Genomic DNA, 56,946 nt, shown 5'->3' with positions numbered 1-56,946 from the left:
TGTCGCACATGCCATTCCAGAAACGGTCGGCTGGCCTGTAGCAGCGAGTATCCGGCGTCGGATCGCGACAGTGTGGATCCGGCGATGCTCATCCGCATCTCGGTCAGCGAGCGGCATCGCACCGCGCCGTCGGCGAGCAATTCGGCGGTGATGCCCGGAAACAGTTCGGCCAGAATGCGTTCGCCGCGCGCGAGCAGGGCGTGCACATGTCTGCCCTGAGGCACTCCACGGCGGTCTCCGGGCGCGGCGAGATCGTCGCGTTCGAGCACGGTCACCGAGGCGAAACTCTCGCTGAGCACGCGCGCGGTGAGCAGTCCGGCCATGCTCGCGCCCAGGACCACGGCATGTCCGCGTCGCGCATTCGCCGGCTGGGCCTGCCCGCGTGCGGTCATCGTGTCCTCCGGCGTTGTCGTGGCGCATCCGGTGGTGCAGGAACCGCCCATTACTGATACGGAAACGGAGAATAGTCTCAGTTAGTTGGTTGTCGCAACCATTGTCGTCCGGTTCGCACGCGGCCGAGCTCGGCGTGCAGGTAGAAAAATAGGCATGACCTCACCGACCCGATCCTCGGAGGCGTTGCACGACGCGGCGCTCGAGCTGATCGCCGAGAGCGGTCTGGGCGCCCTGACCATCGGCGGCGTGGCGGAACGCGCGGGAGTTTCCCGGGCGACGGCCTACCGCGAGTTCGGCGACAAGGACGGCCTGATCGCCGCCATCGGCCGCGGCGAGGTGGTCAAGATGATCACCGCCGCCTACACCGAACTCGACCTGTTCGCCCCGCCCGCGCGAATCGTCCACGCCGTCACGCTTTTCGCGCTCGGCTACCTACGCGAGCACGCCGCGTTCGGCTACATCCGCGATCACGAACCGGCCTGGCTGATCAACGTCGCCATCGCGCACGGCAGATCCGAACTCAATCTGGTCGAGACGGTGGCCGCTCTCGCCGCCCCGCTGATCGCCGCCCGCGCCGACGCCGTTCTCGCCCTGACTCCGGTCCAGGCCGCCGAGGTCGTGGTTCGCATCGTGCTGTCCCACGTCCTGCTGGCGCACAGCAACCTGAACGACGAACAGGTCGCGGCCACCGCCACCCGGGCGGTCGTTCTCGCCGTCGATGCGTGATCGTCGCGACTGATACGGATCGGGTATTCCGTATCAGAAACGGGCCTGTCTGTAGCGGTTCGGATTCCGAGCGGATATTCGGGCACGGTCGGCAGCGAGCCCGGGGAGTGCCGCGTCGCGACCGTGCGCCGTGCGGGCGGTCCGATTCATCCGGCCACAGCAGATGGGGTGGTGGGCCGCAAAGCTCGGACCGGCGCTGTCGTAGGTGTGAACAGGGGTGGGAATCGCGGTTGCCGTGGCGGGAGTGGGTGAGCATACTGCCCTCTGAGCGTGGCGGTACGGAGGATGCGGCCGCGTTGTCGAAGTCCGGGAGGTCGGCGGGGTGCTGCGCAGCGGCGAGGTGTTCGCGGGGTATCGCGTCGTCCGGGAGCTCGGGTCGGGCGGTATGGGCGCGGTATATCTGGTGCAGCATCCTCGGTTGCAGCGGCTGGTGGCGTTGAAGGTGCTGGCCGAAGGGCCCAGTGCCGATCCGGAATTCCGGGCCAGGTTTCTGCGCGAAGCGGAATTGGCCTCGCGGGTATCGCATCCCAATATCGTCGAGGTCTACGACCGCGGTGTCGAGGACGGTGTGCTGTGGATAACGATGCAGTACGTCGAGGGCGGTGATGTGGCCCAGTTGCTGCGGGCCGGGCCGAGCGTGCTGCCGCCGGATCGGGCGGTGGGGATCGTCGGCGAGGCGGCGCGCGGGCTGGATGCCGCCCATGCCGCCGGGCTACTGCATCGCGATGTCAAACCGGCGAACATCCTGGTCTCGGCCGCGCCGGGGCGACCGGATCGGGTGCTGGTCACCGATTTCGGAATCGCCCGGGCCGCAGCGGAATCCACGGTGCTGACCGGTGCCGGGGAGGTACTGGCGACGCTCTCCTACGCCGCGCCGGAACAGATCGAGGCGGGGCGGATCGATCATCGGGTCGACGTCTACGCGTTGGGCTGCACGCTGTTTCACATGCTCACCGGTAGTGCCCCGTTCCCGCGGCCGACGGCGGCGGCGGTGATGGCGGCGCATCTCATCGACCCGCCGCCTCGGCCCAGCGCGGTGAATCCGGCGTTGCCGCCGCAGTTGGACGAGGTCATCGCGCGGGCGATGGCAAAGCAGCCCGATGGCCGGTATCGGAGTTGCGGTGAACTCGCGGCGGCGGCGGGGGCGGCGTTGCACGGGACGACGGAGAGCCGACGGCCGCGTCGGCGGCGACGGGGATTGGTGATCGCGGCGATCGGAGTGGTGATCGCGCTGATCGCCGTCGCCGCGACCGTGTGGGCGCTGGCGCCGGATCGCGCCGCGCCGCAGGCAGCCTCGGCGCCCGCGCCGACCCTCGACTATTCCGAAGGGTGGGGGACGTACGGATATATCGTGAACGCGTTCCCGAAACTGTTGCCGCACATGCCGATCAGCGCGGGCTATCAGGGCATCTGGTGCCGAGCGAATACCGGGGACGATTCGAAGGTCTCCTTCGACGTGACGCCGGCCGATGGCGCGCTGGAGTGTTACGGCCAGGACGATCCGGTGTTCGAGGTGCTCGTGCAGTGCGTTGCCGCGCGAATGCCCATCGGGGCCACTCGACCGACCGGGAATGTGCTCATCCGCGGGGATGAGAGTTGGAAGCGGTCGTCCGGAAGCGGCCGGATCCTGTGGAGCGATTGGAGCGATGCGACCGGTAAATCCTACGGCCGGTTGGATATCGGATTCGAGGACCCGAAACGATCGTTCTGCGGGGTGCGAGTGACCAGCGGCACCGAGACCGGGCAGGCGCTGCACGACAGGTGGTGGCCGAGTGCGCCGCTGTGATCGCCGAACGCCGCGGACCGCGGCTGCCATCGCGGGTGTGATTCTGCTGATCGCGTTGCTGTGCGGGTGCACGGTGCCCGGTCGGGCAGGGCCCCGGGCCCTGGATCCGAGAACCCTGGACGTCGGGGTGTTCGGTACCGAATCCGTGCCCCAGCCGCCGGATACCGATGAGCGCTACGGCCGGGTGCTGGAGGCCGTGCGGCTGGCCGAAGCCGTGGCCGTGCCCAGTGACATCGATGCCGCGCTGCGATACGGCGATGCCGCGCCGCTGCCCACGCCCCGGGACCTGGTCGGAATTCTCGCCAAGACGGTCGCGCCCACGTTGCAGGCGCACCGCTTGGTGACCGCGTTCACCACCGGTGGTATGGACGATGCCGCGCACAACAGGCCGATACTCGGTCAGACCCGGGCGTTGCGCTTGTCGGTGCTGGAGTTTCCCGACGATGACAGCGCCCGTGCCGCCGCACAGGACATCGATGCGGTCGATTTCACCGTCAGCACCGACAACGTCTCGGTGCCATTGTCGAAATACGCCGATGCGCACGCACATTGGCGGCCATCGGTACCGACTCTCGCCGCGACGCTCGCGCACGGGCCCTTCGTGGTGACCATGTACATCATGAATCCGGCGACCGACATCAATGCGATGACCTCCCTGGCCACCGCCGCGTTCGGCGTCGAATTGCCGATGCTGGACCGGTTCACGCCGACACCGCCGGACAGACTCACCACGCTGCCGCTGGATCGCGACGGGATGCTGCGGCGCATGCTGCCCGCGGATCCCGGCGAATGGCCGTATCCGTCATCGGTCCTGATCGATGACAATCAGGTCGCGGGCTGGGGCGGCTTCCGCCACACCAGCGGGATCATCTACGGGCCCAACGGCATCGACCAGATCGTGCGGCAGGACGATCGACAGCCGGGGAAACATTCCCCCACGCGTCCCGACGCGATGGCGGGTATCGATACACGGTTTCTGGTCAGATACCCGAACGCCGTCGAGGCGCGGAAATTCCTGGAGAGACGGCGCAAGGCCGCGACGGGTACGGAGGACCCCCTCCCGGGGCCGGAACATGTGCCCGACGTGGTGTGCGGCCGGATACGCGAGTTCGGTGACCCGGACTACAACCGCGCCCTGAAATTCGATTGTTTCGTATTGGACGGCCGGTACGTGGCGAATGTGTACGGCGGTACCGAGCAACTGGTATTGCAGCGCGCCGCGGCGCAGTACGCCCTGCTGGTGCGGAATCGGTAGCGCGATATGGCGGAAATACGGTCGGGCGCAACCATTTCGGGATATCGGATCGAGCGGAAGCTGGGCGCCGGAGCGATGGGCACGGTGTATCTTGCCGAGCATCCGCGGCTGCCGCGAAGGGACGCGTTGAAGGTGCTGGCCGCCGAGCGCGGCGCCAATCCCGAATTCCGAGCCCGGTTCATCCGGGAAGCCGAACTCGCCGGTCGTCTCGACCATCCCAATATCGTTCCGATCTACGACTACGGCGCCGACGGCGAAACACTGTGGATCGCGATGCGATTCGTCAGTGGCTACGATGCGGCGACGTTGTTGGCGCGATGGCCGCACGGCCTGCCGCCCGAACGCGCGGTGGGAATCGTCGCCGCCGCGGCAGCCGGCCTGGATCAGGCACACCGCGCCGGATTGCTGCATCGCGATGTGAAGCCGGCGAACATCATGATCGAGCCCGGCGGCGGCGGTCGGGATCGAGCGTTGATCACCGATTTCGGCATCGCCCGCACCGCGGCTGAGCTGGATCCCGTTGCCACCACCGGGGGTTCGGTCGCCGCGACCCTGGCCTATGCCGCACCCGAGCAGATTCGCGGGGAGTGGATCGATCAACGGGTCGATGTCTACGGGTTGGGCTGCACGCTGTACCAATTGCTCACCGGCACAGTGCCTTTTCCCCGGGACTCGGCCGGTGCGATGATGCATGCCCAGCTCACGGCGCCGCCGCCGCGCCCGTCCCGAGCCGGTCGCGGGGTGCCCGGAGTGTTGGACGCGGTCATCGCTCGCGCGATGGCGAAGAATCCCGGCGAACGGTACGGCAGCTGCGGAGAATTGGCCGCAGCGTCGATCGCGGCGTTGCAGAGCAAGCCGCCGGGCCTGATTCGTCGGCACGCCGGACGTGTCGCGCTCTCCGTAGCGGCAGTTGCGGTGTTGGCGGCGGCCGGAATCGCCGGTGTGGTCACGACTCGGCACCAGGACCGGGCGATGCCGGCCCCGACCGCGACGTCTGCGACGAATACCCCGGCGGCTGTGGACGATTCGAAGTGGGAGGCATACCAGTTCATCGTCGATGCGTTTCCCGGGCTGCTGCCTCGGACGCCGAACTCGACCGGTTACCAAGGCCTGAAGTGTCATTCATCCGATGAGCACGCGAATGCCGTGCCGGTCACGAAGGTCCTGACTCCGCTGTCGTACATCGGCTGTAGTGGTGATCAGAATCCGGTCGTGGTGGTGTCGTTGCGATGCAATACGGATCGGTCGCCGGTCCCGGCCGCCGATCGCGCGGACCTCGCCGACGACCCCGACAGCCGATCCTTCTCGCGCGCGTCCGGCACGGGTTTCATCGCGTGGCGCGACGAGAAACAGCCGGATCGAACCCAGGTCGGTCGTCTGGAGATCCGATTCGATGGTGCGGCCCGGGGTTTCTGCAAGATGGGTATCTGGGGTGGCGCGTCGGGCAAGGAACTGTTCGACACGTGGTGGCCGAACGCGCCGCTCTGAAATGTTTCGGTCTTGTTCGTCCGGCACCGGCACCCGCGCCGGACGTCAGAGTTTGGTCATGGTTCGTAAGCCCTGAAATGCCGCCGGGGGGCATAGCGTCGAACCCGTGGATGCGACTCCGGCGGACGGCTCGGTATTACTGGAAATCGATCGCGGCGGTGCCCGGCTCCCGGCCCTGCCCGATATGTCGGTGGCCTATCTGAGTGGGCTCGCCGGTGAACCGGTCTGGGTTCGCACGTCCGGGGGGTCGCGACTGCGATTGCCGATGCGGCGTTGGCTCGGGTTCACCGACGCCGCACATCGCGCCGACACCGCGCTGCTGCGCCACTGTGCGGGTCTCACCCTCGATATCGGCTGTGGCCCGGGCAGATTGGTAGCCGAACTGCTCGCCCGCGGTGTCCCCGCACTGGGCATCGACACCGATGCGACGGCGGTGGCGGTCAGCCGCCGTCGCGGTGCTCCCACGCTGTGTCGCGATGTGTTCGGTGCGGTGCCCGGACAAGGGAGATGGCGATGCGCCCTGCTCGCCGACGGCAATATCGGTATCGGCGGGGATCCGGCGCGACTGCTCCGAAGGGTTCGCGAGCTACTCGCGCCGGGCGGTATCGCGATCGTCGAATTCGATTCTCCTGGTGTGGGATTGCGGAATCACCGAATCAGATTGGAGACCGGTGGGTGGGCCGGGAGCTGGTTCGGTTGGGCGCAGGTGGGCATGGATGCCGCTGTCCCGGTGGCCGAACGTGCCGGGCTGCGGATGCTCGAAGTGGAAGCGGTGGACGGGCGGTATATCGGATTGTTGAAGGCCGACCATCGGCAATGATTCGTCGTGCGATCTTGCCGCCGCACCCGCCGTGGTCATGCGCAGTCGAGCCCATGCCACGGCGCGGGAGGTGCTACCGGCGTGGCTCCTCGAAACCGCCGATCTCCTGTTCGAGGAGTTCGGCGAGGCGCAGCGGCGTGCGGTCCTCGAACATCGGCCCGATGAGTTGGACGCCCACCGGGAGGCCCTCGGGCGAGCGGCCCGCTGGGATGGCGGTGGCGGGGAGACCGGGCATGGTGGCCAGGCCCGGCCAGACGAGTTGATCGGCGAACGGGTATGCGACACCGTCGATGTCGAGTCGGCGGGTGCCCAGATTCGTCGCGCTCTCGTGCGGGAACGCGGGCGTCGGGGTGATCGGGCAGACCACGGCGTCGAATTCGCCGAACAGTTCGCGCCAGCCCTGACGGTGCAGTTCGCGGCGGTTGCCCGCGACGACCCAGTCGCGATGGCTGAATACCGCGCCGCGCAGGCGTTCCGCGTCCATACTCCGATCGTCCGGATCCAACTTCGCGACGTGCTCGCGCATCATTTCGTACGCCTGGTCGGGATAGCCGGAAGCGAGGTTCGCCAGGAGCAGTTGGGTGTAGAGCGTCTCGGCCTCGACCAGATCGGGCAGCAACGGGCTGTGCCGTTCCACCCGGGCTCCGGCGGCGACGAGCGCGTCCGCGACGCGATTCACCGCGGCTCGCACCGCCGCCCCGGTCGGGATGGCGGGATGTTCCTCCAGGATCAGCACGCGGAAGTCGCCGAGCCGCTCGTGCCGCGCCGGCGGCAGCGCGAGCCGGTATGCCACCCCGAGCGTCAGCGGGTCGGGTTCGGCCATCACGTCCAGCAGCAGCGACAGGTCGCGAGCGGTGCGCGCCATCGGCCCGACCACGGCGAGATCGCGATCCGACGGCAGCGCCGGTGCGGGCGGCGGTACGTGGCCACGATTGGCAGCCAGACCGAAAGTGGGTTTGTGCGAATAGATTCCGCAGAAATGAGCGGGTACGCGCAGCGATCCGGCGATATCCGAGCCGAGGGACAACGCGCCGAATCCGGCGGCCAGCGCCGCAGCCGATCCACCGGAGGATCCACCCGGCGTGCGCCCTGGATCCCACGGATTGTTCGTGGTGCCGTAGACCTCGTTGAAGCTCTGCAGGTCCGCCAGCATGAGCGGCACATTGGTCTTGCCGAGTATCACCGCGCCCGCGGCCCTGACCCGCGCCACCTGCACCGCGTCCTCGGTGGGCCGGAAATCCGCGAACTGCGGCATACCCCAGGTCGTGGGCAGTCCGGCGATGTTGTAGGACTCCTTGACCGTCACCGGAATACCGAGCAGCGGCCCGTCCTCGCCTCGGGCACGCGCCCGATCGGCCTCGCGCGCCGCATCCCGTGCCCGATCGAAGTCGGGTACGCAGATCGCGTTGATCTCCTTGTCGTCCCGCTCGATACGAGCGATCGCCTCGTCGGTCAATTCCACCGAGGTCACCTCACCGGCGCGCAGCGCGGCAGCGAGTTCTTCAGCCGTCCGGAAGCTCCATTCCACCGGATCGAGCGTACCTGTCCGTGCGGACCACACAACCGAATAGCGCGATGTCGGAACGCTTGTGAGCCGCGTCCGGAGCGTCGTCGGCGACACCGAATCCCGAGGCGATGGCGCGGCTCGCCCGCGCGGCCTGTGGTGTCGAGGACAGGGTCGCCCGAGGAGGCGATGAAGGAGAGCCGAGGCGGCCTCGGTCTTCCAGGATGCCGCCAGGTTCGAATCCGGGGAAGGCGCGGGCGACGGTCGGGGTGCGGAGCGGTCCGCGCGATGCTCGGTTCGGAAGGCCGTTACTGTCAGCGGTCGAATATCGTCAGCGACCGAACGGCAGCAGTTCGGGGCGTTTGGCCTTGCGGCCGTTACCGGTGGACGCACCGCGCAGTCGCCGCCACAGCCAGGGGCGGGCAGTTGCCGCCACCCAGGCGAGTTCGCCGAAAAGGCCACCGGCACGGTGGTTTTCGGTATTCGCCGGGGGTATGGTCCAACTGTCGTCCGCGCCGTCCAGGCCGAGTGCCTCGGCCGCGGCCAGGGCGAATCGGTTGTGGCCTTCGGGCGAGCCGTGTAATCGGTCCGGGCTCCACATGCGCAGGTCGGCCATCGAGGGGGCGGCGAAGAGGTCGACCAGCCGCAGGTCATATCTATTGGCGCACAGGCGAATTCGATCGTTGATCAGATCGATGCGCGGGCCGATGAGGCGGGCGGCGAGCGGGACGATGCGACGGGCGTCGGGAAATGTGGTGGTGACGACCGTCGCGCCGGCGGCGCGGAGCTTCGCGTACAGCTCCTCCATGACGTCCAGTGCCGCGCCGAAGTCGTTGCCGGGCGCGGTCACATCGTTCATGCCCGCGCAGATGCCGACCACATCGGGTCGCATCGCCAGGGCCGCGTCGAGCTGTTCGTCGCGGACCTCGGCGACACGGCGGCCGCGAACCGCGAGGTTGGCGTACCCGATATCCGGATTGTCCCGCGCCAGCCGTTCGGCGAACCGGTCGGCCCAGCCGCGCACACCGGTTTCGTCGTCACCGTCCCACAGACCTTCGGTCTGACTGTCTCCCATGGCGACGAACCGCTGGAATCGGCGTGCTGATGACGTCGGCAAGGCAGACCTCCGGAAGTGAAGAGGGTGGTGTGGCAGCGATCGGCTGCCGGATCAACACGCTACAGCGGGCTGCTCCGGACCTTGCGCGGCCCAGCCACCCCACGTCATCGTGCTGCTCGATCGCGCTGGGTGGGGCTCAGCGCACCAGGCACATAGAAACGGTCGTAGAAGTCCTCGTCCAGATCGGCGGCTTGATAGGCCAGTACGCTCCGGAACGGTCCATTGTTGGCGGGCACGCGGCCGTATCGGGTGTAGAGGTAGTCGAGGTAGGCGATCGTCGCGGCGATGGCACGATCGGAAGCCTTCGGAATATCGTTCTGCACGGCCGCGCCGTCGTTCCAGCTGCTGCGCGCGCCGCCGTCGCGAAGGGTGCCGTGGCCGGGGGCGTATTTGAAATCGACGAATGCCAGCACCGCCTCCTCCATATTCTTGTAGTAGGGCGGGCAGTACGGGCGAAGAAGCGGCTGGCCGTCGTGCTCGAATCCGACGGCGGTCGGCATCGGCATATTGCGTCCGGTCAGCGACATCATCGCCGCCATCAGCGGACCGGCCCCGATGGTCCGGGAGAATCGCAGATCGTTCATCCGGAAGCCGAGTTCCTGATACCAGGCGAACGGATGTGCCGCGAAATGCGGGAATCCGCCCAGGCCCAGTGCTTGGGTCATCAGCCCGAGATTCTGCAACATCGCCCCCTGTTCGATCGCGGCGAATTCGCACAGCCAGGTGTCGAGGAATCCGGCGGTGACCACCCGGCCCGAGGCGAGATCGTCGTCGAGATGGCCACCGCGCGAGCGAGCGAATTTCGCCAGACCGGCCGGCTGGAATCGGTTGCGTTCGTCCAGGACGTAGAAACCGAAATCGTCTTCGAAGGCGGACAGCAGCAGATTGATCATCAGCGCGGTGAGTTCGGCAACCGGAAGGAAATAGGTGGTCCCGGGGACATTCGCCGAATACTGGTTGAACGGCGGCACGAACGGAACCTCCCGGGGCACGTCCGATCGACGGTCGCGAACCTCGATCCGGACGCGTTCGTAGAGTGCCGACAATTCGCGGTCGTGTGCGAGCCGGATGAGGTCCGGAATCTCTTTCCGATCCAGATCCTGCGGTCGCCGCACCAGCGAGACGCCCTCGTCGTTGCTGACGAACAAGGCGATGCTGTGGATTCCGTCGCCGCTGGCGATGGTGCGGCCCACGAGTTGAGCGATGATATTGCCGCCGCCCGCACCCGGCCGATCACCCTCCCGGTACGGCATCTCGGCCAGGGTGTGCCCGGTGATTCCGCAGGCGGCGAATGCCAGCGCCGCCTCCTCGTCGCGGGTCAGCGGTCGCGGCGCGGCGGTGCTGCGATAGGCCAGCGGGCCGCCGCTGATCTCCATACCCGGCGCGAATCTGCGGGAACGTCGCCACAGCAGCGCGTCCATCAGCGAATATCCGGACAATTTCGCTGCGATGTCCGGCTGCGATTCGCCGGTCCGATCCGTGTCGAGTGTCATGCCGATCCTTTTCCGAAAAGCTGCCGGCGAGAAGACCGTAATGACGAACGGAGCAGTTTCGGTTAACGCTGGGATACGCTTTCGTTAGAGCCCGGTAATGTTTGCCTGCGGCGTGCTGAAGAGGAGCTGACCCACCGGTTCCTCGTACGGTCGGGACGAGTGATGCGCTCGAAATCATGGGTTATTCGGAAATCGTATGCCGATCCTTTCATCGCAGGACGTGGCAAGAGAATTCGCTGATAATCCGAAATGCGTATTGTATTCGACCGCGAAGAGTGCACGTCGATGCCGCCGGGTCGGGCATACGGTCACACACAGAGCCGGTGGCGAACATCCGACCTGCGCAACGGTGCATCCTGTCGACGCGGCCCCTATACGCTGAGCGAGTGGCGAGCAACCAGGACGGAATCCGGCGATGAATATGTCGCACAGCACAACCGAATACGGGTCGGTCCTGCTCGGTTCGCGCCGAGACTCCCCGGAGCGGCGCCGGGGCCGAGTTCAGTTGCTGCTCACCCTGTGGGTGCTCGCGGCCAACGCGGTCGGTGTGGCCGTGGTGATTCTGCTCGCCACCGTCGGGATTCCCTATCCGGACGTCTTCGCCGCCGAGGTCCGCGACATCGTCTTCGTATACCTGCCGATCTACGTGGTGGCCGCCTTCGTCGTGGGCGCCGCGCTGGGCACCGCGGTGGTGGTGCGGATGCTTCGCTGGGCCTCGGACACCGAACCGGCCCCGACTCGGCGGCAAGCGCGTTCGGCGTTTCGGGCGCCATGGGTACTGGCGGCAATGCAGGCGATCCTGTGGATCGTCGGCACGGTGTTGGTGACCACTCTGTACGGGATACGCGATCCGGAGCTGATTCCCAAGTCGTTGCTGATATCGCTGTTCAGCGCGGCGGTCGTATGCGCGGCCTCCTACCTTTTCACCGAATTCGCGATGCGCCCGTACGCGGCGTTGGCCCTGGCCGCGCACCCGGATATGCGTCGCCGGGACCTGACCGTGCGCGCCCTGGTGACCTGGCTGCTCGGGTCCGGGGTGCCCGCGGCCGGTGTCGTGCTGGTCGTCGCGTTCGGTGCCGCCGACGACCGGACGACGAAGCGGGATCTGCTGCTGTCCGTCGGCATCATCGGGGTGATGTCCTTCTGCACCGGGCTGCTGCTGACCTATCTGGGGACCGACCGAATCGGCGCCCCGCTGCGATCGGTGATTCACGGGATGGAGAACGTCCGCCGGGACGGCCGCACGGAGACGATCGTCGTCTACGACGGCACCGAAATGGGTGAACTGCAAGCGGGTTTCAACGCGATGGTCGACGGACTCACCGAAAGAGAGCGACTGCGTGACCTTTTCGGGCGGCACGTCGGGCCGGACGTCGTGCGCGCTGCGCTGGACCGAGGTGTCCGGCTGGGCGGCGAAACCCGTGATGTGGGAGTACTTTTCGTGGACGTGGTCGGCTCGACCGCATTGGCGACCCGGCTCCCGCCACATGAGGTGGTCGAGACGCTCAACCGATTCTTCGGCGTGGTCGTCGCCGCGGTGAACCGCCGCGACGGGCTGATCAACAAGTTCGAGGGTGACGCCGCACTCGCCGTCTTCGGTGCGCCCACCCCGCACCCGGACCCGGCGGGCGCGGCGTTGGACGCCGCCGCGGAGATCGCGCGCGAGCTCGCCGCGGCGGACCTCGGCATCGACGCCGGTGTGGGCGTCTCTTACGGCGAGGTCGTCGCCGGCAATATCGGCGCCGAGGACCGCTACGAGTACACCGTGATCGGCGATCCGGTCAACGAGTCGGCGCGCCTGTCCGAACTCGCGAAGCGCGATACCCGGCTCCCGCTCGCGTCCGAGCGCGCAGTCGCGGCGGCGTCGGGCATCCGCGAACAATCCTGGAATGCGGCCGACGCCGTGGTACTGCGCGGACGGACTGCGCCGACACAGCTGTACCAGCCCGAGGTGTGACGCGAGGATTCCTCGGCCACGCCGGGTCCGGCGGGCGCGACGGTTTCGGTCGGATCGGCCGCGGTGCTCGTTCCGGGCCGGAGAACACTCGGTGAGCCGGATGCCCGGCTCGGCGCGTGTGCTATCGACGCTCGTTGGGCCGCGAGGAATCCGGGGCGATATGCCCCGCGGCGATGAGGGTTTCGAATGCGGCGCGTTTGCGTCCGCAGGAATGCTCGCGATGCGTCTGCATCGTGCGGTGCGCCTCGGCGACCGTCAGCATCCGCTCGGGCGTCGAACACGACCGGCCCGGCAATCGGATCGCCGTCTCCCGGCCACGGCGGGCGGGCGCGGCCTGATGTCCCGAAATGGCCGGCCACCACACCGGCAGCAGCGGCATCAGACCGGCCAGCAGGAAGCCGCAACCGGCAAGCGCGATCAGCACCACGGACCCTGTACTCCACACGCCCATGACCGAAATCCTTCCGAACTCATTCGACTCGCACTCGGACTCTCGATACCGAATTGCGCAGGTGCGCAATGGATTCGAGCTCATCTGTGGCGATCCACAGCAGGATCGGGCGAGGCGGCAGGATGTGAACGACGACCATGGCGGCCCTCCTACCCTGCAAACCGTGCCGCTGTTTTATGTAATATAACGCTGATTGGTGGCATATAACAAGGGTGCTTCCGCACCGATGGCCAGTGGCAACGCCTTGTCGGGCAGAGCCTTGTCGGGCAACGCCCTGTCTGGCAATGCCTTGTCGACCCAGGAGTGAGCATGTCCAACGTGGTGACCGTCGATCTGCATCCGATCTTCCGCAACGATCGCGATATCGACAACGCGGTGCGCGCGGCGATCTTTCGGGCTGCCGGGCAGAACGCCACACTGGTCGAGATCATCCCGGGAAAGGGTGCGGGCACGCTGAAGAAGCGAGTACTGGCCCTACTCCGGCAGCCGCACATGCGCAAGCTCTACCGGAAGGTCGAGTCGGACCCGCGGAATGCGGGCCGCATCCTGGTGCATTTGTGAGCGGCGTACGGGTGGTCGGATCGACGCGTTCGATGTCGGCGTTCAACCGGCGAGCGTGACCTCGGCGAGCTCGTGCCAGCCGGCCTGTGCACCCTGCTCGGCTGCCTCGGTGAAACCCCTGTCACCGAGGCGATTTCGGGTTGTCTGCTCGATGCGGGCCTCGTCCGGATGAGAACGGTCGGCCAGCCCGCGCACGGCCGCGCCGGCCGCGAGTAGCCGCGCGGCCTGCTCGGGGTGATCCGCACGCAGCGCCAGGTCCGCGATACCGACGAGCACCTTGGCGATCAGGGGGGCCTGCCCGGTCTCGGCCGCCGCCCGGAAGGCGGCGGAGTGATGTTCGCGGGCTTCGTCCACACCCTCCGCGAGGTAGCCGAGCAGGCCGTGTACCACGGCGCCGATGTTCGGCTGTTCCGCGTCACTGCCCAGTTCGGCTGTCGCGACGTCGATCTGCCGGTATGCCTGCTCGGTGTCGCCGCTCCACCGGGCCAGCTCCGCCTTCGCCAGTGCCAGTTCGGCCGTGGCGTTCGGCCAAGCGGCCTGATCCGCGTACCGCTGAGCTTCGGCCATCGCGACCGCGCTCGCCCGCGCATCACCCAGCAGCCGGTACAACTGAGCCTGCCGAGCCCGCATCATGACGGCGTCCTCGATCGCGCCGACCTCCACGACGACGGCGGTCGCCTGGTCGAAAAGTTCACAGGCAGAGGCGAATTCGCCGCGCATGGCGACTCGGTCCGCGAGCTCGCGCAGCGCGAACGAAATTCCCCAGCGCTCGCCGAGGGCCCGGAACTCGGTGAGCGCCGTCTCGAGGTAGGCGTCCGCATCCCGTCCGGCCCGGCCGAGCACGATCCGCATCTTGCCCATCTGCAGCCGGGCCAGCGCACGTACCCAGGGGTCGTCATCGGTGAGCAACGGCTCGAATGCGGTCGGCAGCGCCTCCGGTCCCTGCAACATGCGTTCGAGTGCGGCGACGAAACCCAGCAGCGGGTAGCGGACCCGGCTGTGCTCGCTGAACCGGTACGCCTTGTGGACCCATTCCTCCACCCGGTACTGGTCGTTCGGCCCGGAGCTGAGGAAGTGCACGACCAGGCCGTACACCATGGCCCGGGTCTGATCGTCCACCTCACCGCCCGATTCGGCGGCCGCGGTGACCAGTTCCAGGCCCTCGGTCTTGTGTCCGCTGAGCCACCAGTACCAGCCCGCGGCCGCCGCGAGCCGCAGCGCGCCGGCACCGTCGCCGGCCGTGAGCGCGCCACGCATCGTGGTGACGATGTTGTCGTGCTCGATGTCGAGCGTGGCGAGCCACTCCAGCTGCTCGGCGCGGCGCAACAGCGGTTCCGCGGTCGCGGCCAGCCCGGTGAAGTACGAAAGATGCGCTCGGCGAGCCGATTCCGCTTCCCCCGCGTCCGCCAGCCGATCCGCGGCGTACTGTTTGATCGTGCCGAGCATTCGATAGCGCGGGCCGTCGTCCTGCGCGATGAGCACCAGCGACTTGTCGGTCAGCGCGGTCAGCAGGTCGAAGACCTCCCCCTGCTCGACCGCCGCGCCAGCCCGGACCCCGGTGGCCCGCGCGGAATCCCACCCTTCGGGGCCGCCCCCTGCGTCGGAGCAAACCTGTTCTGCCGCTTCGAGACTCGCGCTATCGGCGAATACCGAAAGCCTGCGCAGGACCGTCCGTTCCGCGTCGGTGAGCAGCTCCCAGCTCCAGTCGACGACCGCGCGCAGCGTGCGATGCTGCGGTAGCGCGGTGCGGCTGCCTCCGGTCAGCAGGCGGAAGCGATCGTCCAGGCGGTCGGCGAGCTGGTCGAGGGATATGGTGCGCAATCTGGCCGCGGCCAGTTCGATCGCCAGCGGTATCCCGTCCAGCGCCCGGCAGATGCGTGCCATGGTCGCCAGGGCGCGGGCGTCGGTCGGGAGGTCCTTGCGCACCGCTCCGGCCCGATCCCGCAGCAGCTGCACGGCCGCGGCGGACTCGATCTCGCCGGGGTCCGCGTTCGCCGCCGGCGACGCCAATGGCTCGACTCGCCACAGCGCTTCACCCGTGATGCCGAGCGGTTCCCGGCTCGTCGCGAGGATCCGCAGCCCTCGGCACTCTCCGAGCATCCGGTGGGCGAACGTCGCCGCGGCTTCGATCACATGCTCGCAGTTGTCCAGGATCAACAGCGTTTCGCGCTCGCGGAGCGCGGCGACGAGCCGCTCGATCGGTTCGGCGTTCGGCGCGGCGCCGAGCAGCGCGTCGCGCAGCCGGAACGCCGAGAGCGCGGCCTGCGCAACACTTTTCGACGCTTCCTGGCCTCCGGGCTCGCCCGCCGTGTCGCCGCCGGCTCCGATCGGCGCGAGCTCCACCAGCCAGGCCCCGTCCGGTAAATCGTCCAGGAGGGTTCGCGCGGTCTCCAGGGCCAACCGGGTCTTCCCCGACCCACCGGGCCCGGTCAGCGTCGTGAGCCGGTGTTTCGCGAGGAGTTCACGCACCACGGCGATGGCGGCGTGTTTGCCGACGAAGCTGGTCAACTCGGCCCGCAGATTCGTCTTCCGGTCGTTCTCCCGCGCTCCTGCTTCGCCGCGCAATAGCGCGACGTGCAGTGCGGACAGCTCCGGCGAGGGATCCACGCCCAGCGTGTCGGCCAGCGCCTCCCGCGCACGCTGGTACACCATCAGCGCCTCGGGGGCGCGACCCGCGCCGCCCAACGCCCGCATCAACGCGGCGACGAGCCGTTCCCGCACCGGGTTCCGGGCCACCACCTCGGTCAGTTCGATGATCAGCTCCGGACCGCGGCCGAGGACGATCTCCGCCTCGTAGCGATCCTCCATGGCGGCCAGGTGCAGCCCCTCGAGCCGGGTGATCGCTGCGTTGCGGGCCTCGCTGTCCTGCGAACCGATGTCCTGCATCAGCGGGCCACGCCACAGCCCGAGGGCGTCGCGCAGGACCTGGGCCCGGTGTGTGTCGTCACCGCCGCGGGCCCGGTCGAGAAGCTGTTCGAACCGCACGGCATCGACGGTGCCGGGTTCCACGGCAAGCCGGTATCCACCGGCCTGCGCGTCGAGCGCGCCGTCCGGAAGCACCCGCCGCAGCCGGGAAACCAATGCCTGCAAGGCGTTTGCCGCGTCGGAAGGGGGCTGTTCACCCCAAATCCAGTCGACCAGAGACGCTTTCGCGACCGCACGGCCGGGTTCGAGCGCGAGGGCGGTCAACAGCGCCCGCAACCGGGTACCCGGCACCTCGATCGATCCGCCGTCCTCTGTTCGGATCTCGAGCGGTCCAAGTATTCCGATCTGCACCGAATCATTCTGCCGTGGGCCGCGCACTGCCCGCCCACGGATGACGTTCGATCGGATGGCGGCCTGGTCGTCGTCAGCGGCGGTGTCAGATCGGTGTCAGGCCGGTATCAGCGCGGCTCGCGACAGTAATCACGTCAACAGCACGGCAAGCACAGAAAGAGTCCAGCCATGACCACATTCCAGACACCGGAACCGATCGCCGTCACCGTCGAGGTGCTGTCCGGCACCGTTTCCGTGATCGCCTCGGACCGTGCCGATACCGTCGTCGAGATCCGGCCCGCCGATGCGTCCAAGAAGGCCGACGTGCGCGCTGCCGAGCAGACGCAGGTCGATTTCGTCGCCGGGACCCTGACCGTGACGACGCCGAAGGACTGGCGCACCTACGCTCCGTTCGGCGGCAACCCGTCGATCGAGGTGACCATCGAGGTGCCCACCGGCTCCCGGCTGAAGGGGTCCGCCGCGGTGGGCCGGCTGCTGGGCTCCGGCGAATTCGGTGAGTGCGATCTGGAGATGTCCGCCGGCGACATCTCGGTCGAGCGCACCCACGGTTCGGTGACGGCGAAGACCTCGAAGGGTGATATCCGCATCGGCGAGGCCTCGCGCGGCGTGCTGCGGCTGGAGACCTTGATGGGCGAGTTGGAGGTGGGCATTCATCCGGGCAGCGCGGCGCGGGTGGAAACCAACGCCCCGCACGGCAGCGTGCGGAACATGATGCAGCCCGTCGACCGGTCGGCGGACGACGAGGACGTCGTGCAGGTGTATGCGCGCAACTCGTACGGCAACATCATCGTCCGGCACGCCACCGTCGCGTAATCCCACCGATCGCGAAGGCGGTCGCCCGGAATTCGTTCCCGCGCAATCGCTGTGGCATTCACCATCCTCGACCGATCACCCGTGTCCTCTGGTCGTCCGGTGTCCGCACGACCAGAGGGCGGCGGACGATCGCCATGAAAGGAAATTCCGATGAGCCGAACGGCTTCCATCCCGCACGGCCTGCCCATGCAGCGCAACCGCGGCCCCTTCGACCCGCCCCGCGAGATCACCGAACTCCGTGGCGTCCGTCCGGTCAGCCCGCTGATCTTCCCCGACGGTCACGAAGGTTGGCTCGTCACCGGCTACGACGCGGTTCGCGCGCTCCTGGCCGATACCCGGTTCAGCTCGCGCCTGGACATCGGCGTTCTGCATGTGCCGTACGAGATTCCGGGCATGCCCACTCCGACCGAACCGTCCCCGCAGATTCCCGGCATGTTCGTCGCCATGGACCCGCCGGACCATACTCGGTTGCGCCGCAAGCTGATCGGCGCCTTCACCGTCAAACGGATGAAGCAGCTCGACGAGCACATCATCGAGATCACCGAACGGCAGCTGGACCGGATGACCCGCCTGACCCCACCGGTGGATCTGGTGGCCGAGTTCGCGCTGCCGGTCCCTTCGCTGGTGATCTGTGAGCTGCTCGGCGTTCCCTATGCCGACCGGGACAGCTTCCAGGCCGACTTCGCCAAGTTCATGGTCAAGGACCAGCCGCTCGAGGAGAAGATGGGGGCGTACATCGCACTGAACACCTACCTCGCCGAACTGGTGACCCACAAGCGCGCCGAACCGGGCGAGGACATCCTGTCCGACCTCGCCCGCCAGGACGACCTGACCATCGAGGAACTGACCGGCATCTCCTTCCTGCTGCTGCTCGCGGGCCACGAGACCACCGCGAACATGCTGGGCCTGGGTACCTTCGCGCTCCTGGAGAACCCCGGGCAGGCGGCGGAATTGCGCGCCGAGCCCGACCTGATGCCCGATGCCGTCGAGGAACTCATGCGCTACCTCTCCGTCGCCGACATCTTCTACCGCTACGCCACCGAGGACATCGAACTCTGCGGCGAGACCATCCCCGAGGGCTCGACCGTCGTCGTTTCCCTGCTGGCCGCCAACCACGACCCCCAGCGCTACGAGAACCCCGACACGCTGGACATCCGCCGCAAGGCCCGCGGCCACCTGTCCTTCGGCCACGGCGTCCACCTGTGCCTCGGCCAGCAGTTGGCCCGCATCGAGATGCGGGCGGGCTTCGCCGGATTGCTGCGGCGCTTTCCGACGCTCCGGCTGGCCATCCCCGCCGAGGAGGTGAAAGTGCGCACCGACATGAACATCTACGGCGTTCACGAACTGCCGGTCACGTGGACGGAAACGGCCGAGTGAGACCGGTGATGTCCACTGCGCCCCTCCGCGGTGTGCCCGGCGGCGACGGGGTGGTCGCGGTGGACACCCCCACCCGGATCGCCCGTGGGTGCCGGCACCGGGTGGGCGTAACACTGCCCGGCGGTGGGATGACGGCGTGGTGAACTTCCGCTGTGGCGGGCGCGGGTTCCTTTATGCTCGAGTCGCTGTGGCGGCCGGATCGCGAGGGCGGACGCCGCGGTGCCACCGCGAACTGGTCGAGGAGCCGCATGACCGTCATCAACAACCTGCCGGCGCACGCGCTGTTCGTACATTTCGTCGTTGCGCTGGCGCCGTTGACCGCGGTGCTCGAGATCGTGTGCGCGGTGTGGCCTGCGGCGCGGCGCGGGCACCTGGTGTGGCTGACGCTGATTCTGGCCGCGATCACGATGGTGTTGACTCCGATCACCATTCACGCCGGGGAATGGTTGTACGACCTGCGCAAGAACCCTGACCCGATCCTGCGCGAACATGCCGATCGCGGTGACACGATGCTGTACTTCTCCATCGCGCTTCTGGTCGTCGCGATCGTCCTGGCCGTGCTGCAGGTCGCCGAACGGCGCGGGGCAAAACCGCACGCGATCGTGACGGCGGCGGTGGCAGTGCTCGCGGTGGTGGTCGGCGCCGCGTCGGTGGTGCAGATCTACCGCATCGGCGATGCCGGGTCGCAGTCGGTGTGGGGCAACGAGATCGCGCATCTGAAGAAGGCCAACGGCAGCTGACAGCTGACAGCGCCGGGACGACTGGTCACGTGATACCGGCCGCAGCGGCCGATGGCGGTGCCGGATGGGTGGCATATCCCGTAGGTGAATGCCATTCCCGCTGCGCCGCCGATGATGACACGTAGGACTGCTCGGAGAGCGCTGCGGCCGATGCCCGCGCTGCGGGCTCCCGCTGCGGCCGAGGCTACGAGGATCGGCGACGACCGTTGTGACCGAAACCTCCTTTGCTCATAGATACCCCTGTGGGTATATTCGATGCCAATCGGCGGCATACCCTAGGGGGTATATGAGCGAAGAAGCGATGACCGGCTCGGGGGTCGTTTCGCCGCCGTAGGTCACCTCATGGGCGGAGTGCTCGGCGGGTGGTCGTGACCATGGCCGGTCGCCAAAGCTCGCCGCCGGGCTACGCGAACGCATGGCCGGTGAATCCGCCGGGGATCGGACCGACGAGCGAGGCCGAACCGGTGACACTCGCTCTCGCCCTTGCCTGAACCCGCAGGCGCACAATCGATTACGGAGGTCAACTCATGCCGAACCTACCGCGGCACCACGGCTGGTCCATCGCCCGCGTCGTACCGCTGATGGCGGGCGTCCTCGTGCTGATCACCGCGGTCCTCGCCGCCGCGTGGTCGCGCTGGTGGCTCGTCGGCACCGGGTTCGTCGGCGCGAATCTGCTGTTGTACGGCACCGCGGGTTGGTGCCCGGCGACCCTGTTGCTACGCCGGCTCGGGCTGCGCGCCACCGCGCCCTGCGGCGTGTCCGGAACCTGACCGTTTCCCATATCGAGCTCGCCGAGCGTTGGCGCCGCAGTAGAAGCGCGAATCTCTAGCGTTCGGGGAACAGGCCCTTCAGCAGAATTGTGATCTGGTCGGTGAGTTGTTCCGGAGTGACCTCGCCACCGGGTTCGTACCAGCGGTAGACCGAGTTCAACATCGACAGCACCAGGTTCGCCGCGACATGGGTGTCGATCGGAGCCGGCTCCCGTTGCAGCGCAAGGCATTCGTCGAGCAATGCCTGGAATTCGTGGTTGCGCTGGCGCGCCCACTTCTGGAACAGCGTGCGGGCCTCGTCCGAGATCTCGACCTCTTCGCTGAAGATGATCGCGTAGAAGGTGCGGTGGCCGATCGCCGCGTCGATGTGCGCCCGGATGACCTCGTGCAGCCGGGCCGGTGCGGGCTCGCCGCTCTTCAGGATCTGCTCGAGCCGGACACCCAGATCGGTCGTGACCTGCTCCACCATGAGATCCAGGAGCCGCTGCTTGCTGCGCGTGTACTTGTACACCGTGGGGCGGGAAATCCCCGCCGCCTCGGCGATGTCGTCGATGGTCGCGTTGCGGTACCCCTTGCTGCGGAATGCTTCCGCGGCCGCGGCCACCAATGCGGTCGTGTCGGTTGCTCGTTCTCGTGCCATCTGTATCCCCGGTTCGTCTGGTGGAACCAGATTAATACTCACCGGTGAGTTGTGATTGGGCGGCAGCTCCGCAGCGGAGCAGTTCGTCGATGGTCACCGCGGAGTAACCGGCTTCGCGCAGCACCTCGGTGGTGTGTTCGCCCAGTCCCGCCACGCCGGAACGGGGCCCCGGTGCGGTACCGTCCACCCGCAGCGGCTGGCGGAAGAACGTCCGGCCGTCCACGGCTTGGAACAGCTCGCGGGCTTGGATGTGCGCGTCCGTGAGCACATCCCGGAGATCCTGGACGGCCCCGTACGCGATTCCCGCGGAGCCGAGGCGGCGTTCCCAGTGCGCGAGATCCTTCGAGACGATTCGCTCGGCCACCGCCGCGCGCAATTCCGCGCGGCGTCCGACGCGTTGCGGCCCGGTGAGCGTCGAGAGATCGGGCAGTTCCAGGGCCGGGCACAGGGCCCGCCAGAAGTGGTCCTCGAACGCGATGCTGAGCGAGAGCCATCGCCCGTCGGCCGTGGCGAAGAGTCCGTAGCCGGGATCGAGGCCCAGGGTGTCGGCGGGCATGCCATTGGCCGCCGGCACGAGTCTGGTGGAGGCGAACATCGGGATGTACGGCGTGAGCAAGGCCGCGCTGGCCCGGTTGACCCAGCAACTCGCTGTCGAGCTCAGCCCGGGCATCCGCGTCAACGCGGTTGCTCCCGCGGTGGTGAAGACCAAGTTCGCCACCGCGCTCTACGAGGGGCGCGAGGACGAGGTATCCGCCGGTTATCCACTCGGTCGCCTGGGCATTCCGGAAGACATCGGCGGGGCGGTCGCCTTCCTGCTGTCGGAGGGGGCCGGCTGGATCACCGGCCAGACGCTCGTCATCGACGGCGGCGTGACCCTCGGCTGCGCAGCCTGACGACGATTCGACGCGCCGGAATCGCCTGCGACGGCAGCCACATCGCGCTGCCCGATCAGGCCCGGGTGATCGCATCCGCGCTCGCGTCGTCCGCGGCGGCGCTTCGATCGCCAGTGGTGCGTTGGCCGGTACCGGTGGCTGTGCGCCCGATATCCCGGACCCCTGGTCAGGCCGCCGCGGCGAGGCGATTGGAGCCGACGACGGCGAGCAGGTATCCGGTGACGGCGAGCAGGCCGAGGAATGCGAGGCTGCCCAGCGGAGGATTCTGCAGGTATGGGTGACCGATCGCACCGAACACCGACAACCGGGTCAACCAGGACGGCCAGCCGAACATGGGAACCAGTAGCATGAGCAGGTAGGACAGCGCGAGCACGGTGCCGAGCGCGGTCACCGCGAACCGTGGGAACCAGGCGACGAACCAGGCCCCCACCCCGGCCAGTCCGATCGCGAACAGCAGCATGGTCAGCATCGTCCGCACCAGCCCCGGGCCCTGCGCGTCGGCGTCGATGACTCGCATGGCGATCGACATCCCCGCCGTCGCGGCGACGATCACCGCGACCGCACCCGCGATCAGGGCGGCCAGCCGTTGCCGGATCAGCGCCGCCCTCGACAGCGGTGTCGACAGCAGCATCGCGGTGCGGCCTTGTGCGAGATCGCCCGCCCATCCGGCGGCCTGGGTGGTGACGAATGCCGCGACGATCGGGCCGGTGAACTCGGAGACGAACCCGAGGTATTGATCGGCTGGGCTGAAACCGGGATCGGCCTGCAGCATCCGGCGACTGATATCGAACTTCTCCCACATGTCGGTCACCTCGGGCTCGAGCCAGGCCATCAACCCGACCCCGGCCGCCGCGGCGGCAGCCCACACGAAAAGCCCCGAGCGTTCGCGCACCAGGATCGCTGTCCAGAGCCTGGCCAGCGCGGGTTGCTGCACCCGGATGCGCTCCCCGCCCGGTCGTGCCCGCAACGACAACAACGGGGACCCGATATCGCGGCGGCAGAACACCCACGCCGCTGCCCCTGCGGACAATGCGGCGGCGGCCAGGAGCACCGACAGGGACACCACATCGAATCCGACGCCGGGTACCAGGGCGCGGCAACGGGTGAAGTAGTAGAACGGCGAGGCGAACCGCAGCACTTCCAGCCGGCCGAACCGGTCCCAGACATTCGTGTACAGATACGCCGCGACCACGATCAACGCCGCCACCGCATTCGAGGACCGGGGCGTTCCGCCCAGCTGTCCGACGACCGCGCCGATCCCGTACCCAGCGAAAGCGCATGCCGCACAACCGAATCCGGTCAGAAGCGAACCGGAGAGGTTCGATTCGCCGCCGATCGCCATCGCGCCCGCGAGCCCCAACCCGAGCCCCACACCGATCACCGCCAATACCACGGCGAACCCGAGCGTACGACCGAGCACCAGCCGGGATCGGGACTGCCCGGTCGCCAGAATCACCTCGACCGCGTGCCCCGCCTCGGCGCCACGCACCGCCCCGACGCCCTGCACGGCGCTGTACAAGGCGAGGAACAGCACGAACAGGGTGACGTTGTGATAGGTGAGGTAGCCGCCGAGGGTGTCGAGCCGGTCTGCGGGCCAACGCAACAACCGCATCGCCTGCACCCCGGCCTGCATACTGTCGGCCATCCCGCGCGGCCCACCCGCGAAACGTCCTACCTCACTGCGGAATCCGGCGGCGATCGCCGGCATCGCCACCGCGCCGCCCACGATCCAGCCGAGGATGCCGCGGCGGTGCGTGCGGACGGTATCAGCGACCAGCCACAGGCTCGGCGGTGTCGAACTCATGCAGGAACACCTCCTCGAGCGACAGCTCGTGACTGTCCAGCTCTACCACCCCCGCCGCGGTCAGCTTCCGCAGTAGCGGCCCGATCGACCCCTGAACCGAGCAGGTCAACTTGTGGCCGGCCAGGCGTGGGTTACCGACCCCGGGCACACCGCGAAGCGTCACGGTGTCCAGTTCGCCGGTCACGATCGCTTCGACCAGGTGGATCCGCTTGGCGCGCAGGTCGTTCAGCGAACCGATCCGGCGCACTCGGCCGTCACGGATGAGGGCGATGCGATCGCATACCGATTCCACTTCCGACAGCACGTGCGACGACAGCAGCACCGTGGCCCCGGCGTCGGTGGCCTCACGCAACAGGTCGTGGAACACGCGCTGCATCAAAGGATCCAGACCGAGGGTGGGCTCGTCGAGAATGAGCAGTTCCGGCCGGTGCATGAACGTCTGGATCAACCCGACCTTCTGTTTGTTGCCGTGTGACAGGTCTTCGTATCGGCGACTCGGGTCCAGATGCAGGCGGTCGGCCAGCGAGTGCAGATAGTTCTCGTCGACCCCGCCGCGCAGACCGGCCAACATACCCAGCACGTATCCCGCGGTGACTCTCGGCCATTGCACCAGTTCACCCGGCAGGTATCCGGTCCTGCGCTTGACCGCGACACTGTCGGCGCGGGAGTCGAGCCCCAGCACACGCGCGTAGCCGCGGTCGGGGCGGGCAAGATCCATCAGCAATCGGATCGTGGTCGTCTTCCCGGCGCCATTGGGGCCGATGAACCCGAACGTCTCACCGGCCCGGACGGTCAAATCGAGATCGAAAACACCACGCCCCCCGCCGAAGTCCTTGGTCAACCCGGAACACGAGATCACCGGCTCGGCGGCGACAGGGGTATCGGTATCGGAGGCCATGATCTCATGGTCGTTTCCGTCCCGGGCATCCATCAGGGCACTACGCCCCCGACCCTTCGGGCAGGAAGCCACCGGAGACGAGCATGCCATCGGACCACACCGGCCGGCCTGGGCTCGAGCACGTCCGAGACGGCTCGTTCCCGTCGATTCCGCCGGGCCCTCGAGCGCAGGGGCGCGAGGACGCCGGCCGGGTGGATCAGCTCGTTCTGATGGCCGTCACCGATCCGCTGCCGCGGTGAACGCCCGCTGATGCGCTTTCTCGTCGCTGCCGATCTCGCGGAACAGGGTGGCCGCCTGCGGGTCTCCTGCCCGGTCCGCCTGCCGCGCGTAATCCGGATACATCGAATCCGCCTCGTGCGCTTCCCCGCTGGCCGCGTCGGTGAGATTCGTCCGGGTGTCGGGCGATACCAGACCGGCAAGATCGGCTTGCGCCGCGAAGTGTTCCCGCAGTTCCACATCCGCTGTGCGGGTGAACAACTGGCCCAGCGCCGGGTTTCCGGTCCGCTGCGCGACCTGCGCGTAGCGCAGGTACTTGGCATGTGCGAAGGCCTCACCGGCCATCGCGGCGCGCAGGTCCGTCGCCGTCGCCGCGGACACTCGGGCCGGGCCGGGCGTGATCGCCACCGGCACAACGACCGGTCCGGCCGGAACGGATACGACCCGGTCGCTGGTCGTGACCGCCATCAGTGCCGCGGTGAAATCCCTCGCATGGGCGGCCTCATCGCCGGCGATCTCGGTGAGCAGAGCGGCCGCCGCAGCGTCCCCGGCCGCGGCCGCCCGGGCGGCCATCTTCGGATAGAGGCCGGTCGCCTCACCGGTCTCGCCGGCGATCGCATCCCGCAGATCGGTGGTGTTGTCGGGGGCGAACCCGATCAGATCGGCCTCCCGGGCGAAATGGTCGGTCAGCTCGGTGGCCGCGGCGTCGGTGAACGCCCGCGCCGCGCGCATATGCCGACTTACCCGTGCCTGGTCGGCGTAGGCAAGGTATTTCGCGTGCGCGAACGCCTCACCGTGCATTGCCGACCACGCGTCGGCTCGGGTGGAATCCGCCAATGCGGGTGATTTCGCCGTGGCCGGCGAATACGCCGCCGCCGCGCCGGCCAACGCGACCGCGCCCGCCGTGGCGACCACCGTTCTGCGCATTCCGGCGCCGCGACGCCCGATCCGGATCAACTGCACGACCGTGCCGGTGGCCACAATCGCCGAGAGGGCGGCCACCGAGGCAACCAGCGCCGCGTCCGGGATCGCCGCGACGGTCAGACGAGCTACCAGCGAATACGCGGGGAACATGAACACTGTGACCATTGTCTGTCCTCACTCCTGGATCCGTTGAAACCTGTCTGTCGCCGGAGCTGGGCGGTGGAACCCGCGGCGGTGGCATACGCGATGAGCACCGCGTGCTCGATGCGATCGGAGTTGTCGTCGGTCATAAGGCAACGGTCCGCTCTGTTCCCGCGTCATCGACAGGGTCCTGCGCCCGTTGCCCGGCCGCCGTTGGTCACACCGAATCGTCTGTCGCGGTATCCGATCCGGTCCGGCGATCACAGTGACCGCTCCCGGACGATGCGGGCGATATCGAGGTCGCGGACGCGACGCAGCGCGGGGAATTGGACGACCAGCGCGGCGACGAGGACAGCGGCCGCCACCAGCGCGGGCGTGTACGAGCGCATGGCGAGTTCCAGGTAGGCCCCCTGGTTCTCGTAGGTGGACAGCAGCCAGCGAGCCAGCAGGATGCCGCAACCCACACCGATCGGAATACCCAGTACAGCCAGGACCAGGTTCTCGGCGGCGATCAGTCGCGACAGCATTCCCGACGCCATGCCGGCCGCACGCAGAGCGCCGAGTTCACCGAGCCGCTCGCCGATATTTGCCGACATGGCGTTGAACAGGAGTGCCGCGGCCATGATCGCGGCGAAGCCGAGCAGGATGCCGACGAGTGTGTCGTACATGGCGAACGCCTGTCGCATGGCCGACGCGACGGTGGCGGTGGACAGGTATGCCACGGTGCCGGGTATGGCGGTGATCCGATCGGACACGGCCCGCTCGTCGGTGACGCCGGGCCGCAGCTTCACCAGCACACCCGTGTCCGGCACCGGCCCGAGGACGCGCCGCAGATAATCGGCCGAGACGTAGGCCACCGGTGACAAGGGTTCATCGACGAATCCGGCGACCGGCACCGAGATCCGGCGCCCGGTCGTGCCGACGGTGATCGCGACGGTGTCGCCGACCGAGATTCCGAGGGTGTCCCGCAGGCTCCATTCGAGAAGTAAGCCCTTGTCGGAGAGCTGATTCGAGCCGGATTTCGCGGTGAATCGGTGCATCTGCGTGCCGGGCGGCAGGCTGATCACGAGACTGTCGTAGTGCCGGTCTCCCGCGGAGAGTTCGACGTTGTAACGGCCCACAGCCTCGGCCGCCGCGACATCCGGATCCTGACGGACCCGTGCCAGCACGGAGTCCGCACTGCCGGGAGTGACGGCGAGCTCCGCGTCCTGCAGCATGATTCGGCTGTACTGCCGATCGATCAAGGTGGCGACGGTGTCGCGTAAACCGGCGAACACCATCACCAGACTCACCGAGACCGCCACACCGACAATCGTGAAGATGGCGCGGCGGCGACTGCGCAGCACCGCCCGCAACGTCATGCGCCAGCGTGCGGGTACGCGTCGCAGCACCGGCACGAGGCGTTCGACGACACTGCGCCCACCACGACGGGCCGGTGGCGCGATGCGCATGGCCTCGGCGGGACGCATGCGCGCGGCCGCGCGGGCCGGCGCCCACGCGGCGAGTGCCGCGGCGGCGAACGTCGCGCCGGTCGCCGTGAGCAGGATGATCGGGTGCAGGGTGGTGACGTGCAGCGGCAACCCGAGCGCCTGGGTGTACCGGGTGGTGATCCATCCGCCGAACAGATAGCCCCCGAGCAGGCCGGGAACGATGCCCAGCACCGCGCAGGCCAGGCCGTAGCCGAGATAATGCAGGCGCAGCAGGCCTGAGGAGAACCCGTTGGCGGTCAGGGTTCCGATGACAGCGCGCTGCGCCGCCACCACCCGCGAGAGCAGCACGTAGGTACCCAGCGCCGCGGCCGCCAGGAACAGCCACGGCAGCAGGTTGGCGAACGAGCCGAACGCGTTCACGTCGTCCTGTAGCGCCCGGTACGACGGCTGCTGATCGCGCGGGAGCAGTTGCAGGCCATGGTCCGCGGCTATCGGCTCGGCTGCGCGAACGAGTGCGGCGGCCGCGGAGCGATCACCGGCGTACAGCGCAACCTGATCGGTGGGGTCCGGAAGATTTTGGACCAGGTCGCTGTCGGGCAGGAACACGACACCGAAGTGCTCGGGCGTGGTCATGATCTCCTGGCTCGAGCGTGCGGGCCAGAAGTACTCGGCCGACAATGCCGATCCGGTCACCGGAATCGGTTGCCAGCCTCGGGAAGTCAGCAGGTCGACGCGATCACCCGGATGCAGGCCGTAATGGTCCGCGAGATGCTGTTCCACGGCGAGCCCGCCGGTCGGAGGCAGGGTGCCGGATTGCATCGCCAGCCGGGAAACATCGGGCTGTGCCGCTTGCGGGATTCCGATGGCGCGACCCAGGAAAGTGTGCCCGTTGATGCGGATGCCGACGTCGCTCTGGTGGCGCACCTGCACGATCGGCTCGCCCGGCAGCCCGCGCAGCGCAGCGATCGACTCGGCGGCGCCCGGCCCGGAGATCACGGCGTCGGGTAGCCGCTGGTTGTCGTAGGCGCGGGCGAAGGATTGATCGAGGTTGCGGTAGGCGTCCTGCGCCGCGACGAACGCCGTCACGCCGATGGCCAGAATCGCGGCGACAGCCAGGAACTGCCAACGCTGCCGCCACAGGTCGCGGAGCAGTTTGCGCTGCAGCACCCGGCTCACCACCGCAACTCCGATGCCTCGAGCGGATGGGCGACCGTCTCCGAGCGGCTGATCGCACCGGAATGCAGCCACACCACGCGGTCCGCCATGCGGGCGATCTCGGAGTTGTGGGTCACGACCAGGACGGTGTGGTGTCCCTCCCGCGCGAGTTCGCGCAGCACGGCCAGCACCTGCCGGCCGGTCGTGAGGTCGAGGCTGCCGGTCGGTTCGTCACACAGCAACAGCGGCGGCTCCTTCACGATCGCGCGCGCGATCGCGACCCGTTGCTGCTGGCCGCCCGACAGCTGACCGGGGAATCGGTCGGCGACGTCGCCGACACCGACCAGATCGAGCGCCGTGCGGCTGCGGGCGGCGGCATCGGATCCGGTCAATTCCGCCAGGATCTCCACGTTCTCCAGGGCGGTCAGCGTGGGGACGAGGTTGAAGAACTGGAACACGAATCCCACCCGGTCCCGCCGGAACGCGGTGCGCTGCTTTTCTGTCAGTGTGCCGATATCCACGCCGGCCACCTCGATCGCGCCCGACGTGGGCTCCTCGATCCCGCCCGCCAGGTTCAGCAGCGTTGTCTTGCCCGACCCCGACGGCCCCAGCAGCACCACGAACTCGCCGGGCCGTACGTCCAGATCCACATCGCGCAGCGCGACCACCCGTGCGGCGCCGGAACCATAGGTCTTGCCCACCCCTGTCATACCCAGTGCGGGAGCCCCTGATGCCGCCGCGGCCTCGGCTGCGGCCAGCGCATCCGGGTGCGCGTGTCGGCTCATCTGCTCAGGGTCGCCGTCCCGCGCACGGCACGGGAAGGGCCGGTAGTCACCGACACCGGGGGACATGGGCGAGACGGCATCGGACAGTTACCCAAATGCCCTTCGGGCAGGGTCCGATCGACTCTGTCGGCCGTGCCGGCCCGAGATCATTCTCGAGTGATGGCCGACAATCCAGGGATTTCCAGCATGACCTCCGCGATCCGCGATCGGATGCGGGTAGTGAACAAGTACGTGACCAACCCGGTCATGATGACCATGGCAGGCCGCGAACACTGGTACGCGGGAGTGGTCCGGCACACCGGCCGACGTTCCGGGAAAGCCTATGCCACGCCAGTCGTCGTGGAAGAGGTGCCGGACGGGGTCATCATTCCGCTGCCGTACGGCACGCGAGTCGACTGGCTGCGCAACGTCATGCACGAGGGCCGAGCCACCGTCCAGGTCCACGGCCGCACATTCGACACGATCGAACCCGCGATCATCACCGCCGAGAAAGCAGAACCACGGCTGCCCCCTCAGCATCGACGCACTTTCCACCGATTCAAGATCGACAATTACCTCGAACTGCATACCCAGTCGGGCCGGTCGTCCTAGCCGCGACGGCCGAATTATCGCGCGTGCTCACCGGCCTCACGAGTGGGCGGGAGCAGTTTCGTCCAGTCGAGACGGGCGATCAGGACGACCGCGACCAACAGTAGAACCTGGACCACCACCCCGGGGACCGATGTGAGCGAGTTGGTGAACGCTGCGCCGAGACTGCGCTCGGCAACGCTGGAAGCGCCGATGTAGAGGGAGTAGCTGACCAGCCGCCCGGCAACGAAAGCCGCGGTAATCGGAAGAAGCCTGATGCGCATCAGGCCGGCCGCTTCGAACAGTTGCGCCGACGGAAGCGGCGACAGCGTGAACAATGCCAATCCGAGCAGGGACCGCGCCTTGTGCCCGGTCAGGTATTGCTTGGCCGCTTCCAGGCTCGCAAGGCGATGCGCGCTCAGGTGTGCGCGAATACGGCCGGTCGCGGTGGCCAGCAGGAACCGCGCACCGCCGGCGGTGAGCGCTCCCGCGACGACCAGGACGGCAGGGTTCAGGTGCCAATTGAGCTTGAACAACACCAGAACGAGCGCGGTGGGCGGCCCGAACGCGGGCATCAGGTTGACCAGGAACACCACCGCGACGACGACCGCATACTGCTCCCAGATCATCGCGCAGCACCGTGGGCTCGCCGTGACCGGTCGAGCGGACTGCCGAGTCGAGCGAAAAAGCGTTGAGCGAAAAAGCCCAGGGCCGAAGCGAATCGGCTGTTCCGATGGGCGGCGAACGGCACCGTCGGCGAGTACATCACGACCGCGCCGATCGTGACCACGACCAACGCGGCACAGCGAGACGGCCACATCCGCCGCAGCCTACCCGCCCGGTCCGGAGGCGGCGGGGTCGGCAGGGTCATCGGGGTGCCGGCGGTCCGGAATCGGATTCGCCGGGCGCCGTGGCATATTCGGGGGCGTCGTCGCCGAGCGTGAAGTAGTTCTCCTCTTCCTGCCGGAAGTGCAGCTGCAGCAACGCATACAGCCCGTACAGGCATGCCAGCAGATCCTCGGTCTGATCCGGGCCGATGCGGCCGGCGGTGCGGGCCACGCGCAGATGGTTGCCGATACGCATGCTCAGGCGCTGGATCTCGGCGTGGGTGCGGCTCATGGTGGCGGTCGCCTCGCGGCTACCCAGCGGTGCGGCGAGCGCGGGATACAACTCGGTTTCCTCGGCCTGCTCGTGCGGCAGCAACTCCTCGACCAGGAATCTGTGCGCATCCTCGACCGCGGCCAGCGTCGTCTGATCGCCGCCACGGGCGGCGAGGTCGTCGGCCGCGGTGCGCAGCAGGGCAAGCGTGTCGCGCAACGTGTCGTGCTCGCCGGCGAAGCGGTGCAGCAATGCCGCTGTGTCCGAACCCAATTCGGTGTGCAGCGCCGGATTGCCGCGCAGGGCGCGCAAGGCGTTCAGGATCACTGCCACATCGATGCCCTCCTGCAAGAGCGCGCCCGCGGCAGGGGGCAACCAGCCCAGCGCGGCGACGATCATGGCGAGCAGCGACAGGCTCATGCCGACGACCGCGCTCTGCACGGCGATACGACGCGACCATCGGGCGGTGTCCATGGCATCGGCGAGCCGATCCAATCGGTCGCTGGTGAGCACGATGTCGGCGGCCTCCGAGGACGCGGTGGATCCGCGTGCCCCCATCGCGACGCCGATCGTGGCTGTGGCCAGCGCGGGGGCATCGTTGACGCCGTCGCCGACCATCACGGTGACCGCCCGGTCGCGTTCGTGGCGGACCGCCTCCACCTTGTCCGACGGGCTCTGACCCGCGTACACCTCGTCGAGGCCGAGGACGGTGGCCACCTCGCGTGCGGGTTCGGGCCGATCTCCGGTGAGCATGACCAGACGGTTCAGACCCGCCTGTCGCAATCGGCGAATCGTACGTGGCGCCTGCCGCCGCAACGGGTCTCGCAGCAGGATCGCGGCGGACAGTTCACCGTCCACGACGATCCACGCGACCGCGGCCGAATCCAGGCTCGCCCGGTTGATCACCTTACGAGCCCACTCCGCCCCGGTGAGCGTCTCCGGCAGTTTGCCGACATCGACGCGATGGCCCCCGACGGTCCCGGATACGCCCCGCCCCGCCTGCTCGGCCACATCGGCCGGGGCCGACAGTTCGAGGCCGCGAGCCAGCGCCTCGGTGACGATCGCTTCGGCCAGCACATGCGGTGACACCTGGTCGACCGAGGCGCCCAGCCGCATCATCTCCGCGGGGTCGCGGCCCGGTGCGGCAATCACATCCACGACCTGTGGACGGCCCTCGGTGAGTGTGCCCGTCTTGTCCATCACGAGTGTCGTTGCGTGGCCGAGGTTTTCCAGCGCGCCGCCACCGCGCACGACAACACCCGAACGCGAGGCACGCGACAACCCCGAGACAATCGCCACCGGCGCGGCCAGCAACAGCGGGCACGGCGTCGCCACCACCAGCACCGCGACCGCTCGCACCGCGGAACCACTCCACACATAGGCCGCGCCCGCGACGAGCAGCGCCAGGGGCAGGAACCATGCGGCATACCGATCGGCCAGCCGCACCACCGGCGCGTTCTCGGCCCCGGCCTCCTGAGCCAACCGCACGATCCCCGCATACGTGCTGTCGGCCGCGGTCGCACTCGCCCGCATCTCGAACGCGTCGCCCGCGTTCACCACACCACTGCGCACCGGCTCACCGGACACCCGCTCCACCTGGAGCGACTCACCGGTCAGCACCGATTCGTCCAGCACCGCAACGGTATCGAGAATGCGGCCGTCCACGGGCACCACCTCGCCCACGGCGACCACGAGCAGGTCACCGACCGCGACCTCGTCCAGCGGAATCACCGTCACCTCGTCACCGACGCGGCGGCGTGCGGAACGCGGCGCATGCTCGAGCAGCGCCCGCAGATCGCGCGACGCGCGCCGCTCGGCCGCGGCGTCGAGAGCGCGGCCACCGGCCAGCATGACCGCGATCAACGCGCCGGCCAGGTATTCACCGACCAGAAGCGTTCCCGCCAATGACAACACCGCGATCAGGTCTACACCCGCGCGGCCCTTCACCAGCGTGGCGATCATCCAGTAAAGCGCCGGCACGAACGCCGCCACGGTCGCCACGATCCAGCACACGTCCGCCGCATCGCGCAATCCCAGCACCCACAACAGCGCCCCGACCGCCAGTGGCGCCACCGTGACCACTACCAGCGACGGTTCCAGCCACGCGCCGAGCCGATCCTTCCACGCCCGCGGCTCGGGGCTCGTCGGCAACCGAGTCATCGCACACTCCTTCTGACCGGCCCGAATACGGTCAAATCCACTGAACCGAATCAGCGGCCGACAGCGACAGGGACCGCGGTCCCCCGTATCGATGCCCTACGTCCCGCGTCGGCTGATCGCGGCGAGTTCACCGAATACAGGACCTGGCGCCGCCACCGGCGAACTTCGCCCAGTTCGTCGAGCCGAACGCGGGGCTGGGCCCGGTTACGCCCGGGGCCGGTGATCACCCGGGAGGTTGCAGTCCTGCGGTGGTGACCGCGACCAGCCCGGTCAACTCGGTGCCGGAGTGCAGTTCCGCAGCGGCCGACAGTGCGTGCAGGCAGTAGACGGCCAGTTCCGCGGGGGTGACATCGGTGCGTATCTCACCGGCCGCGGCCCCCTGTTCGATCAGGTCGCGGATCAGTTCGCGCAGTCGGGTCCGGGCGTGGGCGATGTGCTCGTCGGGGTGCAGGAACGCGACCAGGTCCCGGTCGTGGCCGCCGGTCTGCCGGACGATGTGGGCGTAGGCCGACAACACTGCGTTCAGCCGCCGGCTCGCGGTACCGGCGCCGTCGCGGACGTGGGTGAGTTCGGTGATGTGGGCATCGATCTGACGTGCGTGCCAGGTGCGCAGAATGGCTTCCACGTCCGGGAAGTACTTGTACAACGTGGCGCGCCCGATCCCGGCGCGTTCGGCGATCCGGGCCATGGTGACCGCCCGAAACCCCTGCTCGAACGCCAGCGATGCCGCCGCGTCCAGGATCGCATCGCGCACCTGTCCCCGGTGCGCCTCGATCGTCTCGTCCCACAACTTCGGCACGCGAAGACTATACACAATGCCCATGTTAGGACATTTGGTCTTGACTAGAGACAGTATGTCTCGATAAATTCGCGGTGTCCCACTCGGAGACATTCGGACCAACCCTGCCAGGAGGCGCCGTGTCCACTCCCTCTCATCCGCTGCATTCCGGTCCTGCGCGGACCCTCTACCCGGGCTATCGGCCACCGACCGGGCCGGACGACCTGTACACCACCCGGCCGCCGTGGGATATCGGCCGTCCGCAGCCGGTGTTCGCTGCTCTCGCCGAGGCCGGGCACATTGCCGGCCGGGTGCTCGACATTGGTTGCGGCACTGGCGAACACGCGCTGCTGGCCGCTTCGCTCGGATGTGCTGCTGTCGGGGTGGACCAATCGCAGCAAGCGATCGAGGTCGCCGAGCGCAAGGCCCGCGAGCGCGGCCTGAATGTCCGGTTCCACCGCCATGACGCGCTGCGCCTGCCCGAACTCGGCGAAACGTTCGACACCGTGCTCGACTGCGGCCTGTTTCACGTCATCGCGCCCGAGGCGCGCACCACCTACGCCGGCAGTGTGGCCGCGGTCCTGCGGCCGGGGGGCCGGTATGTGATGCTCGGGTTCTCCGATCAGCAGTCCGGCGGCTGGGGCCCGCACCGGCTGACCCGCGCCGAGATCGAGTCCACTTTCGTCGGCGGCTGGCGCATCGACGCGATCGAACCGGCTCGCCTGGAAATCCTTCCCGAGCCGGCCGGAATCCCCGCCTGGCTGTGCACCGCCACCAGGGAGTGACTACCGATGCCTACCCTGCACACCCGCATCCGCACCGATCGACCCGAACGCTACCTGCGGCAATTCGCCAAACACGCCACCGCCATGGCTTCCCCCCGCGCACGCCGCCTCCGCGCACGAGACGACGGGCATCGCGCGTGGTCGCACGGCACCGAGCCCGACTCGACCGGTGACCTCATGCTCCGGGTCGAGCAGTCCGGCGACCGGGCCACCGTCACCTTCGGCTCGTGGGGAACGTGCGTGCTGCGCGTGGAACCGGGCGCGTTGATCGTATCGATCCGGGCCGCCGACGAGGCGGCGTCGCACCGCATCCGCGAGATCGTCACCCGCGATCTCGAACGCTTCGGACGCGGCGGATCGCCCATCGACTGGATCGCGGCCGAAGGCGCGGGCACCGACTCATCGACGCAGCCGTTATGAGGTCACCGCACCGGGCTCCGTTCACCCGGCGCCGAATGTCCCTCGCGCTCTCGGCCGTGCTCGGGGTGCTGCTGGTCGTGCACCTCGGCGCGATGGGCTATGCGGTGGCGCACTGGCGATGGTCGCTTCCCGCCGTCGCCGCGCCGGTCGCGGCCAAGCTACTGCTGTTCGGCCGTCTACGCACAGTCGGCGCCCGCCGACGCGGTGATGCGCAAATGGGCACGCAGAAACGGCTACGGCGGGCGCGCGAACCGGTGTCGAAACCCAGCGACCGCTGGTAATCCCTTGTGCGGTCAGCGTTTACGCCCGACCGCTCCGTACATCGCGATGTCGGCATCGGCGATCGAACCGAACCGAACCTGATCGGGTCGCCATTTGTGCATCTGCACCAAGCCCGGTTCCTCCAGTTCGAGTCCGTCGAAGAATTGCTCTGCTTGGGCTTTGGTGCGCCATTTCAGGAATTCACCATGGGAGTGGTACAGGTCGCGGACCTTGGCCAGGGGCTCGGGAGCGAAATCGTCGGTGGCGATCGTCGCGGCGAAGTAGCTTCCCGAGGGCAGCACATCGATCACGTGGCGGGCGACGCGCAAGGCTTCGTCGTCGTCCTCGATGAAATGCAGCATCGCGATCAGCAGCAGCCCGATCGGTTCGTTCAGGTTCAGTGTGTCGCGCAGTTGCGGGGCGGTGAGGATCGCCTCCGGTTCGCGCATATCGGCATCGATGTAGGCGGTGCGGCCTTCATCAGTGCTGGTCATCAATGCCCTGGCGTGGACGAGCACGACGGGATCGTTGTCGACGTAGACGATGCGGGCATCGGGTGCGACGGCCTGGGCGACTTCGTGCAAGTTGGGCTGGGTGGGGATACCGGTGCCGATGTCCAGGAATTGGCGGATACCGCGTTCGGCGGCCAGGAAACGCGCGACCCGGTGCATGAAGGCGCGATTGGCCTGCATGTGGATGCGCAGTGCGGGCCAGACTTTCAATGATTCGTCACCGGCCGCGCGATCGGCCGCGTAGTTGTCCTTGCCGCCCAGGATGTAATCGTAGATACGGGCACCGTGTGCCCGCGAGATGTCGAGGTCCGGCGCCTGCTCCTCGCCCACTGGACCTGCCCCCTCTCGGGTATCGTTGTTACTCGAACCGTTGCGCCACTCATCCTATGGCCTGCGTGAGGTGGCTACCACACCAGATCCCTTGGGGCACATATCAATTGAGTGACAGCCCCGTGAGGCGCCGCTACGGCTCCGTCGGTCCCGGACCGTTTTCACCAGCTCGCCGATATGCCTCGCCCGCCTCACAGCCTCCGGGATGGTTACCGAAAAGGGCCGGTGTCACTCACGAGGTGGCCAATTGCATTCTTACCGTGCGGGCAGTCCTCGCTATCGCGAGTTCCACTGTCCCGCTTCGGTGCATGTCGGCTGATCCCGCCCCGGTGCGGGCCGCCGGACAGCGTCCGGCCCGCGTACCTCGGCTATGGTCCTGCCGCGGCGTCGCCGGAACAGTGCCCGCAATGTTCCGGCGTGGAGATAACCGACCTTCGCGGCGATAGCGTCCACCGGCAGGGTGGTCGTTCGCAGCAGCCTGGTGGCTCGCTCGAGGCGGATCTCGTCGACAAAATCCCTTGGTGACATGCCCAGCTCGGCCTGGGTCGCCCGCTGCAGACTGCGCGTCGTGATACCCAGCGCCTTGGCGGCGTCGGTGATCGCGAACTGATCGGCGACGCGCTCGCGTACCCATCGTTCGAACGACGCGACGAGCGGGTTGCCGCGGGCGACGACCTCCGGAATCGAGTATTCGATCTGTGGTCCTCGATCGGCGATCGCCAGGTACCTGGCGACGATCTCGGCCAGCGCCGGACTGACCGAACTGATCAGTGACAGTGCGAGATCCAGGTGTGACAGGGATGCTCCGGCGGTGGTCACCCCCTTCGCGTGGCACAAGGTGCGGCTTTCGTGGACATCGACTTCGGGATACCTGCGGCGGAAGGAGGGGCCGAGCCACCAGCTGGTGGTCGCGGCAAGACCATCCAGCACTCCCGCCTCGGCCAGGAAGAACGTTCCGGTGCAGGCTGCGGCCAGGTGGGTTCCGTGCTGCTGGGCTTCGGAAATTCGTTCCAGCAGTGGACGGTTCGCGGGCGCGGAAACCAGATCGACCAATCCTTCGGCGTCGGGGATGCCGATCGCGGGGACGATCATCACATCGATCTCACCGGATAGATCGTGCAATGGTGTGGTCGGCACGAGGTGGCCGTGCGCGGACCGGACGCTGCTGCCGAGCGACGCGGTGCGCACGTGCCAGGGCGCGGGTGGGGATTGCAGCTCGGGCAACAGGGCATTGGCCATGTTGAAGGTCTCCAGTACCGCCGCGAATCCGAAATCGGCCACACCATCGATGACGAGTACCGCAGCCTCCATGTCGCAAACAGTACTCGATCTGTCGGGTACGACACCGGTAATCGCGTGCTTTGCTATCTATCGTTTACATATGGCTCATTGCGACATCCCGTCGCTGAGTCGACGGAGGCCGCTGCCGCTTCGGTAGGGGCTGGGTGGGAACGGGATTACTACTCGTGGTGAACTTCTCGGAATTGCGTGCAGCGAAGCCTGCTTCGTGGACGACTGCGGCGAACGATCTGTTATCGGCCGCCAAACAGTGTGAGCGGATCATGGACGACATCCATGACAACGGCGTGCGACCACTGGACAAGAACTGGGCGGGAAAGGGTTTCGGTGCCGCCACCGATACCCTGAAACAGGTGGCGAGTCAGGCCGAGGTGGCCTCGATTCTCGCCCGGGCCGTCGTCGACCCGCTCGATACCTTGCACGATGCGGTGTCGATAGCGCAGCGTGAACTCGAAGCGGTTATCGATAACGCACGTACACAGGGCCTTTCGGTGAACGAGACGACCGGGATGGTCAGTGTTCCGGCCGGCGTCGCCGCTGCCGACGCGATACATCTCATGTTCGTCGCGATGGTCGCGAACGAAAGGATCGCGTCAGCGGTCGCGGCCGCAGCGGACGCCGATCGGGACTGTCTCGCCGCGTTGTCCCATGTCGTCTTCGCCGATCCGGCGAAGACGACAGTGGCGCAGGCCCAAACCATCCAGCAGATCGCTATCGCCGACGCCTTACAGGAGATGCGGGACACCCTCCCCGTCGGCTCGTCTCCGGACGAGGTGGCCTACTGGTGGAGTCAGCTGACCTCGCAGCAACAGCTGGATCTGGAGCGGGCTTGCCCGGTCGAGCTGTTCAATCTTGCCGGGATCCCGGACTCGGTGAAACAACAGGTCGACCAGAATTGGCGTGGTTACAGTTCGGTCGCCGCGGTCCAGTGGGCACTCGACAACTACAACGACACCTCGATCGACGTATTCCCCAACAACTGTGCGAATTTCGTGTCCAACGCTCTGCACAATGCGGGTATGGGCTACAAGCTCGGCGGCATCGATCTCGGCTTCATGAAGCTGGACGCGGTCCGGTACGACTCGGAGGGGTGGGGGCAAACTGTAGGCGGCGAGATCAGCCTGCCGTTGATCGGGCACCTGCCGTTGATCGGGGGCATCGATCACACGCGGACCTGGTCCGATGCCGACCGGCAGAAGAACTTCTTTCTCGAGAACGGCGGCAGGACGGTATCGGACAACAATATCCGGCCCGGCGATAATGTCCGGCCCAACGATAATGTCCGGCCCGGCGATGTGGCCTACTGGGAATACGCCCAGCCCCACGGCGATCTGGCACCCGGGCAAGCACACCATACCGCGCTCGTGACGGCTGTCCTCCCCGATGGCCAGGCCGTTTACACTCAGCACACCCTTGGCGCAACAGATTACGCCGAGTTCGGGCGTATACATGAGATCGCAAAAGACGAGGGGCAGCAGAACGTGCAGATCGTCGCGCCGTACCAGACCTGGTAATCCGATTGATCGCAGCACGGAAAGTTATCGATCGATATGAGTGATGACGACCTTTATATCGCGCCGGATGCGGTGAAATCGACCGGCGCGGAGCTCGCTGTGATCGCGGCCGAGGCCCTGGTGCGCACCGCTTCTTACTTCGAGTCCTCGCTGGCGGCCGCCAAGGATAATCCGGGATTCGCCGTCGGCGCGGAATTAGCGGCGTACGCGACCGAACTGCAAAAGGAGATGAGCGGGTTCATCAACGACCTGGCCGCCAACGCGCAGCGCATCATCGACGCCGCCGCGACCATGTCCAGCGTCGACCAGGCGAACGATGACGGGTTCAACCGCGAGATCTCCGCGCTCGACGGTCTTGTCAAGAATCCACTACCGGGACGTTGACCGCGCCGGTGTATCCACCATCCGCGCCTTCATTCGGTCCGAACCGCGCGGCGTCGGACTGCTCGGACCACGCGACGCCGATATCGCCGGGCAGGCCGACTCCACCGGTGTCGGTGCGCGCAGGACGATTATCACCGAGGATGCCGCCGATGTGCTGCTGCACAAGGGGTTTCGACCGCTGGCGTGCCTGCCGTGTGGGAGATCGCCGGAAGGTGACCCTCGCGCATCGCCCCGCACGGTCCGGCCTGGTCGGCAGTGACATACGCCGTGGCAGCGCACGTTGACGTTCCCGGCGAACCGCGACGGATCAGAGCGGCCCGGGCGCAGGGGAGTGGCGGGTGGGCTCCGCCGCCCGAGATTGCGTAGCTGCCCAGCTGGCGAGGAGTTTGAGCCGGTCTTCGGATGCGGTGCCGGGTTCGGCGGTGTATGTGATCAGGTTGTGCACGGCTCGGCCGGACAGGGGTAGGTCGAGGGACTGGAAGGTCAGTTCCAGGTGGCCGACGTCGGGGTGCTGGAGCCGTTTGATGCCGTCGTGGCGGATCAGGACGTCGTGCGCGGCCCATAGGCCGCGGAACTCGGAGCTGAGGGTGCACAGCTCGCCGACGAGTTCGCGCAGTGCCCGGTCGCGGGGCTCACGCCCGGCCTCGGCGCGCAGCAGGGCGGCGGTGGCGATACCGGCGGCATCCCAGTCGACGAAGAAGTCATGCGCGCCGAGGTCGAGGAAGATGTAGCGGGCGATGTTGGGGCGGCCGCGCTGGTCGATGGTGGCGCTGTCGAACATCGGCGCGTACAGGGCTCGGGCCAGGGGGTTGCCGGCGACGACGTCCGTGCGGCCGTTGCGTACGAACGCCGAGGACATCGTCATGGAGTCCAGCAGCCACTGGACCTGGGGCGGGACCTCGACGTCCCTACGACGCGACGGTGTGCGACTCTCGGGCCGCGATGACCGGGCCAGGTCGAACAGGTAGGTGCGTTCGTCGTCGTCCAGTTGCAGGGCGCGAGCGACCGCGTCGAGGACGTCTTCGGACATGCCGCCGATGTGCCCCTTCTCCAGCCGCGTGTACCACTCCGTGCTCACGCCGGCGAGGACGGCGACCTCTTCGCGCCGCAGCCCGGCGACCCGGCGGCGGGCGCTGGTCGGCAGTCCGGCCCGCGCCGGGGTGATTTTGGCGCGCCGACTGGTGAGGAAGTCGCGGATTTCGCCGCGGTTTCCGGGCTGCTGGTCCATGTCATTCACGGTAGCCGCTGGTCACAGTGCGAGGGGGGTTGAGGTTATACCCCTATAAGCGCGACCTTCTCCGGTGGCGGCGATCGCGGTCTCCTGGGGATCGAACGTTCCGACACGATCTCGAGAACACGCAATGGAGGTAGGACATGACGAGCAAGGCGCTGACGGTGCCGGCGGTGGCGCTGGGCACGTGGGCCTGGGGAGACAGCGGCGAGGCAGGCGACGGCTATTTCGGCAGTCAGCTGACCGCGTCCGGCCTGCGAGAGGTCGTCGAGAAGGCGCAATCGACCGGGTTCACCCTGTGGGACACCGCGGTGGTGTACGGCATGGGCCACTCCGAGACGGTCCTGGCTCAGGCGCTGAAGGGCTACGCCCGCAGCGAGTACCAGCTGTCGACGAAGTTCACCCCGCAAATCGCGGCCGACGGCGACGATCCGGTCGCGGACATGCTGGAGCAGAGCCTCGACCGAATGGGCACGGACTACGTGGATCTGTACTGGATCCACAACCCTGCCGACGTGGCCCGTTGGACGCCGCTTCTGATTCCGCTACTGCAGAGCGGCAGGATCAGGCATGTCGGCGTCTCGAACCACAACATGAACCAGATCGCTCTTGCCGATCAGATCCTCGGCGAGGCCGGCTTCCGTGTGGAGGCGGTCCAGAACCACTACAGTCTCCTGTACCGGAGCTCTGAGCGCGCGGGAATTCTCGAGCACTGCCGCGAGCACGACGTGCGGTTCTTTTCCTACATGGTCCTCGAGCAAGGGGCGCTGACCGGCAGGTACAGCCCGGCCCATCCGCTGCCGGAGGGCAGCAGCCGGGCGGCCGTGTACAACGGCATCCTGCCCCGGCTGCAGGCGCTGACGGACAAGATGGGGGCGATCGGCGAGGACCGAGGCGCGTCCGCCGCCGACGTCGCCGCCGCCTGGGCCATCGCCAAGGGGACCACCCCGATCATCGGGGTCACGAAGGCGGATTACATCGACGGGTTGGTCCGAGCTCACGGCATCGAGCTCGCCGACGAGGAGATCGCGGAGCTGGAGGCGCTGGCGGACGCCGCGGACGTCGACACGCGCGGCAGCTGGGAGCACGACATGTAGCAGTCGTCGGCGGGCCGAAGGTCTCCGGCCGCTGCGAACCCACCACCGGCATCGGTGTTGGCGGCATGACCCCCGACGAACCGACGCCGAGGACCACTGAGCTGCCGTCACCTGTCACGGGCTTGGTTGCGGCAGTTCACAGTTGCCCAGGTGTGGGTTGACGCCCATATAGTTGAGCGGGCCCGCGAGAACTGTCAAGGCGATGTTCCCGAAGCTGGCGCAAGTGATCTGACCGCTGTCGAAGTAGTGGCGCTGCGCCGAGGCGATGAAACCGGCTACCAGCCAGATCAGGAGAAGTAGGCTTCCAGTCTTTGTCTTCATGGCTATCCTCGCATCTTCTCCGCCTGCCCACCGGCGGCGCTCGCGGTGCATCAGTGGACACGAGGTTGCCGCCCCCGGGCCGTCGTCCGCGCCGCGCGCTGTGTGCCGTGATTGTCCCATCGCGGCCTGCCCGGGCCGCTGGGATTCGGCAGATTGCCCCGCTTCTCGCAGCTGTTCGACCGGGGCGACAAGGTCGTGGCCGGTGGAGTGAGGTCGGCCTACTGCGCCGGTGGGGTCGATGGGGCGCCGAGGGGTCAGCCGTGGAAGTACACGACCTCCCAGAGGTAACCGTCGGGATCGGCGAAGTATCCAGCGTAGATCGGCCAGGGCCGCTCCCGCGCGGGCCGAACGATCGTGCCACCGGCCCGCTGCGCCTGCGCCAGCACCTGTTCGACCTCTTCACGACTGTGGACGAACCAACCGAGACTGAACGGAGAGCCGGTCATCCGCCCGAGGCCGACCCCGGCATCGAGCGCCAGATCGGTGCGGGAGTACAGAGCCAGAACAAGTCCATTCTCGAGGGTGAACATGACGACGTCACCGGCAGGCTCACCGTCACCGCCGAACTCGGTTCCCACGATTCCCGGTGTGGGCAACCCCAGCCCATCGCGATAGAAGGACAGAGCGCGGTCGAGGTCGTCGACCGCGAGAGTGATGGCGTTGACAACGGGTCTCATACCGTCCAGTCAACGCCGCGGTTCCCGCAATCGTCTTGAACGAATCGGACGGCTCCTCTACGTACTTCTGGCAATACTGTGCCTCGATCACGCTCAGCAGCCATAGTTCCATCGTGACCCTGCTCGCGCGTCGGCATGAGCGGACTTCCGCGGGCGCAACAGGTTTCGCCGGATGTGTGGCGCTGTGGACTCATCCCGGGCGGCGCCCGACGCGAGCCGCGCACCCGACGCGCTCACCTGGTGAGGGTTGTCGGGAGCGCTGCTGTCGGCGCGGCGATTCCCGCGGTGTCATCGCCACGACGGGTGTGATGCGTGGTTCGCCGGTGCTGGGAACCGTGCCGGAGGTGACGGTCGATGCCGGGCACGGTTGAATGCTGCGGCGATGTCCGATCAAGGTCGTGTGGTTCATGCAGCGGGTCGCGTCGTCGCTGCGAACCGGGCGGACGGAAGGTAGTCTCGCCTGGCGTGCCGGCAATCCTCGACGCTGCTGTTGTGGTTGTGGGTGTCTGAGATCTGCTCGGGGACAATGTGGTTGGTGAAAGGGGTTCGTGTCCGATGGCTGGGATCGGCGAGCATCCGGGATCCGTACTGCGCGATCGCGTGGTGTGGTGCCGATCTCGGGCCAGGACCCGGTGATCGGCTGATGATGATCGTCTCCGGTGTGAGTGGGCGATGACGCCCATCGGTCGGTTGCGGCGCGGCGACTCCGTTCTGGCTCTGTTGGTCACGGTGGTGTTCGTCATCGCTGTGGCCATCACTTGTGACGTGGTTGCTGATGGTGCCGACGCCCACGCGCAGGCGGTCCCGGTGAATAGTCCGGTGGTTTCGGTTGCGGTGGCTGGTCTGTCGCATGGTCCGTCCGATAGCTGCGAGTGCCCGTGTGTTCCGCACGCCGGACACTGCCCGATGACCTCGCTATTGCCCAGCGGCCGGGGTGCTGTTCCCGTCCTGCATTTGTTCGGCCTGGTCGTGGCCGCGGGGCTGCTCGGTGCAATGGCCGGTGTCCTGTCGTGGTGCGGTGTTCGGGGGCCGCCGGTCGGTGCGCTGCCGGTGGTGGGTGGCCGGGGGATTCTCGCGCGGATCTGTATCACGCGGCGCTGACAGGTCAGCGGCAGGCCGACGGTGTTGTTCGTCCCGTCGGCCGGAGTCAGCCGCCCTGCTCAACGTCCCTGACCGCTGTTCGGCGGTTCGATACAGGAAGCGACAAATATGAACAAGGTTGTGCTCGACGCCGCGGTCGAGATTCCGGCCGCGCTCGTGGCAGCCCCGCCGGTGCGCGGCATCCCGAGGCGCTGGTCGGCAATACTCCGGTGATGTGGATCGGCGCCCCGCTGGCTCCCCGCGGTCGCGGGTTCTGGGCGAAGCTGGAGGGATTCAATCCGGGAGGCATGAAGGACCGTCCTGCTGTGCACATGGTGCGCTGCGCCGAGCAGCGCGGCGAGCTCACGCCGGGCGCGCGGATCATCGAATCATCAAGCGGCACGCTGGGATTGGGTCTGGCGCTGGCCGGGATGGTCTCCGGCCACCCGGTGACGGTGGTCACCGACCCGGGGCTGGAGCCGATCGTGGCGCGGATGCTCGCCGCGTTCGGTGCGCGGGTGGACCTGGTGGCGCAGCCGCACCCGATCGGTGGCTGGCAGCAGGCGCGCCGCGAGCGGGTCGCCGAGTTGCTGGACAACGAGCCGGGCGCGTGGTGCCCGGATCAGTACAACAACCCCGACAATGTTGCCGGGTACGAGTCGCTGGCGCTCGAGCTGGCCGGTCAGTTGGGCCGGGTGGATGTGCTGGTGTGCGCGGTCGGCACCGGCGGGCATTCCGCGGGTGTGGCGCGCGTGCTGCGCCGGTTCAACCCCGGGATGAGGCTGATCGGGGTCGACTCGGTGGGCTCCACCATCTTCGGCCAGCCGGCGGGACCGCGGGTGATGCGCGGGCTGGGATCGAGCATCCACCCGCGCAACGTCGACTACGACGCCTTCGACGAAATCCATTGGGTCGCACCGTCGGAGGCGGTGTGGGCGTGCCGCACCCTGGCCGCCACCCACTACGCGTCGGGCGGCTGGAGTGTGGGTGCGGTCGCACTGGTAGCCGGGTGGCTGGCGCGGGTGAACGATCCGGACGTCCGCATCGCCACCGTGTTTCCCGACGGGCCACACCGCTACTTCGACACCGTCTACAACGACGACTACTGCCACCGCCACGGCCTACTCGATGCCGGCCCGCCCGTGGAGCCGGGCACCGTGACACATCCGGCCGAGCGGGTGGTGACCTCGTGGACTCGCTGCACCACCGTCATCGAGCCGTCCACTACCGACCCGGTCTCGGAGCGGGTGTCGTGACCGCGGTGACGCAGTTCCGCAGCTTCGATCTGCCCGCCCGGCTGTTGATGATCAACCAGTTCGGCATCAACCTCGGTTTCTACATGCTGATGCCGTATCTGGCCGGATATCTGTCCGGGCCACTGGGTTTGGCGGCGTGGGCGGTCGGGCTGGTGCTGGGCGTGCGCAACTTTTCCCAGCAGGGCATGTTCCTGGTCGGCGGCACGCTGGCCGACCGGCTCGGCTACAAACCGCTGATCGTGGCCGGATGCCTGCTGCGCACAGCGGGTTTCGGGCTACTGGTCTTCGCGACCTCGTTGCCTGCTGTGCTGATCGCTTCGGCGGCAACGGGTTTCGCGGGCGCATTGTTCAATCCCGCGGTCCGTGCCTATCTGGCCGCGGACGCCGGAGAACGCCGGCTGGAGGCGTTCGCGGTGTTCAACATGTTCTATCAGGCCGGCATCCTCGCGGGACCGCTGGTCGGGCTCGCGTTGATGGCGTTGGATTTTCGGATCACGGCGGGAGCAGCGGCGGTGGTGTTCGCCGCGTTGACGGTGGCGCAACTGTTCGCGCTGCCGGCTCGGCGTGCCGAAACATCCAAGGTGAAGACATCGGTCCTGCACGATTGGCGAACGGTGGTCGCGAACCGCCGGTTCGTTGCCTTCGCGGTGGCCATGATCGGCTCGTATGTGCTGTCCTTCCAGGTATATCTGGCTCTGCCGTTGCAGGCCGAATACCTTGATCGGGCACGGGCGCAGGCCCTGACCTCGGCGGTGTTCGTGATCTCAGGAGTCGTCGCGGTGGCCGGGCAGCTGCGGATCACCGCCTGGTTCAAAAACCGCTGGGGTAGCGGCCGCAGCCTGATCGTCGGCGTCGGCACGATGGCGGTATCGTTCGCGCCGCTGGCGATCGTGCCCGGTCCGCGGATATTCGGCACGGCCGGGGCGGTTGCGGCGCTGATGGTGTCGGCGGCACTGTTGGCGATCGGAACGGCGGCGGTGTTCCCGTTCGAGATGGACACCGTGGTCTCGTTATCGGGCGGCACGCTGGTGGCTACTCACTACGGCTTCTACAACACCGTGGTGGGAGTGGGGATCCTGGGCGGCAATCTGGCCACCGGTGCGGTGGTCGGCGCCGCGCGGACGGCCGGGGTCGAGTGGACGGTATGGGCCGGGCTGATCGTCATCGGGGCGCTGGCGGCGGGCGCGTTGGGCATACTCGACCGCCGACGCCCGGCCGAAGAGCCGATGATCGCCGACCCGATCGCCATGATGGACACCGACCGCTACGCCCGCGACAGGCCTCCGGTACGCGCAGTCAGCCGGCCATAACTCGATTTCCCGACGGCGGACGGGATCAGAAAGCGGGCAGGGAACCGAACGGCGTGACTCGAGGACATTTGCCAGGGACTTCTGGTAGGGAGGTCCCTTTCACTACGGCAATGCTTCCGCAGATAGTGAGTCCACGGTGAGCGAACGGACGGGATCGGTATGAACCGCACACGCATTGTCCTCCTGGTGTCGGCAGCAGTGATTGCTGCGATCGTCCTCACGGGTTTCGGAGTCGGGTTGATGGTGCGTGGTGGTCCCGGCTCGATGATGGGTGGTGATTCGGGAACCGTCATGGGATCACGGCTTCGCGATGCACCGGGACCGCGCGTCGATGATGCCGACGCCATGGCGCTAGGTGCGCAGATCCCTGCCGGCGGCACAGTCGATCAGGGACGACATGCGCTCACCTTCACCGGTCGCGATGTGCGTCTGGCGGTGCTGGCCAGTCCGTCCATGCCCGCAGAGAATTTCCGGATCGCCGGAATGGACAATCCCACGGTGACAGTGCCGTTCGGCGCGCATGTCACCATGGAGGTGATCAACGCCGACGGCGACATGGCGCATGGACTGGTAGTCACCACTACCAGGACGTCGTCCCCCATGCCGATTATGATGGTTACGCCCGCCTTCGCAGGAGCCGCGCTGTCAGCGCTCGGTGCCTCCCGGCCGGCCGAGATGCACGCCCAGACGCTGACCTTCACCGCCGATACAGCTGGCGAATATCGGTATGTGTGCCCGGTGCCGGGCCACATTCAGAAAGGCATGATCGGGACATTCATCGTCGCGCCGCAGACGTGATCGGTTCAGTCCCGGCGGCTCGAACATCGTGAATCGGTACTGCCGGGGCGCCTACTGCGTCATGGCACCCGACGCCGTCCGGATCGCTCGCACCGCCGGTCGCGCGCTCAAACGCCTGGATCAAGGCATGCTCGAGTGGGCACTCGCCGGACTACCCGTGGACGCCCGACCGGCCTGACCGGTATCGAGCCACCTCGGATCCGATCCATGGAGCGATCCGAAGACGGCAGGCGAGGACGTAGAGCTACGCGTCGTCGCGGTCATTGCGAGTCGGCTACGGCGCCTACACCAGCCGCCGAGCCGCTCGGTGTGTTCAGCGGCGAGTCTGGGTGATACTCCACAAGCGGCGCGGCAGCGCGCCTTCCTCGAATTCACCGATCTGCTGCAGATCCCAGCCGGTTGCGAGGTCCTCGACCAGAGCTCGGGAGAAGAAGTGCACCGCGAACCCGCCGTGCTCGTAGATGTCGTCACCATGGTCGATACCGGCACCGTAGTGCGCGTCGCCGGTGTGGCGCACCGTGTAGAACAGGACACCGCCGGGCCGCAACACCCGCCGGATCTCCTCGACCAGAACACGAATCTGGTTGGTGGACAACGCCATACACAACAGCATGTGAGCGTACACCGCATCCGTCGATTCATCGGCCAACGGCAAGGGTTCCCGCACGTCGAGGATCTGGATGGTGACACCGGCATGACCGTCGGCGCGGGCGCGCGCACGCAATTGGTTCAGGCCCGTCTCGCTGAAGTCCGTGGCATGGACCTCGAACCCCGCACGCGCCAGATACAGCGCGTCACGACCGTGCCCGGCACCCAGTTCGAGCACCGTGCGCACGCCGGCGGCCCGGAAAACCTCGGCGGCCCGCACCGCGGTCTCCGCTGGTTCCTGCCCGTACATCTCCGGGTTCGCGTCGTAGGTGGACTGCCAATGCTGCCGCTGCCTGTCGCCGAGGTCGGGTGCTTCGGGCTTGCGTACGGCGTCGTAGCTGCTCACGCTCTCATTGTCGATACCTGACAACCGCAAGGCCGACTGGGGTACCTCCCAGGGGGAACGGCCGTGAACGGGGCGCAGCAGCGCGTGTGCTCAGTCGCAGCAGTCGCAGTCGTGCCCACTGTCGCCGGTCACGGCCCCCGCGGCGGTCGGGGTAGGACAGCAGGTATCGCCTTGCCAGGCGTTGGTGCCTTCCTTGACCGCGAGCACGGCGATGACCAGGGCGGCGATCGGGTCGGCCCACGACCAGCCGAACAGGCTGTTGAGCAGCAACCCGACCAGCAGAACCGCCGACAGATAGGTGCAGATCAAGGTCTGCTTGGAATCGGCTACCGCGGTCGCGGAGCCGAGTTCGTGCCCGGCGCGGCGCTGCGCGGCCGACAGTATCGGCATGATCACCAGACTCGCTGCGGCCAAACCGATTCCGATCGGCGAGTGCCGTGCCTCGCCGAGGCCGAGTAGGCCCCGAATGGCGTCGATGCTGACGTAGAGCGCGAGGGCGAAGAACGAGAACGCGATGATCCGCAACGCGATCTTCTCGCGCTTTTCCGGGTCACATCCAGCGAACTGCCAGGCGACCGCTGCCGCGGAGGATACCTCGATCACCGAGTCCAGCCCGAACCCGATCAACGCGATCGAGGACGCCCGCGAACCCTCGGTGAGCGCGATGATCGCCTCGATCACGTTGTAGGAGATCGTCGCGGCGACGAACCAGCGGATCCGGCGCACCAACAGCAACCGCCGCTGCGGCGACGGCTCGACCGCTATCGCCGACGGAATCCCGGGCATACCCAGCGACTGCGACATCAGCAGCATCCCTCGGACTCCGCGGCCGGGCAGCACGCCGGATCCACTGCCGGCACCAGCCCGAGCAGATCCTCCAGCGCGGCGGCGATACGCCGGTCGGCGAGCTCGTAGCGGCTGCGACGCCCCTCCGGAACCGCGACGACGAGACCGCAACCGCGAAGGCAGGCAAGGTGATTGGACAGGATCTGCCGGGACACCCCGATCTGCTCGGCCAGATCCGACGGATACCCGGGCCCGGCTCGCAAGCTCAACAGGATCCGGGTCCGGGTCGGGTCCGACAGTGCGTGCCCGAACCGGGCCAGCGCGTCGTAGTGCAGCAAGGTCTCCACACCGACAACGGTACATTATTTTCTGTATTCATATTGCTCTGTATCATTCTCGGGATCGATTGCCTCGAATCGTGTGATCGCAGCCCTCACAACCACAGCGCCTGGCCCCTATCGTGTTGTCCCATGGCTACTTTCGTGTCGGCCCAGAATCCCCGGCAACACGACGACGAGATGATTGAGGCGTTCGATCAAGGTCCCCCGCTGGATAGCACGAATAGAGCTTCGCCACGCCCTCCCGACGGCCTGTCGATGCGAGCGTACATATCGAACGCATCGACCGCACGACGTGCGAGCAGGATCGGGCGGTGGTCCGCTCAGGACGTCTGTGGGTCGAGATGCCGGTGTGGTGTGGGATGGGCTGACGATGTCTCTCGCGGTTCGGTATATCAGTGGTGCGGAGGGGGCGTGTTACTGCTGTGCAGACGAAAGCGCTTGCCGCACTTCTGGAAAAGGTAGGCATGCATGCTCGCATGCCGGCGGGGCCTGATTGCCGGTCACAGGCAGGGTTGCCCACGTTTCGTGTTTGCCTTGGGTGTCGTACCAGGGCAACTGCCCGACCTGCATGTTTCGGTTTCGCGTCGGGGATGCGGAAGTGTTGTGCGTGTTGGGAAAACGCGCTGAGCTGCGAAAATATCTGTCGCAGGTACGTGCCCCCGGCAGGGCACACAAAACATGGGCAACCGGAAAACGCCTGGTCACCGTGGAGGTGTACCCGGTCTGAGCGCTGCCGATGGAGCCATGTCCGTTGACTATCATGGGCCGCAGATAAGACCAGGCGGTGGACAAGGCAGCGGCCGTTGTGTGCGGTAGTATGCATTTCGTTGGGTAATAGCCAACTATATGCATAGTTTTGGGAGGCGGTGCTGGTGGCTGAGCGTCGAAGTGCATCGCTGCCCAGTGAGCTCTGGCGGGCGCCGCTTCGAACTGTGCGGCCCCAGGACTTGGCCGACATCTACGCCCAACCGCGGCCCGAGGTCGCGCGGCTCGCCGATCGGGGCCTGCTGCACCGCATCGCTCACGGTTACTACATCATCGTCCCGCCGGACTATGTCGGCCGGACCTGGCTGCCCGGTCTCGAGGCGGCGGCCGCGGGTATCGCGTCGTCGATTTTCGGTGCGGATCAGGTCGTCGTCATGGGCATCAGCGCGGCCCGCCTGCTGGGAGCCATACCTCGTGCATTGACGACTGCGGTTGTCGCGGTTCCGAGTCAGCATCGGCCGATCGCACTGACCGACCGATCGGCACGGGTTCGGTTCGTCCGCCGAGATACCGACGCTCTCGACGCCGAGCGTATCGAAACCTCACTGGGGCCGGCGCTGGTCTCTACCCCGGAACAGACGGTGCTCGATCTTGCCCGGCGCCCGGAATTGGGCAATGCCGAAGCGGAGGTTCGTTCGGCGATCGAGACGCTCTACCGCCGGTGTGATTCGGAGAGACTCGCACAACTCGCTACTGATCAACGTCTGGGTGTGGCGCTTCGACGTGCGGAAAATTGGGTCGGAGCATGAGCATCGACGAACGTGACAGTGTCGCAATTCAATTCGGAGTCTCCCCGGACCAGGTCGAGCGCGACCATCTGATCTCCCATCTGCTGGCAGCAATCAGCCGAGGGTTCGGTGACCGGTTGCACTTCATCGGTGGAACCGCTCTTGCCCGTACACATTTGGTGAACGGCAGGCTCAGTGAAGACATCGATCTGGTTGCGTTGGACAACCGAACGGCACTCGCCGCCGAACTCGACGCAGCTTTGCCACGATCCGTCGCGCGGAGCTACGGTCGGCTGGAATGGGCGCCGTCGCTGAGCGCTGTCTCGGACACGGGGGCCGCCAACCTTCGCTCCGCGTCCGGTGTGTCCGTCAAGATGCAGTTGCTGTCGGCACGCGAGCGAACAGTGTGGCCGACCGAACTCCGCGGTCTCGAGCAACGTTACAGCGACGTGCCGCCAGCCGAGCTGTTCGTTCCCACTTTGCCGGCCTTTGCTGCAGGGAAGACAGTGACATGGCACGACCGGCGTGCATCACGTGACCTCTGGGACCTTTGGGCCTTGAGCGGCATCGGTGCGATCGATGGCGCTGCGGGAGCAATGTACAGGAGATATGGTCCGACAAACCGATTCCCGGGCCGGCAATTGTTCGATCACGCACCGGGCGAAGACGACTGGAATACACAACTGGCCGGGCAGACCCGGCTGGTGATTACGGCTGAGACTGCGCTGGCTGCGGTTCGGGCCGCCTGGGCGCAAGTTGTGGAATGACCGGTGCGTTCGACAGGCATCTGGAACAAGAACTCGTGCGTCGGGAGAGCGGTCCATAGCCTGTAGTCATGGGGACAAGACGGATTCGAACGCCCCAGGCCAAAGAGCCCGTGTGGATTTCGCTGAGCCAATCCGACTTCACCCGCGCGACATCGAAGACCAGGTCGCATGAAGCCCGAGTCAGGCCTGTTGCCGCCAACAAAAAAGCTTCGCGCCCTGGTAGGGTGCGAAGCTCTTCACGAACTCGGGATGAATCAGATCACGCGGACGTCCACTGCTTGGGGGCCCTTCTGGCCCTGCTCCACGGAGAACTCGACACGCTGACCCTCATCGAGGGATTTGTAACCCGAGCCGCTCACGGCCGAGTAATGCACGAAGACGTCCGGTCCGCCTCCGTCTTGAGCGATGAAACCGAAGCCCTTTTCACCGTTGAACCACTTCACACTGCCTTGAGTCATGCTGTAAACAACTTCTTTTCTGTAGTGAGCCGGGCAATTTCTGGTAAGGAGCCCGTCCTCGGTCCTTACTATGCCATGACCTCCGACGATCCCGCACATCGTGTTTCGGTCAGCGGTCGCGCAGCGACCGGCAGGAGCGGGGTCCGTCCAGCAGAGTACGGCCGCGGATTGTCGCAGACGGACCTCGATCCCAACGCGCGGACGTGACCCGCTCGCGGCGCCACCATCCCGACAGCCAGCGGTACGGGGTCGGCCCGAATCCGAATCGCCCCTACCGCCCGCCGCACGTGATCACATGGCAGATCGCTCCGAAGCGTAGTGGAAGGGTATGGGCTGGGGCCTGTGGTCGCCTCACTTCGTCTGTTGACCAGTACGCTGGTTATTGGTCCCGGTGATTGCCGAGCCGCTCGAGGCCTCTCTGCGGTCCTGTTTCTCGAATCGCGATGCCGCCCGAATCTCTCGGAGAGGCGAATGTGGCAACGACCGCAGGCGAAACAAATGACCAAGATTCCACTGGCACCTTGACGGAGCAGGATGATGCTGCGGACGACATCTGGGATGAGGACGAGTCTCCGGCGCTGCGTCGGGCGCGCAAGGAAGCCGAGTTCACCGCCGGTGGGGACTCGACACGGGCGTATCTGAAGCAGATCGGGCGAGTTCCGCTACTCTCCGCGGCCGAGGAGGTCGATCTCGCGGTTCGGATCGAAGTCGGTCTGTATGCGGTGCAGAAACTGCAGGTCGAATGCGAGGGGGCCGCGGGTCTCACGATCGCACGTCGCCGAGACTTGACCTGGCTCGTACAGGATGGCGTCGCGGCCAAAGATCATCTGCTCGAGGCGAACCTGCGGCTGGTGGTGTCGATCGCCAAGCGGTACACCGGGCTGGGTATGGCCTTCCTCGACCTGATCCAGGAGGGCAATCTGGGTCTGGTGCGGGCGGTGGAAAAGTTCGACTACAGCAGAGGATTCAAGTTCTCGACCTATGCCACATGGTGGATTCGCCAGGCGATTTCTCGCGCCATGGCCGACCAGGCCCGCACCATACGAATCCCCGTGCACATGGTGGAGATCATCAACAAGCTCGGGCGTGTAGAGCGTGAACTGCTGCAGCAGCTGGGCCGCGAGGCGACCCCCCAAGAGCTTGCCGCGGAATTGGGTCTCACCCCGGCGAAGGTGCTCGAGGTTCGGCTAATCGCACGGGAGCCGATCTCGTTGGATCAGACGCTCGGTGACGAGGGCGCGAGCCAGTTCGGCGATTTCATCGAAGATTCCGAGGCTGTCGTGGCCGTCGAGAAAGTGGCGTTCACTCTGCTGCAGGAGCAGTTGCGGTCGGTACTCGATACGCTCGGCGAGCGTGAAGCTGGCGTCATGCGCCTGCGTTACGGCTTGGGTGATGGGCAGCCTCGAACGCTCGACGATATCGGGAAGGTCTACGGCGTCACCCGGGAGCGGATCCGGCAGATCGAGTCGAAGACGATGTCGAAGCTCCGTCACCCGTCGCGCTCACAGTTGCTTCGGGATTACCTCGAGTAGAGGGCGATGGTCCCGCGGACGGTTGAAGGTCAGCAGCGGGCCTGCCGCAGTTGTCCAACGTCATCGAGAACGCCGCGTAGTCGGTCGAGGGGCCGGCACACCTCCAGCGGTTGTCGTACGAGATCATCAGCGAGGGTTGGAAAGACAGTGACACCGACGTCGCTGTCGGTGAGATCGTCGGTGGCTACTGGCCGCGACCCACTCAACGGTGTCGACCAGTGACCATCGGTCCCCGGGGAGGTGCTCATTGTCCGACATGCTGGATGCCGGGTTGAACGGGCTGCAGGCGTGAGACGCGTTGTGGTGCGGGAACTTTCATCCGGCGTTCTGCTGTGGGCCGGTGGTGCGCAGGGGTGCGCCGACGTGGTGCAGGTGCTTCAGTACCTCGCGGTATGAGGAGATCAGCCAGGTCTCGTGGTAGGGCACGCCGATTTCGGCGCAGTAGTCGCGGACGATCAGGTGGGCGTGACGCAGGTTCGGTGTCGGCATGCTCGGGAACAGGTGGTGTTCGATCTGATAGTTGAGTCCGCCGAGGGCGATGTCGGTCAGCACGCCGCCTCGCACGTTGCGGGAGGTCAGCACTTGTCGGCGTAGGTAGTCGGGGCGGTCGTCTCCGGTCAGTGTCGGCATGCCCTTGTGGTTGGGGGCGAAGATGCAGCCCATGTACAGGCCGAACAGCGCTTGGTGGACAGCGAGGAACGCGAACGCTTTGTCGGCGGGCAGAACGGCGAACAGTGCGGCCAGGTAGGCGGCGAAGTGGCCGAACAGCAGCGCGCCTTCCAGTCCGCGGTGCTTGACCGATCGGCTTGCCAGCGCACGGACGCCGGACAGATGGAGGTTCAGGCCCAACAGCATCAGCAGGGGAAAGAACAGGAATGCCTGCGCCCTCCCGATGAGATGAGCCACGCCACGGCTGGCCCGTGCTTGCCGTTGTGACCAGAGGAGAACGTCGGGTGTGACATCGGGGTCGAGTTCCTCGTGGTTCGGGTTGGCGTGATGCCGGGTGTGCTTGTCCTGCCACCAGCCGTACGCCAGACCGATGCCGGCGTTGCCGACGAGTCGGCCCACGACCTCCGTCGGCCGCCGCAGCCGGAAGACTTGGCGGTGCGCGACATCATGCATGACCAGGGCGACCTGAGCGCACGCCACGGCCATGAACGCCGCAACCATGAGCGTCCACCACGAGTCACCGACGAGGACGAACGCTGCCCAGCCGGCCGCGAACGCGATCCCGACGAGGCTGAGCCGGACCGTGTAGTAGAGGGGACGCCGGGCCATCAGTCCCGCGTCGGAGATCCGGCGCAACAGACGGGCGTAATCACCGTCGGCGCCGCGCCGCGCTGATCGTGGAAACGACTCTGGAACCAAAGCTGGTGTCGTCATAGATCTTCCTGAGAGCTGGGTCGTAGATGCCACATTCGGCCGTCCTGAATGCCGACCGGAGGCTGAGTGAACTGCTCGGTGCGTCGGTCCGGAGGTGATGATTCGAAGCTATCGGCCGGATTCTCGTTCGACGTAATACCTTGGTATGACATGGGTTCGGGCTGCGATGTGATAACAAGCGCACACGCAGACCAGCCTCGACGGGCCGGGTGCGGAGCGGTCGACACGCGAGATCGACTGCGGCGCAAAACATCCGGAAACACCGATGATTGTGCGCCGTCCGGATGCTTCCGGCATGCAGGCGGCGCGATCGTGCTGCGAATCCGCCAGGCCCGCCGATCGTCGTGAACTACCAAATATCGGAGCTGAGCCCATGAGGGCTGAGCTCCGATGCCGCACAGGAGTACGTCTACTTGCGCTTCTTGTCCCTGTTCTCCAAGGCTTCCACGCCGGATTGAGCGGCGGCTGACATGGCCTTCTTCTTCAATTGCCATGACACATGATGCGGGAGTGAATCCCGTTTGATGTACCGAAGGCTGGGCTTGCGACGAGCCGGATGTCCGTGGATGTGGAGTTGTCGTGTCACCGATGAGTTCGACCGGCACGGCCGGTCATATCCAGCACAACGGACACATGGAGGTACGGGTATGAGAACGTTGCATGTCGGATTGCGGGTGGCCGATCTCGAGCGGTCGCTGACGTTCTACTCGGCTGTCGGTTACGAGGTCGTCGGCAGCGTGCCCGAGACGCCGATCGGGCATCTGACCATGCTGAAGCTCCCCGAGGACGAATTCGTCACCGTCGAGCTGGTGCACGACGGCAATCCGGTCGACCGCGGTTCCGACGTGAGTCATTTCGTCGTGCAGGTCGAGTCGATGGCCGACGCGCTCGAGGTCCTGGCCGGGCACGGGATCCAGCCGGTCGTCCCAGGGCAGGAAAGCGATGACGGCATGAAGACGACGTTCATCGCCGACCCGGACGGTCGCCGGATCGAACTCGTCCAGTGGCCCGCGGGCCACACCGCCGGCATGACCGCCGCCGATTGGCCGGAAAAGGGGCTCGAAGATGAGTAGAACACCAGTGCGGCTGTACATGTCCATGTCGGTCGACGGGTACATCACCGGGCCGGACGACCGGCCGGGCCAGGAACTCGGCCGCGGCGGATGGCGGCTGTTCGATTGGCTCGACGACCGGATGTCCGAGGGGATCAACGGGCAGGTGTACGCCGAGGCCGCGTCCACCGGAGCCGTGATATCCGGACGCCGCACGTTCGAGCTGGCCAAGCGATGGAACGGCGACCATCACGACGGCGTGCCGATCCACGTGCTCACCCACGTCGTCGACCCGGCCGACGAGCCGCCGGGCAGCGCGAAGTACTACACCGACGTCGACGCGTGTGCCGACGAGGCCCGAGAAGCAGCGGGAGATCGAGCCGTGCTGGTCCACGGCGCGGGTGCGGCACGGGCTCTGCTGGCGGCGGGCCAGCTCGATGAACTCGAACTGCACCTCGTTCCCGTACTGCTGGGTGACGGACGGCGGCTGTTCGAGCCGACCGGCCATGACCACATCGAACTGGAGTTGATCCGCAGACTCGAAGGCCGCAACGCCACACATCTGCGTTTCCGCGTAATCCCTCGAGAAGAGCAACAATCGTGACTGCCGCACGCGCTGTGGTCCCCGGCGGCATAGTCATTTCTTCACGACACCGGCAGCGACGAGTCTCCGACGAAACCATGGCGGCATGAGCTGATTTGGGCCTGCGACGTAACGAATCGCGTTGACCTGCGCAAACGGTGTCGCAGGTACGTGCCCCGGGGAGGGCACTATAAGGATGGGACCAGTACTGAACAGCGATTTTGCTGGGGAACGCTGACGATTCAAGCGGGATTCGGCTACCCTAA

53 protein-coding genes and 3 pseudogenes (1 of these 56 only partly in view) are annotated in these 56,946 nt (G+C 67.0%); 30 read left to right on the top strand and 26 right to left on the bottom strand.

Annotation, left to right across the window (positions count from 1 at the left end; all coding sequences use genetic code 11):
* Positions 1-392, bottom strand: the 5' portion of a protein-coding gene (locus NV1_RS34010; protein ID WP_169813473.1) for a 2Fe-2S iron-sulfur cluster-binding protein. It extends 2,101 nt beyond the left edge of the window; 392 of the gene's 2,493 nt are visible here — the first part of the coding sequence; it begins with the start codon at positions 390-392; the stop codon falls past the left edge of the window.
* 154 nt (positions 393-546) lie between these two features.
* Between NV1_RS34010 and NV1_RS34005 the strand changes: the two genes are divergently transcribed.
* The 5 genes from NV1_RS34005 to NV1_RS33985 all read left to right on the top strand — a co-directional run bounded on the left by NV1_RS34005 (position 547) and on the right by NV1_RS33985 (position 6,468).
* Complete coding sequence (locus tag NV1_RS34005; protein ID WP_067901069.1) at positions 547-1,119, top strand: TetR/AcrR family transcriptional regulator; 573 nt, start codon at positions 547-549, stop codon at positions 1,117-1,119.
* 322 nt (positions 1,120-1,441) lie between these two features.
* Complete coding sequence (locus NV1_RS34000) at positions 1,442-2,905, top strand: serine/threonine-protein kinase (protein ID WP_245714073.1); 1,464 nt, start codon at positions 1,442-1,444, stop codon at positions 2,903-2,905.
* A gap of 37 nt (positions 2,906-2,942) precedes the next feature.
* Entirely contained in the window at positions 2,943-4,160 is a 1,218-nt protein-coding gene (locus tag NV1_RS33995) for a DUF7373 family lipoprotein (protein WP_157117542.1), read from the top strand.
* Positions 4,161-4,166: 6 nt separating this feature from the next.
* Positions 4,167-5,648, top strand: a complete 1,482-nt coding sequence (locus NV1_RS33990) for a serine/threonine-protein kinase (RefSeq protein WP_067901063.1) — start codon at positions 4,167-4,169, stop codon at positions 5,646-5,648.
* A 106-nt stretch (positions 5,649-5,754) separates the two neighbouring features.
* Positions 5,755-6,468, top strand: coding sequence for a class I SAM-dependent methyltransferase (locus tag NV1_RS33985; RefSeq protein WP_245714072.1), 714 nt, complete (start codon positions 5,755-5,757; stop codon positions 6,466-6,468).
* Between the two features lie 73 nt (positions 6,469-6,541).
* Here NV1_RS33985 and NV1_RS33980 read toward each other — a convergent pair whose 3' ends face one another.
* From NV1_RS33980 to NV1_RS33970, 3 genes are all read right to left on the bottom strand, one after another.
* Complete coding sequence (locus NV1_RS33980) at positions 6,542-7,996, bottom strand: amidase (protein WP_067901204.1); 1,455 nt, start codon at positions 7,994-7,996, stop codon at positions 6,542-6,544.
* Between the two features lie 307 nt (positions 7,997-8,303).
* A complete protein-coding gene (locus tag NV1_RS33975) occupies positions 8,304-9,047 on the bottom strand; it encodes an SGNH/GDSL hydrolase family protein (protein WP_067901062.1) in 744 nt (247 codons plus the stop codon).
* A 146-nt stretch (positions 9,048-9,193) separates the two neighbouring features.
* Entirely contained in the window at positions 9,194-10,582 is a 1,389-nt protein-coding gene (locus NV1_RS33970; RefSeq protein ID WP_084526177.1) for a hypothetical protein, read from the bottom strand.
* 415 nt (positions 10,583-10,997) lie between these two features.
* On the opposite strand from NV1_RS33970, the gene NV1_RS33965 reads away from it, so the two are divergent.
* Complete coding sequence (locus NV1_RS33965; protein WP_067901060.1) at positions 10,998-12,539, top strand: adenylate/guanylate cyclase domain-containing protein; 1,542 nt, start codon at positions 10,998-11,000, stop codon at positions 12,537-12,539.
* Between the two features lie 121 nt (positions 12,540-12,660).
* Here NV1_RS33965 and NV1_RS33960 read toward each other — a convergent pair whose 3' ends face one another.
* Positions 12,661-12,990: a hypothetical protein gene (locus tag NV1_RS33960; protein WP_157117541.1), complete on the bottom strand. Its 330-nt coding sequence runs from the start codon at positions 12,988-12,990 to the stop codon at positions 12,661-12,663.
* 309 nt (positions 12,991-13,299) lie between these two features.
* Here NV1_RS33960 and NV1_RS33955 point away from each other — a divergent pair, with 309 nt between their 5' ends.
* Positions 13,300-13,551, top strand: coding sequence for a Smr/MutS family protein (locus NV1_RS33955; protein ID WP_067901055.1), 252 nt, complete (start codon positions 13,300-13,302; stop codon positions 13,549-13,551).
* A 42-nt stretch (positions 13,552-13,593) separates the two neighbouring features.
* Here NV1_RS33955 and NV1_RS33950 read toward each other — a convergent pair whose 3' ends face one another.
* On the bottom strand, positions 13,594-16,827 hold the full coding sequence (locus NV1_RS33950) for an ATP-binding protein (protein WP_067901199.1): 3,234 nt from the start codon (positions 16,825-16,827) through the stop codon (positions 13,594-13,596).
* A gap of 168 nt (positions 16,828-16,995) precedes the next feature.
* Between NV1_RS33950 and NV1_RS33945 the strand changes: the two genes are divergently transcribed.
* The 5 genes from NV1_RS33945 to NV1_RS33930 all read left to right on the top strand — a co-directional run bounded on the left by NV1_RS33945 (position 16,996) and on the right by NV1_RS33930 (position 20,527).
* Positions 16,996-17,640, top strand: coding sequence for a DUF4097 family beta strand repeat-containing protein (locus tag NV1_RS33945; protein ID WP_067901052.1), 645 nt, complete (start codon positions 16,996-16,998; stop codon positions 17,638-17,640).
* Between the two features lie 150 nt (positions 17,641-17,790).
* The gene (locus NV1_RS33940) at positions 17,791-19,017 is read left to right on the top strand and encodes a cytochrome P450 (RefSeq protein ID WP_067901049.1); all 1,227 of its coding nucleotides are present in this window, start codon (positions 17,791-17,793) and stop codon (positions 19,015-19,017) included.
* An 8-nt stretch (positions 19,018-19,025) separates the two neighbouring features.
* Entirely contained in the window at positions 19,026-19,160 is a 135-nt protein-coding gene (locus NV1_RS46505; RefSeq protein WP_281181939.1) for a hypothetical protein, read from the top strand.
* Positions 19,161-19,265: 105 nt separating this feature from the next.
* Positions 19,266-19,757 (top strand): DUF2231 domain-containing protein, encoded by a 492-nt coding sequence (locus NV1_RS33935; RefSeq protein WP_067901195.1) that lies wholly within the window; start codon positions 19,266-19,268, stop codon positions 19,755-19,757.
* A gap of 527 nt (positions 19,758-20,284) precedes the next feature.
* Positions 20,285-20,527 (top strand): YgaP family membrane protein, encoded by a 243-nt coding sequence (locus tag NV1_RS33930; protein ID WP_067901046.1) that lies wholly within the window; start codon positions 20,285-20,287, stop codon positions 20,525-20,527.
* 55 nt (positions 20,528-20,582) lie between these two features.
* On the opposite strand, the gene NV1_RS33925 is transcribed toward NV1_RS33930, so the two are convergent.
* Both NV1_RS33925 and NV1_RS33920 read right to left on the bottom strand, forming a co-directional pair.
* On the bottom strand, positions 20,583-21,167 hold the full coding sequence (locus NV1_RS33925) for a TetR/AcrR family transcriptional regulator (protein ID WP_067901043.1): 585 nt from the start codon (positions 21,165-21,167) through the stop codon (positions 20,583-20,585).
* Positions 21,168-21,198: 31 nt separating this feature from the next.
* A complete protein-coding gene (locus NV1_RS33920; protein WP_169813472.1) occupies positions 21,199-21,762 on the bottom strand; it encodes a CoA transferase in 564 nt (187 codons plus the stop codon).
* Between NV1_RS33920 and NV1_RS33915 the strand changes: the two are divergent.
* Positions 21,755-22,060: pseudogene (locus NV1_RS33915) on the top strand (SDR family oxidoreductase); the annotation flags it as partial. The gene NV1_RS33920 and the pseudogene NV1_RS33915 sit on opposite strands and share 8 nt — an antisense overlap.
* Before the next feature lie 166 nt (positions 22,061-22,226).
* Here the strand turns inward: NV1_RS33915 and NV1_RS33910 are convergent.
* From NV1_RS33910 to NV1_RS33890, 5 genes are all read right to left on the bottom strand, one after another.
* On the bottom strand, positions 22,227-23,864 hold the full coding sequence (locus NV1_RS33910; protein WP_067901035.1) for an efflux permease Rv1217c-related protein: 1,638 nt from the start codon (positions 23,862-23,864) through the stop codon (positions 22,227-22,229).
* Positions 23,827-24,762 carry an ABC transporter ATP-binding protein gene (locus tag NV1_RS33905; protein ID WP_067901193.1) on the bottom strand — a complete coding sequence of 312 codons (936 nt, stop codon included), beginning with the start codon at positions 24,760-24,762 and terminating at the stop codon, positions 23,827-23,829. The genes NV1_RS33910 and NV1_RS33905 overlap by 38 nt, the downstream gene beginning before the upstream one ends.
* A 216-nt stretch (positions 24,763-24,978) precedes the next feature.
* Complete coding sequence (locus tag NV1_RS33900) at positions 24,979-26,067, bottom strand: ferritin family protein (RefSeq protein WP_218027280.1); 1,089 nt, start codon at positions 26,065-26,067, stop codon at positions 24,979-24,981.
* 236 nt (positions 26,068-26,303) lie between these two features.
* Positions 26,304-28,649, bottom strand: coding sequence for an FtsX-like permease family protein (locus NV1_RS33895; RefSeq protein ID WP_157117540.1), 2,346 nt, complete (start codon positions 28,647-28,649; stop codon positions 26,304-26,306).
* Positions 28,646-29,413 (bottom strand): ABC transporter ATP-binding protein, encoded by a 768-nt coding sequence (locus NV1_RS33890; RefSeq protein ID WP_067901187.1) that lies wholly within the window; start codon positions 29,411-29,413, stop codon positions 28,646-28,648. Before NV1_RS33890 ends, NV1_RS33895 begins: the two co-directional genes overlap by 4 nt.
* Before the next feature lie 159 nt (positions 29,414-29,572).
* Here NV1_RS33890 and NV1_RS33885 point away from each other — a divergent pair, with 159 nt between their 5' ends.
* Positions 29,573-30,004, top strand: a complete 432-nt coding sequence (locus NV1_RS33885; protein ID WP_067901185.1) for a nitroreductase/quinone reductase family protein — start codon at positions 29,573-29,575, stop codon at positions 30,002-30,004.
* 14 nt (positions 30,005-30,018) lie between these two features.
* Here the strand turns inward: NV1_RS33885 and NV1_RS33880 are convergent, their stop codons facing one another.
* From NV1_RS33880 to NV1_RS33865, 3 genes are all read right to left on the bottom strand, one after another.
* Entirely contained in the window at positions 30,019-30,609 is a 591-nt protein-coding gene (locus tag NV1_RS33880) for a hypothetical protein (RefSeq protein WP_067901029.1), read from the bottom strand.
* Positions 30,610-30,847: 238 nt separating this feature from the next.
* Complete coding sequence (locus tag NV1_RS33870) at positions 30,848-33,238, bottom strand: heavy metal translocating P-type ATPase (RefSeq protein ID WP_067901022.1); 2,391 nt, start codon at positions 33,236-33,238, stop codon at positions 30,848-30,850.
* A 223-nt stretch (positions 33,239-33,461) separates the two neighbouring features.
* A complete protein-coding gene (locus NV1_RS33865; protein WP_067901019.1) occupies positions 33,462-34,037 on the bottom strand; it encodes a TetR/AcrR family transcriptional regulator in 576 nt (191 codons plus the stop codon).
* A gap of 119 nt (positions 34,038-34,156) precedes the next feature.
* Between NV1_RS33865 and NV1_RS33860 the strand changes: the two genes are divergently transcribed.
* Genes NV1_RS33860 through NV1_RS33850 form a run of 3 tightly spaced genes read left to right on the top strand, consistent with a single transcriptional unit; the run spans position 34,157 to position 35,502 of the window.
* Positions 34,157-34,801 (top strand): class I SAM-dependent methyltransferase, encoded by a 645-nt coding sequence (locus NV1_RS33860; RefSeq protein WP_245714071.1) that lies wholly within the window; start codon positions 34,157-34,159, stop codon positions 34,799-34,801.
* Positions 34,802-34,807: 6 nt separating this feature from the next.
* The gene (locus NV1_RS33855; RefSeq protein WP_067901016.1) at positions 34,808-35,221 is read left to right on the top strand and encodes a DUF2218 domain-containing protein; all 414 of its coding nucleotides are present in this window, start codon (positions 34,808-34,810) and stop codon (positions 35,219-35,221) included.
* Between the two features lie 35 nt (positions 35,222-35,256).
* Positions 35,257-35,502, top strand: a complete 246-nt coding sequence (locus NV1_RS33850) for a hypothetical protein (RefSeq protein WP_157117539.1) — start codon at positions 35,257-35,259, stop codon at positions 35,500-35,502.
* A 12-nt stretch (positions 35,503-35,514) separates the two neighbouring features.
* Here NV1_RS33850 and NV1_RS33845 read toward each other — a convergent pair whose 3' ends face one another.
* Positions 35,515-36,324: an SAM-dependent methyltransferase gene (locus NV1_RS33845; RefSeq protein WP_067901011.1), complete on the bottom strand. Its 810-nt coding sequence runs from the start codon at positions 36,322-36,324 to the stop codon at positions 35,515-35,517.
* A 276-nt stretch (positions 36,325-36,600) separates the two neighbouring features.
* Positions 36,601-37,635 (bottom strand): GlxA family transcriptional regulator, encoded by a 1,035-nt coding sequence (locus tag NV1_RS33840; RefSeq protein ID WP_067901008.1) that lies wholly within the window; start codon positions 37,633-37,635, stop codon positions 36,601-36,603.
* 251 nt (positions 37,636-37,886) lie between these two features.
* Between NV1_RS33840 and NV1_RS33835 the strand changes: the two genes are divergently transcribed.
* Together NV1_RS33835 and NV1_RS33830 are read left to right on the top strand one after the other, a co-directional pair.
* Positions 37,887-39,137 carry an amidase domain-containing protein gene (locus NV1_RS33835; RefSeq protein WP_157117538.1) on the top strand — a complete coding sequence of 417 codons (1,251 nt, stop codon included), beginning with the start codon at positions 37,887-37,889 and terminating at the stop codon, positions 39,135-39,137.
* Between the two features lie 36 nt (positions 39,138-39,173).
* Positions 39,174-39,521, top strand: a complete 348-nt coding sequence (locus NV1_RS33830; RefSeq protein ID WP_067901003.1) for a hypothetical protein — start codon at positions 39,174-39,176, stop codon at positions 39,519-39,521.
* A gap of 307 nt (positions 39,522-39,828) precedes the next feature.
* Here the strand turns inward: NV1_RS33830 and NV1_RS33820 are convergent, their stop codons facing one another.
* Positions 39,829-40,749 (bottom strand): helix-turn-helix transcriptional regulator, encoded by a 921-nt coding sequence (locus NV1_RS33820; RefSeq protein WP_067900998.1) that lies wholly within the window; start codon positions 40,747-40,749, stop codon positions 39,829-39,831.
* A 146-nt stretch (positions 40,750-40,895) separates the two neighbouring features.
* Here NV1_RS33820 and NV1_RS33815 point away from each other — a divergent pair, with 146 nt between their 5' ends.
* Complete coding sequence (locus NV1_RS33815; RefSeq protein ID WP_067900995.1) at positions 40,896-41,849, top strand: aldo/keto reductase; 954 nt, start codon at positions 40,896-40,898, stop codon at positions 41,847-41,849.
* A 114-nt stretch (positions 41,850-41,963) separates the two neighbouring features.
* Here the strand turns inward: NV1_RS33815 and NV1_RS33810 are convergent, their stop codons facing one another.
* Complete coding sequence (locus NV1_RS33810; protein ID WP_067900992.1) at positions 41,964-42,170, bottom strand: hypothetical protein; 207 nt, start codon at positions 42,168-42,170, stop codon at positions 41,964-41,966.
* Positions 42,171-42,424: 254 nt separating this feature from the next.
* Positions 42,425-42,847 (bottom strand): VOC family protein, encoded by a 423-nt coding sequence (locus NV1_RS33805; RefSeq protein ID WP_067900990.1) that lies wholly within the window; start codon positions 42,845-42,847, stop codon positions 42,425-42,427.
* Positions 42,848-43,519: 672 nt separating this feature from the next.
* Between NV1_RS33805 and lpqS the strand changes: the two genes are divergently transcribed.
* From lpqS to NV1_RS42735, 5 genes and pseudogenes are all read left to right on the top strand, one after another.
* Positions 43,520-43,948: a putative copper homeostasis (lipo)protein LpqS gene (lpqS, locus tag NV1_RS47290; RefSeq protein ID WP_067900987.1), complete on the top strand. Its 429-nt coding sequence runs from the start codon at positions 43,520-43,522 to the stop codon at positions 43,946-43,948.
* 212 nt (positions 43,949-44,160) lie between these two features.
* Positions 44,161-45,183 carry a PLP-dependent cysteine synthase family protein gene (locus NV1_RS33795; RefSeq protein ID WP_245714070.1) on the top strand — a complete coding sequence of 341 codons (1,023 nt, stop codon included), beginning with the start codon at positions 44,161-44,163 and terminating at the stop codon, positions 45,181-45,183.
* The gene (locus NV1_RS33790; protein WP_174557515.1) at positions 45,180-46,493 is read left to right on the top strand and encodes an MFS transporter; all 1,314 of its coding nucleotides are present in this window, start codon (positions 45,180-45,182) and stop codon (positions 46,491-46,493) included. Before NV1_RS33795 ends, NV1_RS33790 begins: the two co-directional genes overlap by 4 nt.
* 159 nt (positions 46,494-46,652) lie before the next feature.
* Positions 46,653-47,291, top strand: coding sequence for a sulfocyanin-like copper-binding protein (locus tag NV1_RS33785; RefSeq protein WP_067900985.1), 639 nt, complete (start codon positions 46,653-46,655; stop codon positions 47,289-47,291).
* Between the two features lie 34 nt (positions 47,292-47,325).
* Positions 47,326-47,469: pseudogene (locus NV1_RS42735) on the top strand (ArsR family transcriptional regulator); the annotation flags it as partial.
* Positions 47,470-47,604: 135 nt separating this feature from the next.
* On the opposite strand, the gene NV1_RS33780 reads toward NV1_RS42735, so the two are convergent.
* The 3 genes from NV1_RS33780 to NV1_RS33770 all read right to left on the bottom strand — a co-directional run bounded on the left by NV1_RS33780 (position 47,605) and on the right by NV1_RS33770 (position 49,418).
* On the bottom strand, positions 47,605-48,285 hold the full coding sequence (locus tag NV1_RS33780; protein WP_067900982.1) for a class I SAM-dependent methyltransferase: 681 nt from the start codon (positions 48,283-48,285) through the stop codon (positions 47,605-47,607).
* 90 nt (positions 48,286-48,375) lie between these two features.
* Positions 48,376-49,089, bottom strand: a complete 714-nt coding sequence (locus NV1_RS33775; protein WP_067901175.1) for a cation efflux transmembrane domain-containing protein — start codon at positions 49,087-49,089, stop codon at positions 48,376-48,378.
* Positions 49,089-49,418: an ArsR/SmtB family transcription factor gene (locus NV1_RS33770; protein WP_067900980.1), complete on the bottom strand. Its 330-nt coding sequence runs from the start codon at positions 49,416-49,418 to the stop codon at positions 49,089-49,091. The genes NV1_RS33775 and NV1_RS33770 overlap by 1 nt, the downstream gene beginning before the upstream one ends.
* 866 nt (positions 49,419-50,284) lie before the next feature.
* Here NV1_RS33770 and NV1_RS33765 point away from each other — a divergent pair.
* Positions 50,285-50,926 carry a type IV toxin-antitoxin system AbiEi family antitoxin domain-containing protein gene (locus NV1_RS33765; protein ID WP_067901171.1) on the top strand — a complete coding sequence of 214 codons (642 nt, stop codon included), beginning with the start codon at positions 50,285-50,287 and terminating at the stop codon, positions 50,924-50,926.
* A complete protein-coding gene (locus tag NV1_RS33760) occupies positions 50,923-51,672 on the top strand; it encodes a nucleotidyl transferase AbiEii/AbiGii toxin family protein (RefSeq protein ID WP_067900977.1) in 750 nt (249 codons plus the stop codon). The genes NV1_RS33765 and NV1_RS33760 overlap by 4 nt, the downstream gene beginning before the upstream one ends.
* A gap of 254 nt (positions 51,673-51,926) precedes the next feature.
* Here the strand turns inward: NV1_RS33760 and NV1_RS33755 are convergent, their stop codons facing one another.
* Positions 51,927-52,130: a cold-shock protein gene (locus tag NV1_RS33755; RefSeq protein WP_067683722.1), complete on the bottom strand. Its 204-nt coding sequence runs from the start codon at positions 52,128-52,130 to the stop codon at positions 51,927-51,929.
* 464 nt (positions 52,131-52,594) lie between these two features.
* On the opposite strand from NV1_RS33755, the pseudogene NV1_RS33750 reads away from it, so the two are divergent.
* Positions 52,595-53,662: pseudogene (locus NV1_RS33750) on the top strand (RNA polymerase sigma factor); the annotation flags it as partial.
* Between the two features lie 315 nt (positions 53,663-53,977).
* On the opposite strand, the gene NV1_RS33745 reads toward NV1_RS33750, so the two are convergent.
* Complete coding sequence (locus tag NV1_RS33745) at positions 53,978-55,045, bottom strand: fatty acid desaturase family protein (protein WP_067900975.1); 1,068 nt, start codon at positions 55,043-55,045, stop codon at positions 53,978-53,980.
* 647 nt (positions 55,046-55,692) lie between these two features.
* On the opposite strand from NV1_RS33745, the gene NV1_RS33740 reads away from it, so the two are divergent.
* Positions 55,693-56,118, top strand: a complete 426-nt coding sequence (locus tag NV1_RS33740; protein ID WP_067900974.1) for a VOC family protein — start codon at positions 55,693-55,695, stop codon at positions 56,116-56,118.
* Positions 56,111-56,701, top strand: a complete 591-nt coding sequence (locus tag NV1_RS33735) for a dihydrofolate reductase family protein (protein WP_067900971.1) — start codon at positions 56,111-56,113, stop codon at positions 56,699-56,701. Before NV1_RS33740 ends, NV1_RS33735 begins: the two co-directional genes overlap by 8 nt.
* Positions 56,702-56,946: the final 245 nt, after the last annotated feature.

Origin of the sequence: Nocardia vaccinii NBRC 15922 (genome assembly GCF_001613305.1) — a bacterium.
GTDB lineage: Bacteria > Actinomycetota > Actinomycetes > Mycobacteriales > Mycobacteriaceae > Nocardia > Nocardia vaccinii.
This window is presented reverse-complemented; position numbering and strand designations above follow the sequence as displayed.

Coding starts and splice junctions, on each gene's coding strand:
- NV1_RS34005 (WP_067901069.1), top strand. CDS start 547: ATGACCTCACCGACCCGATCCTCGGAGGCGTTGCACGACGCGGCGCTC.
- NV1_RS33990 (WP_067901063.1), top strand. CDS start 4,167: ATGGCGGAAATACGGTCGGGCGCAACCATTTCGGGATATCGGATCGAG.
- NV1_RS33975 (WP_067901062.1), bottom strand. CDS start 9,047: ATGGGAGACAGTCAGACCGAAGGTCTGTGGGACGGTGACGACGAAACC.
- NV1_RS33970 (WP_084526177.1), bottom strand. CDS start 10,582: ATGACACTCGACACGGATCGGACCGGCGAATCGCAGCCGGACATCGCA.
- NV1_RS33965 (WP_067901060.1), top strand. CDS start 10,998: ATGAATATGTCGCACAGCACAACCGAATACGGGTCGGTCCTGCTCGGT.
- NV1_RS33960 (WP_157117541.1), bottom strand. CDS start 12,990: ATGGGCGTGTGGAGTACAGGGTCCGTGGTGCTGATCGCGCTTGCCGGT.
- NV1_RS33955 (WP_067901055.1), top strand. CDS start 13,300: ATGTCCAACGTGGTGACCGTCGATCTGCATCCGATCTTCCGCAACGAT.
- NV1_RS33945 (WP_067901052.1), top strand. CDS start 16,996: ATGACCACATTCCAGACACCGGAACCGATCGCCGTCACCGTCGAGGTG.
- NV1_RS33940 (WP_067901049.1), top strand. CDS start 17,791: ATGAGCCGAACGGCTTCCATCCCGCACGGCCTGCCCATGCAGCGCAAC.
- NV1_RS46505 (WP_281181939.1), top strand. CDS start 19,026: ATGTCCACTGCGCCCCTCCGCGGTGTGCCCGGCGGCGACGGGGTGGTC.
- NV1_RS33935 (WP_067901195.1), top strand. CDS start 19,266: ATGACCGTCATCAACAACCTGCCGGCGCACGCGCTGTTCGTACATTTC.
- NV1_RS33930 (WP_067901046.1), top strand. CDS start 20,285: ATGCCGAACCTACCGCGGCACCACGGCTGGTCCATCGCCCGCGTCGTA.
- NV1_RS33925 (WP_067901043.1), bottom strand. CDS start 21,167: ATGGCACGAGAACGAGCAACCGACACGACCGCATTGGTGGCCGCGGCC.
- NV1_RS33920 (WP_169813472.1), bottom strand. CDS start 21,762: ATGTTCGCCTCCACCAGACTCGTGCCGGCGGCCAATGGCATGCCCGCC.
- NV1_RS33910 (WP_067901035.1), bottom strand. CDS start 23,864: ATGAGTTCGACACCGCCGAGCCTGTGGCTGGTCGCTGATACCGTCCGC.
- NV1_RS33905 (WP_067901193.1), bottom strand. CDS start 24,762: ATGGCCTCCGATACCGATACCCCTGTCGCCGCCGAGCCGGTGATCTCG.
- NV1_RS33900 (WP_218027280.1), bottom strand. CDS start 26,067: ATGGTCACAGTGTTCATGTTCCCCGCGTATTCGCTGGTAGCTCGTCTG.
- NV1_RS33890 (WP_067901187.1), bottom strand. CDS start 29,413: ATGAGCCGACACGCGCACCCGGATGCGCTGGCCGCAGCCGAGGCCGCG.
- NV1_RS33885 (WP_067901185.1), top strand. CDS start 29,573: ATGGCCGACAATCCAGGGATTTCCAGCATGACCTCCGCGATCCGCGAT.
- NV1_RS33880 (WP_067901029.1), bottom strand. CDS start 30,609: ATGATCTGGGAGCAGTATGCGGTCGTCGTCGCGGTGGTGTTCCTGGTC.
- NV1_RS33870 (WP_067901022.1), bottom strand. CDS start 33,238: ATGACTCGGTTGCCGACGAGCCCCGAGCCGCGGGCGTGGAAGGATCGG.
- NV1_RS33855 (WP_067901016.1), top strand. CDS start 34,808: ATGCCTACCCTGCACACCCGCATCCGCACCGATCGACCCGAACGCTAC.
- NV1_RS33850 (WP_157117539.1), top strand. CDS start 35,257: ATGTCCCTCGCGCTCTCGGCCGTGCTCGGGGTGCTGCTGGTCGTGCAC.
- NV1_RS33840 (WP_067901008.1), bottom strand. CDS start 37,635: ATGGAGGCTGCGGTACTCGTCATCGATGGTGTGGCCGATTTCGGATTC.
- NV1_RS33835 (WP_157117538.1), top strand. CDS start 37,887: ATGGACGACATCCATGACAACGGCGTGCGACCACTGGACAAGAACTGG.
- NV1_RS33830 (WP_067901003.1), top strand. CDS start 39,174: ATGAGTGATGACGACCTTTATATCGCGCCGGATGCGGTGAAATCGACC.
- NV1_RS33820 (WP_067900998.1), bottom strand. CDS start 40,749: ATGGACCAGCAGCCCGGAAACCGCGGCGAAATCCGCGACTTCCTCACC.
- NV1_RS33815 (WP_067900995.1), top strand. CDS start 40,896: ATGACGAGCAAGGCGCTGACGGTGCCGGCGGTGGCGCTGGGCACGTGG.
- NV1_RS33810 (WP_067900992.1), bottom strand. CDS start 42,170: ATGAAGACAAAGACTGGAAGCCTACTTCTCCTGATCTGGCTGGTAGCC.
- NV1_RS33805 (WP_067900990.1), bottom strand. CDS start 42,847: ATGAGACCCGTTGTCAACGCCATCACTCTCGCGGTCGACGACCTCGAC.
- lpqS (WP_067900987.1), top strand. CDS start 43,520: ATGACGCCCATCGGTCGGTTGCGGCGCGGCGACTCCGTTCTGGCTCTG.
- NV1_RS33795 (WP_245714070.1), top strand. CDS start 44,161: ATGTGGATCGGCGCCCCGCTGGCTCCCCGCGGTCGCGGGTTCTGGGCG.
- NV1_RS33785 (WP_067900985.1), top strand. CDS start 46,653: ATGAACCGCACACGCATTGTCCTCCTGGTGTCGGCAGCAGTGATTGCT.
- NV1_RS33775 (WP_067901175.1), bottom strand. CDS start 49,089: ATGTCGCAGTCGCTGGGTATGCCCGGGATTCCGTCGGCGATAGCGGTC.
- NV1_RS33760 (WP_067900977.1), top strand. CDS start 50,923: ATGAGCATCGACGAACGTGACAGTGTCGCAATTCAATTCGGAGTCTCC.
- NV1_RS33755 (WP_067683722.1), bottom strand. CDS start 52,130: ATGACTCAAGGCAGTGTGAAGTGGTTCAACGGTGAAAAGGGCTTCGGT.
- NV1_RS33745 (WP_067900975.1), bottom strand. CDS start 55,045: ATGACGACACCAGCTTTGGTTCCAGAGTCGTTTCCACGATCAGCGCGG.
- NV1_RS33740 (WP_067900974.1), top strand. CDS start 55,693: ATGAGAACGTTGCATGTCGGATTGCGGGTGGCCGATCTCGAGCGGTCG.
- NV1_RS33735 (WP_067900971.1), top strand. CDS start 56,111: ATGAGTAGAACACCAGTGCGGCTGTACATGTCCATGTCGGTCGACGGG.